This window comes from Mesorhizobium sp. M2E.F.Ca.ET.209.01.1.1 (assembly GCF_004010375.2).
In the GTDB taxonomy this organism is placed as follows: domain Bacteria; phylum Pseudomonadota; class Alphaproteobacteria; order Rhizobiales; family Rhizobiaceae; genus Mesorhizobium.
Genome location: NZ_SADP02000021.1, coordinates 1 through 56,022 on the forward strand (window position 1 = coordinate 1; position 56,022 = coordinate 56,022).

A 56,022-nucleotide genomic window follows, 5' to 3' on the forward strand; every position below is an offset into this window, starting at 1 on the left:
GGTGCGGGGTCTGCTTCGAACAGCCCCGTGCAACTGTTCAGGTTGATGGTTCACCGGTGGGAAGGGACCGGGCCATGCCACGGCCTGTCCGAAAGGACGACCAGGATCCACTCGGTCTCCTTCCCACTTCAACCATACACCGAAACCAACACACAGGATTCTATGGTCTGCGCTGCGTCGCTTCGCTCCTTGCTCCGCCATAGAATGACGAGGTTGGGAGGCGATACCGGCCGGCGTCAGGTTCTGGCGACCTTGTTCAGCGCGTCGCTCGACAGCCGCAGAAAAACCTTCTGGCCGTGGCGCTCGGCGCCGAGCCGGTCGTAGAAACGCAGCGCGCCCTCGTTCCAGTCCTCGGAAGTCAGATCGATGCGACCGATGCCCCTGCTGAGGCAATAGCCGGCGAGAAAGCCGACCAGCGCGCGGCCGACGCCCTTGTCACGGGTGCTGTCGCGCACGAACAGATCCTTCAGGAACATCAGCCTTTCGAGATCGATGCCTGGATGCGCGATGGCCACCGACGCGAGGCCGGCCACTTCGCCATCCACGAAGGCCAAGGCGAAATGCGGATAGGCCGGGCTCTCGTCGCTGAGCCATTGCCGGGCCGTGGCCGCCGCCCGGCTGTAATCGAGCGGCGGCTGGCGGTAATGCGTCGCCATCGCGCAAAGCACGGTGGCGAGCGCTCCGGCATCGTCGACCCTCGCCCAGCGAATGTCGACTGTGCCGGGATCAGCCAAGGAACTTGGCGATGATGGCATCGCCCATTTCGGTGGTGCCGACTTCCTTCATGCCCGCGGAGAAGATGTCCTTGGTGCGCAGGCCATCGTCGAGCACGGCGGCGATTGCCGCTTCGAGCTTGTCGGCCTCGGCGACCATGCCGAAGGAATAGCGCAGGCACATTGCGAAGGAGGCGATCATGGCGATCGGATTGGCGATGCCCTTGCCGGCGATGTCGGGCGCCGAGCCATGCACCGGCTCGTAGAGCGCCTTGCGCTTCTTGGTCTTGGCGTCCGGCGCGCCGAGCGAGGCCGACGGCAGCATGCCGATCGAGCCGGTCAGCATCGCGGCTATGTCGGACAGCATGTCGCCGAACAGATTGTCGGTGACGATGACGTCGAACTGCTTCGGCCAGCGCACCAGCTGCATGCCGCCGGCATCGGCCAGCATATGGTCGAGCTTGACGTCGGAGTAACGCGCCTTGTGCGTCTGGCTGACCACCTCGTTCCACAGCACGCCCGACTTCATGACGTTGCGCTTTTCCATCGAGATGACGTGGTTCTTGCGGGTGCGGGCCAATTCGAAGGCAACGCCGGAGATGCGCTCGATCTCGAACGTGTCGTAGACCTGGGTGTCGATGCCGCGCTTCTGACCGTTGCCAAGATCGATGATCTGCTTGGGCTCGCCGAAATAGACGCCGCCGGTGAGCTCGCGCACGATCAAGATGTCGAGGCCCTCGACCACCTCCTGCTTGAGCGAGGAGGAGGCGGCCAGCGCCGGATAGCAGATCGCCGGGCGCAAGTTTGCGAACAGCTCCATGTCCTTGCGCAGGCGCAAGAGCCCGGCTTCGGGGCGCACCTCGTAAGGCACCGCATCCCATTTCGGTCCGCCTACGGCGCCAAACAGCACGGCATCCGCCGCCATCGCCTTTGCCATGTCGGCGTCCGAGATCGCCGCGCCATGCGCGTCATAGGCGCAGCCACCGACAAGGCCCTCGTCGGTGGCAAAGCCGCTGCCGAGCTTGTCGTTCATGGCCTTGATCAACTTCTTCACCTCGGCCATCGCCTCGGGGCCGATGCCATCGCCGGCGAGCAGAAAGAGATTTTTCGAAGCCATGGAGAACCGTCCCGGGAGAGAAATGAGTTTCTATTTGCACAGCGTCCTTTGCGCGCCGAAGAGGCGCGCGGCGCTGTGCGGCCGGCGTCTTGCTAAACGCCAAGCGGTTGCGGCGCAAGAGGACCTTTCGAAGCTTGGTTTCCTCGCCCCCGCAAAGCGGGGGAGAGGCGTCCGCGAAGCGGACGGAGAGGGGGCCTTCGTAGTGCGCTCCCCCTCTCCGTCTCGGCTTCGCCGAGCCACCTCTCCCCCATTTCATGGGGGCGAGGAACCCAAGCTGGAGCAGCGCCTACCGATGCGAAAGAATATTCACCAGCCGCCCGAACGGGTCGCGCACATAGAAGCGCCGCACGCCCCAGGGCTCGTCGGCCGGGCCGTACTCGACGGCAAAGCCGGCCTTCTCCATGCCCGCAAGCGCCGCGTCGACATCGTCCACCTCGATCGACAGGTCCGGCACCGGCGTGCCCGATCCGCCCTCGGCCATGAAGGTCACCTGCACCGTCATGGTCTCGGCCGAGCCGCAAGTGAGGATCCAGCCCTGGTCCATCAGGACATCAAGCCCCAGCACGTCCTGGTAAAAGCGCTTGGCCGCGGCAATGTCGGATGTGGCGATGTTGGCGACGATGCGCCTGATTTTCACCATGGGCTGACCCTGCTTTGCGAGCCTCACGTGCCGGGCAACGGTCTCTATGCCGTGCGCCGCAGCGCCGTCACTTCGATCTCGATCTTCATCTCCGGCTTGTTGAGCTGGCACACGATCATCGTCGCCGCCGGGCGGATGTCGCCGAACACCTCGCCGAGGATCGGGAAGACCACGTCAACAAAAGCCTGGTCGGTGATGTAGTAATGCGCCCGCACCACATCGGCCATGTCGAAGCCACCATCTGCCAGCGCCTTGGCGATGGTGGCCAGGCAATTGCGCGCCTGCGCCTCGACCGTCTCGGGCATGGTCATGGTGGCATAGTCGTAGCCGGTCGTGCCGGAGACGAAGCACCAGTCGCCCTGCACCACCGCGCGCGAATAGCCGGCGGTCTTTTCGAAGGGAGAGCCTGTGGAGATGAGCTTGCGCATGGGAGCCTCGCGTTGGTTTTCAGGCCTGCATCTAGCAAAACAGGCTCGGCTGGTCGTGGGCCAAGCAATGCGGAGCATTGTCACGAGGCGAGCGCAATCCTTGGAGATTTGCCTGAGCCTTCCTCAGGTCGTCATCCCAGGGCGGAGCAAGGAGCGAAGCGCCGCCAACCGTGCAGAATTCTGGACCCTCGCGCTCTACGGCAGCGGTCACGGCATGATCCTCGGGTCTGCGCTCCGCTGCGCGTCGCTCCGCCCGTGGATGACGAAGCCGCGCTGAACCGAATCCCTAGTTCCCTTGCGCATCCTCATAGGCCTTCTTGATATCCGCCGGCCAGTCCTTCACCGGCGGCCAGGCCTGCGGCTCGCCATTGTCGCCGCGGCGGGCGAAATAGAGCTTCTTGTTGGCCGGGTCGACGGCCATGAAACCGTCATTGCCGCCGCAGTCATGCGGCACGCAGCCGGTGGCGTAGAAGGCGCCCGACGCCGTCTTTTCGGTGCCGCCGCCAACCAGCAGGCTGGTCGCCATGTCGGGCATGTCGTTGCCCAGCAGCGCCTGGCCGGCCTTGTAGACGGCCTCGTTGTGGAAGGCGTCGATGATGTTGTCATATTTCGACGGGTCGACATCCTTCCAGTCGGTGCCCGGCTCCGGCGTGTAGGTCAGGTTGCCGGAGGTAGTCAGCCCTTCGGTAGGCGACCATTGCAGCGCCGGTTTGGAATCGCCCGGTAACAGGTAAGGCACGAAATAGATGGCGCTGTCGGAGACGGCGGCCGGCGGCGCGCCGCATTCGTCCTGCTCGACCGTGGTGGTCTGGATCTCGCCGTCCTTCTTCCAAACGATGACCTTGGCCGGGCCGCATTGGTTGCCGCCGTCGCCGACATCGACGAGCGCGACGTTGACGTCGCCGATCTTGACGATCCTGTCGAAGAAGACGTCGTAATTGCTGGCCAGCTGCTTGCCGTCATAGGCAAGCACCTTCTCGCCGTCCTGCTCCGGCTGCGTGATGGTCAGCTGGCCGCCCTCGAAGGGGATCGGCGCCTGCCTGTCGTCATCGGCCTGGGCCGCATTGGCGGTGTTCGAAGGGTCAGCGGCGTCGCCGGACGGATCCTCGGCCGGTACGAGCACGTTGTCGGTCTGTGCATGAGCGCCGGCCACCGGCATCAACACCCACGCCAACGCGCAAGCGCCGGCCAGAAGCGAGCGTGTCATGACTGTCCCTCCATTCAGCCGCCACGAGCCCGGCCGCTTGCGGCCGGGTCTATTCGTTCAACGCTTCAGGCCCAGGGGCGCTGCTCGGCGTTCCGCTTCTCGAAGGACGCGATGGCGCCGGCCTTCTCCATGGTGAGCCCGATGTCGTCGAGGCCGTTCAGCAGGCAATGGCGCTTGAAATCGTCGAGGTCGAATTTGACCACGCCGCCGTCCGGACCGCGGATTTCCTTCGCCTCAAGGTCGATCGACAGCGTCGCGTTGGAGCCGCGCGAGGCGTCGTCCATCAGCTTGTCGAGGTCTTCCGGGCTGACCGTGATCGGCAGGATGCCGTTCTTGAAGCAGTTGTTGTAGAAGATGTCGGCGAAAGAGGTCGAGATCACGCAGCGAATACCGAAATCGAGCAGCGCCCAGGGCGCATGCTCGCGGCTCGAGCCGCAGCCGAAATTGTCGCCGGCGACCAGGATCTGCGCCTTGCGGTAGGCCGGCTTGTTGAGCACGAAATCCGGGTTCTCCGAACCATCCTCATTGTAGCGCATCTCGGCGAACAGGCCGGTGCCGAGCCCGGTGCGCTTGATCGTCTTGAGATAATCCTTCGGGATGATCATGTCGGTGTCGACATTGACGATCGGCATGGGCGCAGCGACGCCGGTGAGCTTGGTGAATTTATCCATGGGTACCTGCCCGTCTTCTTGGCTTGCGGGGAATTTTGCGGGACGGTTTACACAAAGCCGGCGGCAAATGAAAGGCAACTGTTCGTGCACGGCCCTTGGGCCAATGGCGGGCATGGTTTGCGGGCGATAGATACCTCAGAAATGGCTTCGAAATCCCGGCCGGCTGGTGCAGTCTGCGACCATGGCCCGTCCTTCCAAAGTCCTTTACGCCAGCGAGCCCAGGCTCGATGTCGCCGAATTCCGCCGCGTGCTGGTCGAATCCGGCCTCGGCGAAACGCGCCCGATCGATGACGAGGCCCGCCTGAAGACGATGCTCAGCAATGCCAACCTGGTGCTGACGGCGCGTCTCGACAGCGAGGGCAAGCCGCTTGTCGGCGTCGCGCGCGGCGTGACCGACTTCTCCTGGGTCTGCTATATCTCCGAGCTCGCTGTGTCGCCTCGGCGCAAGGGCTCGGCATCGGCAAGGGCCTGATGGACGAGGCGCGCCGCCAGCTCGGCCCTTCGGTCGCCATCAGCCTGATCTCGATGCCGGACGCCGTCGGCTTCTACGAGCGCATCGGCATGACACGCATGAGCGACGCCTTCTGGTTCTCCCGCAAGCGTTGACGCTCCCGCAGGCTGATGGCGCCGGGTCCCGCAGCCCGGCACCCGATCTTTTTGCGTCTCACCGCTTGACATGAAACCAAATGGTTGCATATTAGAGCCATGAGCATGGATGCCGTCTTTCGCGCTTTGGCCGACCCGACCCGCCGGCAATTGCTGGACAGCCTCCATGCCAGGAACGGGCAGACGCTGAACGCGCTCTGCGAGCACATGGACATGACGCGCCAGGCGGTGACCAAGCACCTGGCAATCCTCGAGGAGGCGAACCTCGTCACCACCATGCGCCGCGGCCGCGAGAAGGAGCACTACCTCAACCCCGTTCCGATCAACGAGATCGCCGAGCGCTGGATCGGCAAGTTCGAGCGCCATCGGCTCAACGCATTGAGCGACCTGAAGCAACGCCTTGAAAGGGAAGAGCCGTGAGCGAGAACAGCTTCGTCTATGTCACCTATATCCGCACCACGCCTGAAAAGCTCTGGCATGCGCTGACCGATCCGGAATTCAACCGGCAGTTCTTCCTCTGCTCCTATCAGGAGAGCGACTGGAAGGTCGGCTCGAGCTGGAAGCTGATCTTCCCGGACGGGCGAGTCGCCGACTCGGGCGAGATCCTGGAGATCGATCCGCCCAAGCGGCTGGTGATCAAATGGCGCAATGAATGGCTGCCCGAGGTGAAGGAGGACGGCTACACGCGCTGCACCTTCACCATCGAGCCGGACGGCGAATTGATGAAGCTCGCCGTCGTCCACGAGGCCGACGGCCCGCACAGACTGATCCCCAATGTCTCCAAGGGCTGGCCGCTGGTGCTGGCGAGCCTCAAGAGTCTGCTCGAAACCGGCAAGGGTTTCGAGCGCCCGCCGTCAAAAGGCTGAACTTCATTCCGGATACGAGACAATTTCGCTGGGGGTGCATGCGATGCTGCAACTGTCCTTGCCGCAAGCCATGGCGAACGCCGACACGGTGATGGCCTCGGCCGGCCTTCCCGCCGCGCCGGACAAGGTCATCGCCGCACTGGTCACCCGGAAGGTCGAGCGCTGGTGGGGTTCGCCCGAAACCTATCGTATGATCGGATGGAACGCCGACCTTCGCGTCGGCGGAAGCTGGAGCGTCGTCGTGAAAACGGCGGACGGTCGACGGCTCCACGCGAGCGGCGAGTTTCTCGAAGTCGAGGTGCCGCGCCGCATCGTGCAGACACGGCGCTACGACTGGGACCATCCGGCGCTCGGCCGCAAGGAAACGACAGTGGCTTACCTGCTAGAGCCGATCGCCGGCGGCACACGGCTGACCATCTGCCATGGCGGTTTCGCCGGCTTCCCGGACGCCGCGGCCGAGCATGCCGAGGGCTGGACGCGCGTTCTTGGCTGGCTGCAAGCCTATCTCAACGCGCGGCCGAGCGGCTGAAGCTCTCCCTTGACCCGCAATCGTACCTGTCCAGATTTTTGGATATGGAGAACAGAAGCTGTGTCGTGGGAACCGCCGGATGGAGCATACCAGCAGCGTATAAAGCTTCTTTTCCGGCCGCCGGCTCGCAGCTTGAACGCTACGCCATGCGGCTTTCGATCGTGGAAATCAACTCGTCCTTTCATAAGCCGCATCGGGGAGAAACCTTTGAGCGCTGGGCGCGCTCGGTTCCGGGCCATTTTCGCTTTTCCGCAAAACTCCCCAGGGCCGTGACGCATGAGCGCCGCCTGCAAGGTTGCAATGATCTTCTGGACATTTTTCTTGGTCAGATCGGAGGGCTCGGCGCCAAGCTTTCCGTGCTTTTGATTCAACTGCCACCCAGCCTGCAATTCGAGGCCCAAATCGCCGAGAACTTTTTCGCCTCGCTACGTGCGAAGACTGACCGGCGCCTGGTCTGCGAACCGCGTCACCCCAGCTGGTTCGAACCCGAAGCCGAGGCCTTGCTGAGCCGCTTTCAGGTTGGGCGCGTTGCGGCCGACCCTGCTCCCGTGCCCGCCGCCGCTATGCCCGGCGGCTGGCGCGAGATCGCCTACTTCCGTTTCCATGGCGCGCCGCGAATCTATTATTCGGACTACGAGGCCGATCAGCTTCTGGAAATCGGCAGGCGGCTTGCCGAAGCCAGCGCGTCGGCCGCCGAAGGCTGGTGCATCTTCGACAACACGGCACGGGGCCATGCGCTCGGCAACGCGCTTTCGGTGGATGCGGCCGTTCGTCAGATGACGTTCAGCTCCCGGAACGCCCTTCCTTCCGCCACCCGCTCATAGCCGAACGCCGTGCAGTCGATCGTCCGATACCCGCCATGCATGACAAGCTCCGCGATCGACTTGCCGACCGCCGGCGCCTGCTGCAGGCCATGGCCGGAAAAACCGTTGGCGAACAGGAAGTTTGTGACCTCCGGATGCGGCCCGATCACCCCGTTCTGGTCGAGCGTGTTGTAGTCGTAGTGCCCGACCCAGGCGCGCGTCGGCTTGATCGCCTCGAAAGCCGGGATGCGGGTGGCCAGAACCGGCCAGATCACCTCCTCGAACAGCGGCCAGTTGACCTCGAAATCCGTCGGATCGGGGGCGACATCGCCTTCCTCCGGATCGGCGCCGCCGGTGATGTAGACCGAGCCTTCGGGCCGCACATAGATGCCGGATGGATCGACCAGGAGCGGCATGTCGGTGAATTTGTCACGCGCTTCGAAGACGAAGACATTGCGCTTGCGCGGCTCGACCGGCAGCTCGAGCCCGGCGAATGCCGCGACCTTGCCGGCGTTCGGGCCGGCGGCGTTGACGATGATGCCGGCTTCCAGCGTCTCGCCATTGTCGAGGCTGACGCCGGTGACGCGGCTGCCGTCGCGCGCGATGCCGGTGACCGAGGCGGTGATGAAATCGATCTTCCTGTCGCGCAGCGCCTTGCGGAACAGCATCAGCATCGCATGCGCGTCGAACCAGCCCTCGCCGCTGCGGCCATAGGCGCCGGCGGCAATGTCTTCCGTCGACAGCCACGAGAAACGCTGCGTCAACTGGCCGGCATCCTCGAGCAGGATGTCGGCGCCCTCGGCGACCTGTACCTCGTGATTGGCCTTGAGGATAGGCAGTCCGGCCTCGCCGGCAAGGATCAGATAGCCGCCTTCGCGGAAGCCTATATCGGCGTCGGCGCCGAACGTCTCCTTCAGCCGCCGGAACAGTTTCAGCGTGAACTGCGACAGCCGGATGTTTTCAGGGATCGAGAATTGCTGGCGGATCGAGGCGCAGGACAAGGTCGTCGCCGCATGCGAGAATTGCGGATCGCGCTCTATCAGCGCGATCGAGCCGGTAAAGCCTTCCTCGCGCAGATAATAAGCAACCGAGGACCCGACGATGGCCCCGCCGATGATGACGATGTCGTAGTGCACTTTTTTCTCCGATCAGAGCAATTCCAGGAAAAGTGTGTAGCGGTTTTCCGTACGGAATTGCGTAGCAAGCCACCCCCGGTTCTCAGACGACCGGCAGATTGATCTCGAAGCGCGTGCCGCGCTCGGAGTCAACCAGCCTGATCGTGCCATCATGCGCTTTCAGGAGGGCCAGCACGATGCCGAGCCCCATGCCGGTGCCGCCGGACTCCCGCCTTGTGGTGAAGAACGGCTCGAAGATTTTGCCGCGATTGGCGGCCGAGATGCCGTCGCCGTCGTCGCCGACCTGTATCGAGGCGCGCTCGCCGTCGGCGGAGGCCTGGATCGCCACCTGCCGCGCGCCGTGCCTTGCCGAATTGTCGATGAGGTTGGCGAGCACGATGCCAAGATTCTCGGCCGAGATGCCGAGCCCGATATCGCCGCCGTCTTCAAGCCGCGCTTCCAGCCTTGTGTCGATCGGCAGCGAAGCCAATGCCGCATGAAGCGTCGTGCTCTCGCCGCTCGGCTCCAGGTTTTCGGCACGCGCCAGGTCGAGCAGCCGGCGCACCAGGAGATTGAGCCGCCCGGCATCGGTGACGATGTTGTTGGAAAAACGCCGACGCTCGGCCTCATCCATCGCGCCGCCGGAATCGCGCAGCAGCTCGGCCGCGCCCTGGATTGCGGTGAGCGGCGATTTCAGCTCATGCGAGACATGGGTGGCGAAGGTTTGAATGGAGTCGGAGCGCGCCTGCAGCTTGGTCGCCATGTCGAGGAAGGCCGTCGACAGCGCCGCCATCTCGCGTGTGCCGTGATGAGCGAGCGGCCTGATCGCCTCGCGGTCGCCGGCAGCAATGCGTTTCGTCCGCTCGATCAGCGCATAGATCGGCCGGCTGACGGTGCGGATGAACACCAGCGCGATCAGCAGCGTGCCGCCGAGAATGGCGATGGCCGCCAACGTCACCTTGCCGCGCTCGCCATAGAGATGCTTGACGATGTTGTTCGGCGTCCGCGACAGGTAGACGACGCCCGCGACCCGGCCATCGAGCTCGACCGGCATGGCGACAAAGACGCGCACTCTGGTGCCCCGGCTCACCGAGTAAAGCGGAGGCGGCGGCTGGTCGGGGATGCGGAGCCTGAGCTCGCTGGCATAGGCGCCGGAAAGCGCGGTCCGCACCTCCTCGGCGCCGCTGAGCGACCGGCCGATCTCGTCGCCGCCGGCAATCACCACGCCGTGGGGATCGAGCAGGCGGAAGCCGGCAAGCGTCGTTTTCTGCGTTTCGTCGAGAATGCCGTCGAGCCGGCCGCCGATAGCCGCGAAGGCCGGGTCGGGAGTGGCGGGAAGCGCCGCCGGCCGCGTCGGCATCACGTCGTCCGAAGCGAGATCGAGGCGAGGCTCGATCGGTTCATAGGGATAGTTGTTGTCCCGCGCCGGATCGGCCGAGATCGGCGAACCCAGCCTGTCCTGGGGAATACCGGCGGCGCGCACCTCCTTTGCGTAGAGGGCGGCGACCACCGCCCCTTGCGCGATCAGCTCGCCCTCGGTCTGGCGGATCAGCTGGTTCTCATAGAGCCGGAAGAAGAACAGCCCGACCAGCGGCAGCGCCATGACCAGGATCAGGATGGCGATGACGACGGTGGCGAGCCGCGGCCGCCACCTTTCCTTGCTCAACCACCGCATCGGCCGAGCCGGAAGCCGACGCCATGCACCGTCGCGATCGCGTCGACGCAGCCGACCGCCGCCAGCTTGGCCCGCACGTTGCGGATGTGGCTGTCGACCGTGCGCTCCGAGACATGGATGTTGGAGGCATAGGCATTGGCCATCACCGCGTCGCGGCCGAGCACATGAAGCGGACGGGCGAGAAAGCCTTTCAGGATGGCGAACTCGATCGCCGTCAGGGTGAGCGGCTTGCCGTCGAAACTCGCCGCATGGCTTGCCGGGACGAGCAGGAGCTTGCCATGCGCGAACGCGCGGTCGTCCGCTTCTTCTTCGACCGGCGCCGGACGCGCGCGCTGCAGGATGACGTTGACGCGGGCGACCAGCTCGCGCGGGCTGAACGGCTTGGTCACATAATCGTCGCCGCCCATCTCCAGCCCGAGGATGCGGTCGATCTCCTCGTCGCGCGCGGACAAAAACAGCACCGGCACGTCGGATTTTTGACGGAGCCTGCGGCAGACCTCCAGCCCGTCCATCTCCGGCATGCCGATGTCGAGCACGATGAGGTCGGGCGCGCGCCGCTCGACCGCCTGGAGCGCGGCGGCGCCGTCGGCCACGGCGGCCGTCTTCATGCCGGCCTTTTCCAGCGCAAAGCAGATGATCTCGCGGATATGCGGGTCGTCGTCGGCGACGAGGATGTTGTGCGGCATCGATCAGTGGCCCGGCGCGTAAGGTTGAGTGACGGCAGGATTAGAGCAATTCCATGGAAAAGTGCGAAATTGTTTTCGGTCGTGAGATGTGTGGGGACACGAAGATGAATGGACAAAGGCCTCGGACATTTGGCTATGCAGAGCCCATGGCGTGATCGGCAAAGAGCGTCATCGCCGTACCCTCCTCGGCGTGTTCGCCCCCACCTCGTGGCGCGATCTCGGGGCGAAAAGCAGGACGTCCGCCTCATGGCATGGCCCTTGCGGCTCGACGAGCCACCAGCCTTCATTGCGGAGCCGGCGCGGCAGGGACCAGCGGGATGAGTGAGGCGTTCGCATGCCGCCGGTTTCGCCGACAGGCGAGGTAAGCGCGCGGCGGAATCCCGGAGCTTTTCAGCAAGGATTTGCAGATTTGGTGCAGCTAGCTCCCTTGAGACAGGCTAATCGCATAGGGCGCTCCCCTCTCCGTCTCGGCTTCGCCGAGCCACCTCTCCCCGCCTCTGGCGGGGCGAGGAACCCAGGCTTGCGAAGACCGCGCCGTCGACGATTAGCGTTTCCTCGCCCCCACAAGGTGGGGGAGAGGTGGCACGGCGCGCAGCGCCGAGACGGAGAGGGGGCTAGCGCTGCCCTATGCGATTGTCCTGCCCTCGAGGGAGTCGCCTTGCCTCATCCGCCATCACCCGGCATAGATCGGCCATGACCGTCGACACCTACCGCCCGCGCCGCTCGGTGCTTTACATCCCCGCCTCGAACGACAAGGCGCTCGCCAAGATCGGCTCGCTTGCCTGCGATGCCGTCATCATCGATCTGGAGGATGCCGTCCTGCCCGCCGACAAGGCTGCCGCGCGCGGCAAGGTCGCAGGCATCCTTGCCGGCGGCGAAAAGCGCTGCGAGATGGTGGTGCGCATCAATCCGCTCGCCAGCGAATGGGGTGCCGACGATCTTCTGGCTGTCGCCAAGGCCGGGCCCGATGGCATTCTCCTGCCCAAGATCGGCACGCCGCGCGACATCCTCGAGGCCGGCGACCTGCTCGACGACAATTTCGCGCCGGACAGCGTGAAACTATGGGCGATGGTCGAGACGCCCAAGGCGCTGCTCAACATCGGCGCCATCGCCGAGCTCGGCCGCGACCCGGCCTCGCGGCTCGCTTGTTTCGTTGCCGGAACGAACGACCTGGTGAAGGCGACCGGCATTCTTGCGACGCCCGACCGGCGCTATCTGATGCCCTGGCTGATGCAGCTGGTGCTCGCGGCGCGGGCCGGCGGCCTCGACGTGATCGACGGCGTCGCCAATGATTTCCGGGACCTCGATGCTTTTGCCGGCGAATGCTCGGAAGCCGCCGCCATGGGCTTTGACGGCAAGTCGCTGATCCACCCGGCCCAGATCGAGCCGGCGAACCGCGCCTTTTCGCCGGCGTCCGAGGCGCTGGCTCAGGCACGTGCGATCCGGGATGCGTTCGCGCGGCCCGAAAATGCCGGCAAGGGCGTCATCGCGCTGGACGGCCGCATGGTCGAGCGGCTGCATCTGGCGCAAGCCGAGAAACTTCTGGCGAAGGCCGCGATCATCGGCGCATGATGCGCAGGGCTGATGCATGTCGCCCAAAAACGCGCGGCGGTTTTGGGAAACGACATGCATAGGCTGAGACAATCACGATCAGAGACGAAACATGAAACTCTACCGCTTCCTGTCCGGCCCGGACGATTCAACCTTCTGCCACAAGGTCACCGCCGCGCTGAACAAGGGCTGGCACCTGTTCGGCTCGCCGACCTACGCCTATGACAAGAAGACCAAGTCGATGCGCTGCGGTCAGGCCGTGGTGAAGGATGTCGAAGGCCAGGAATACACAGCCGACACCAAGCTCAGCGACTGGTAGGAAGAAGGGGCGGCGACCGTCCGACTTCGTCATCCTAGGGCGGAGCGACGCGAAGCGGAGCGCAGACCCTAGGATCCATGCCGTTACCTGAGCCGAAAAGCGCAGCGGGTCAGAATGTAGGGGATGTTTGCGGTGTCGGGCGGGACCGTTCCGTTCGTCACCGCGGGTTTGGTGTTGATGGAACGGCATGGATCCTAGGGTCTACGCGCGTCGCTTCGCTCCTTGCTTCGCCCTAGGATGACGGGGTGCGCCTTAGCCCGCCGCCGCCTGCTCGGCGGCCTCCTCGATCCGCTCCATGTCGTCGTCCGATAGGCCGAAATGGTGGCCGATCTCGTGGATCAGCACATGGGTGACGATGTCGCCCAGCGTCTCCTCGTTCTCGGCCCAGTAATCGAGGATGGCGCGGCGGTAGAGCGTGACGCGGTTCGGTCCCTCGCCGGTCTGCGGGTTCCAGCGCTCGGCGATGCCGCGTCCCTCGAACAGGCCGAGCAGGTCGAAGGGCGTCTCCAGCGACAGGTCGTCCATGATCTCGTCGGTCGGGAATTCGGCGATCTGGATGACGATCTCGCCGGTGAGCTGGCGGAACTCGTCCGGCAGATGGGCATAGGCCTCCAGCGCCATAAGCTCCAGCTCGTCCATCGACGGCGAGAGCTGATCGTGCCAGGTACGTGTCTTGTAGATGCGGGCCATGAACTGTCCTTTGATCCCGGCATATAGGCTTTCGCGCCGATAGAGGCAAATGAGCCGGCTGGCGGGTCATTTTCCGAGCAAAGAATGAAGTCCTGCCCTCATGCGGCGATGCCAACCCTGACCACATCACCAAGCCGGCCGGTAAGTCCACGCGTCCAGCGTCTCCAAGTGCAACGAATGTCTCACCTGTCGGTGAATTGTTACGCCTAAGCAGAAGGCGCGAAAATTCCTACGCTTGAGCAAGAAACGCCGACTCGACTCCGAGTAGGCATTTCATCATTATTTCACCGGTCTTGTGATTCGGTCGTCACCACACCTCACGGGCACACCTCTACGCCGGGCCACTGCCCGAGAAAGGAGGTGATACGCATGAGCAAGACCTACAAGATCGGCCAGAGTGCCGTGACGGGCCGCTTTACGTCTGTGAAAACCGCGCAAAGCAAACCCACCACGCACATTGTTCGCACGATCAAAAAGTAAGGCGGCCTAGCCGTCTTCTTCCGGGCGGTTGTTCTTCGCGGGATTGCCGCCCGGTTTCTGTTTTGCAAGCTTCTTGGTTAATGGGCGGTTAACCGGCTTCTTGGCCGTCCTGTGATCGGGCGGTGTATTTCAAAAGGCGGCGCAATAACCTCGTCGCCTTTTTCCTGGTCCGTGGTTTATCGGAGCCTGACATGAGTGATGAACCTTATCTGCCCGCACGCGACCTTAAAGTAGAGCGCGCTGTCGGTCGCTTCATTATCGCATGGGGCGCGCTAGAGCGGGAGGTAGACAGCGCAATTCACGACCTATTATTCACCAACCCGAGAACTGGCATGGTTGTCACAGCCAATCTCGCCATGCGTGCCAAATTGGATCTAGTGCACGCTCTTTTTGAAGAACTGCGATGTGACGATAAGGCAGTCTGGCGTCCTATTTCAAAAGACTGGGAAGCTCGCTTTGACAAACTCGTCAATATGACAGCCAAGGCCAACACCGAAGCCCGCATCCCAATAGTGCACAGCCAGCCGATGGCAATTAAGCTGGATAGCGGAGATCTACCAATCTGGATGCGCATGGCAGCGAGAAAAGGTGGCTTACGCGGTTCAGGGATAACCTACACTAAGTCCTCTTTGGACAAGCAAACACAAACAGTTATCGAGCTCATCCACGAGTGGGCAGCGGTGCAGGCCCATTGGCAATCTGCAATTGAAGCAATCCGCAGCGCTGACGCAGATGATTGGCTAGGTCGCGGACCAGACGGTCGAGATCACCTGACGCTCCAGCTTCAATCCAATCACGATTCTCAGAAGGCCACTTCGAAACCAAAGCAGTCGAAGAAGCCAAAACGTCGGGTGTAAGGCACCCTTGCAAACTCCTTGTGATTTCTGCCAGCTTGTCGATGTGGATCATAGGATTTTATTCCTCAGTGCGTCAAGCATATAATTAGGAATAAATTCCCCGTGGACTCCGCTTGACTCTTCCGGGCGCCTCTGGAATCTATAAGAACATAACAGGAACAATTGCTGCCGGAAGTGAACGTCATGGCGATGAGCGCCGTGGCGCGGGAAACTGTTTTTGCCCTGCGCCGCCAGATCGCAAAGATCGAGGGAACGCTGCCCGAGCGCCTGCAGGCGCCGGCGGGTGGGATGCCTATCGATGCCTCCGGCTTGGGCACCACGGTCATCCGGCGCGGCCTTGCCGTGGGTTCGGCGGACGCCTTTCTGCGCACCGGCATCGAGGGCCTAGACACCGCCCTTGGCGGTGGCCTGCCCAGGGCGGCGCTCAGCGAAATCCATGGCCTGGAGACCCGCGATGCCGGCGCGGTCGCCGGCTTCGCGCTCTCGCTGGTAAGCCTGATCCTCAAGGAGAAGCAGGGCCTGCCGATGCTCTGGGTCGGCACGTCGGAGATCTTCCACGAGGCCGGCCTGCCCTATGCCAGGGGCCTTCATGCCCTGTTCGGCATCGAGCCGGAACAGTTGCTGTTTTCCGAGGCCCCGAAACTGCTCGACGCGCTGTGGATCGCCGAGGAGGCCGCCCGCATGACGGCCTTCGCCGCGGTCATCCTCGAGATCCGCGGCAGCCCGCGGCTTCTCGACCTCACTGCCACGCGCCGGCTGCATGCGCGGGCCCAGAACGCCGGCCGTCCGCTGCTGTTGCTGCGCCAGGCCGGCGAGGCTGATCCCACCGCCGCCCCGGTGCGCCTCATCGTCTCGGCGGCGCCGGCGGCGAACCGCGAGACGGTCGCCGGACCCCTCGCCGGCTCGATCGGCCGCCCCGCCTTCAAGGTCGATATCGGCAAGAGCCGCACGGCCCTGCCCGGACAATTCACACTGGAGTGGAACCCAAATGAGCACGCTTTTGCGGAAAGAACAGAGAATCCTGTCGCTGTGGTTCCCGCATCTCAGCGCGGAGCGGATTCTGCGCCAGCGTCTGGGGCGGTCCTGGCGTTCCCGGCCGTCGGATCACCTGCCTCTGGTGATCAGCCATCGCGACAACAACACCCAGCGCATCGCAGCCCTCGACGAGCGGGCTGAGGCGCTGAAGCTGAAGCGCGGCATGGGCATTGCCGATGCCCGCGCCATGCATCCTTCGATCGATGTGGTGGAGGCCGACCCGGAAGCCGACCGCCGCCTGCTCGAAGGCCTTGCCGACTGGTGCGACCGCTACACGCCCCTGGTGGCGATCGACGCCGAGGACGGGCTGTTCCTCGACGTCACCGGCTGCACGCATCTCTTCGGCGGCGAGCGCGCCATGCAGGATGAGATCCTCACCCGCTTCTTCCAGCAGGGTTTCGATGTCCGCGCCGGCCTTGCGTCGACCCCCGGCGCCGCCTGGGCGGCGGCGCGCTTCCACGGTAACCGCATCGTGGCCGGCGGCGAGGAGGAGGCGCTGCTTTCGCCCCTGCCGCTTTCGGCGCTGCGCATCGCGCCGGAGACCCGCGCCAGCCTGGAGAGCGTGGGCCTGCGCACCGCCGGCGCGGTGATGGCGGCACCCCGCGCGCCGATCGCACGCCGCTTCGGCGCCACTCTGCTTCTGCGCCTCGACCAGGCGCTCGGCCGCCTCGACGAGGCCGTCTCGCCGCGCCTTCCCGTCGCACCGCTCTCGGTCGAGCGCCATCTTGCCGAGCCGGTCATGCTCACCGACGACATCGAGCGGCTGGTGAGCCGGCTGGCGATCGCCTTGAAGACCGACCTTGAGCGCCGCGGCGAAGGCGCAAGGACGCTGGCGCTGCTTCTCTTTCGCGTCGACGGCGCCGTCAGCCGCATCGCCGTCGGCACCTCGCGCCCGATGCGCGAGCCACGGCTGATCCAAAGACTGTTCCATGAGCGGCTTGCCGCGCTGGAGCAGAACATCGATGCCGGCTTCGGCTTCGACCTCGTGCGACTCTCCGTGCTGTCGGCCGCCGCCTTCGATCTGGTTCAGGGCGACCTCACCGGCGAGACGGACGACGATGATGCCGACATCGCGCTGTTCGCCGACCGCGTCCGCGCCCGCCTCGGCGAGGCCGCCGTGCTGAAGCCGGTGGTCGTCGAGAGCCATCTGCCGGAGCGCGCCGTCAAGACCGTGCCTTTCGCCGAAGCACCGCAACGGCGCGCCCCGGCGGCCGGCCGGACGGCGCCACCGATGACCATCTATCCGCCGGAGCGGCCGGTGCGCCTGTTCCGCTCGCCGGAGCCGATCGAGGTGCCGGCGACCGAGATCCCGGAGGGTCCGCCGATGAATTTCCGCTGGCGGCGCGCGCTTTACCGCGTCGCCCGCGCCGAGGGGCCGGAACGCATCGCCGCCGAATGGTGGCGGCAATTGCCCGGTGAGGAAGAGGCGCCGACCCGCGACTATTACCGCATCGAGGACAGCGAGGGGCGCCGCTACTGGCTCTACCGCCAGGGGCTTTACAGCAGCGCCGCGCAGGCCGCGCCACCACGCTGGTATATGCATGGGGTGTTCGCATGAACGCGCTGACCGCCATCCCCTATGCAGAGTTCGGCATAAGCTCGAATTTCTCCTTCCTGCGCGGCGCCTCCAAGCCCGAGGAGCTGGTGGTCACGGCAAAATTCTACGGGTTTTCGTCGATCGGGCTTGCCGACAGGAACACCGTGGCCGGCGTCGTGCGCGCCTGGCAGCAGGCCAAGGTGGAGAAGATGCCCTATCATCCCGGCTGCCGCCTGGTGTTCGGCGACGGCACGCCGGACATTCTCGCCTATCCCCGCGACCGCCAGGGCTGGGGGCATCTGTGCCGCATGCTCACACAAGCCAATCTGCGCGACGAGACCGAGAAGGGCGCGACATTGCTCAAGCTCGACGACCTGCTCGAATGGGGCGATCGGATGTCGCTGGCGATCCTGCCCAATCTGTCCGGCGGCGCGGAAGAGAATCTGGAATTTATTAGCCGGCTTAAAGATCGCTTCGGCGCAGCGCTCCGATTGGCCGTGGCGCCGGATTATGGCGGCAATGACCGCTTCCGCATCGAGCAGGCGGCGGCGATGGCCGACCATGCGCGTATCCCGATGATGGCGACCAACGACGTGCTCTATCATGCCGCCGACCGCCGCCCGCTGCAGGACGTGCTGACCGCGATCCGCCTCAACACGCCGGTTTGCGAGGTCGGGCTGGAGCTGACCGCCAATGCCGAGCGCCATCTGAAGCCGCCGCTGGAGATGGCGCGCCTTTTCCGCCGTCACCCTGAAGCGCTGGCCGAGACGCTGCGCTTCGCCGGTGAATTGACCTTCTCGCTCAGCGACCTCGAATACAATTACCCGGACGAGCCGACCGAATCCGGCCTCGGGCCGCAGGCCGAGCTCGAGCGCCTGGCGCGCGAAGGGGCGGTCAGGCGCTATCCGGCCGGCGTTCCCGAATATGTGCTCAAACGCATCGACAGCGAGCTCGCGCTGATCGAGCGCCTGAACTATGCGCGCTATTTCCTGACCGTCCACGACATCGTCAAATTCGCCCGCAGCAAGGACATTCTTTGCCAGGGCCGCGGCTCGGCCGCCAATTCGGTCATCTGCTTCTGCATCGGCATCACCGAGGTCGGCCCCGAGCGCATCGACACACTGTTCGAACGCTTCATCTCGGAGGAGCGCAACGAGCCTCCCGACATCGACGTCGACTTCGAGCATGAAAGGCGCGACGAGGTCATCGCCTATATCTACGAGAAATACAGCGCCAAGCGCACCGCCTTGGCCGCCGCCGTCATCAGCTATCGCGGCCGCTCCGCCCTGCGCGAGGTGGCCAAGGCCATGGGCCTGTCGGAGGACGTGCGCAGCGCGCTGTCCAGCACCATCTGGGGCTGGTCGACCTCCGAGCTCGGCGAAAGGGAAGCCAATGCCGGCGGCCTCGACCGCACCGATCCGCTGTCGCGGCAAGTGCTGGAGCGCGCCAACGAGATCATGGGCTTCCCCCGCCACCTCTCCCAGCATGTCGGCGGCTTCGTCATCACCCGCGACCGGCTCGACGAGGTCGTGCCCATCGTCAAGACGGCGATGGAAGAGCGCAAGATGGTCGAATGGGACAAGGACGACCTCGACGCCGTGAAGATCCTCAAGGTCGACGTGCTGGCGCTCGGCATGCTGACCTGCCTGAAGCGCGCCTTCACCTTGCTCACCGACCATTATCCGCAAGCGCGGGATCCTTTTGGACGGCCTTACGTGCTCGCCACCCTTCCCGAAGAGCACGAGGACGTCTACGCCATGATCCAGAGAGCCGACACGCTCGGCGTCTTCCAGATCGAGTCGCGCGCGCAGATGTCGATGCTGCCGCGTCTCAGGCCGGAAAATTTCTACGACCTCGTCATCGAGGTGGCGATCGTGCGCCCAGGCCCGATCCAGGGCGACATGGTGCATCCCTATCTGCGCCGGCGGCAGGGCAAGGAGGCGGTCCATTACCCCAGCCTGGAGCTCAAGAAAATCCTCGGCAAGACGTTGGGCGTGCCGCTTTTCCAGGAACAGGCGATGAAGATCGCCATCGTCGCCGGCGGCTTCCGGCCGGGCGAGGCCGACGAGCTGCGCCGCGCCATGGCGACCTTCAAGCGCACCGGCACGATCGGCAATTACCGCCAGCGCATGATCGACGGCATGGTCGGCAATGGCTACGACAAGGACTTCGCCGAGCGCTGCTTCAAGCAGATCGAGGGTTTTGGCGAATATGGCTTTCCTGAAAGCCATGCCGCCTCCTTCGCGCTGCTGGTCTATGCTTCCTGCTGGTTCAAGACCTTCTTTCCCGACGTCTTCTGCGCCGCGATCCTGAACGCGCAGCCGATGGGTTTCTACCAGCCGGCGCAGCTGGTACGCGACGCGCGCGACCATGGCGTCGAGGTGCGCGAGGTCGACATCAACCATTCCGTCTGGGATTGCACCCTGGAGGCCACCGCCTTCGATCCGTCCCGCATCCTCGAGCGCCACGCCTCGATGCGCGGCGTCATCGAGACGGCGCATGCGGTGCGCCTCGGCTTCCGCCAGATCAAGGGCCTGTCCGAGGAACGTATGAAAGCCGTCGTCGCGCATCGCGGCGCCGGCTATCGATCGGTCAGGGATGTCTGGCTGCGCTCCGGCCTCGATGTCGGCGAGATCGAAAGATTGGCTGAGGCCGACGCCTTCCGCTCGATCGGCCTCGACCGCCGGGCCGCGCTCTGGGAAGTCCGCGCCCTCGACGGCAGGAGCGCCGCCGAGAAACTGCCGCTGTTCGACCAGCCCTCGCTTCGCCTGCGTGAATTGGAGCCGGAAACGAAACTGCCGAAAATGCCGCTCGGCGAGCATGTCGTGCATGATTACCGCGCGCTTGGCCTGTCGCTGAAGGAGCACCCCGTCGCCTTCCTGCGCGAAAGGCTGACCCGCGCCGGCGTCACCCCCAACGCCCATCTGCCGTCGGTGCGTGACGGCCGCCGCGTCTCCGTCGCGGGCCTCGTGCTGGTGCGCCAGCGGCCGGGCAAGGGCAATGCGATCTTCCTCACGCTGGAGGACGAAAAATCGATCGCCAACGTCATCATCTGGCCGCGCGTCTTCGACCGCTTCCGCCCGGTGGTCATGGGCGCCCGCTTCATCCGCGTCACCGGCAAGCTGCAGCACGAATCAAACGTCATCCACATCGTCGCCGACCGGATCGAGGATTTGACCCCCTGGCTGAGCGTGCTGCTGGAATCCGCCAATCGCCCGGTCATCGAGCACAATCCCGCCGCAAGCCGTGGCCTGCCTGTCCGCCAGGACGCCGAAGCCCTGTCGGGCGCCGCACAGCAGGTCATGCCGAAGGGGCGGAATTTTCAGTAGCAGCGATTTCCAGCACAGAGGGGAACGCGACGGGAGCGAAAAACGCCTTCGTCATCCACGGGCGAAGCAAGGAGCGAAGCGACGCAGCGCAGACCCGAGGATCCATGCCGTTACCTGCGAGCGCCGCTACAGGTGCAGAATTCTGCTCCGTTGCACTTCGTGGCCAACGTCACGGCATGGATCCCAGGGTCTCCGCGACGCCGCTTCGCGGCTGCTCCGCCCTGGGATGACGAGGTAAAGGGCGTCCCGCCAACCTCGAAGGCCGCATGACGGCGCAAGCCCGCTCACGACGGCCCGCTGAGTCGTGGCGGCGGTGGCGCCAGCATGTCCTCGGCCGAGATCGCGCGCGCCTCCGAAGGCAGCATGATGGGGATGCCGTCCCGCACCGGATAGGCGAGCTTCGCCACGCGCGAGACCAGCTCGCCGCGCTCTGGGTCCCAGGTCAGCGGGCCCTTGGTCAGCGGGCAGGCCAGCAATTCGAGCAGCTTCGGGTCGACCTCGGCCTTTCGAGCGTCACGTACGTCCGCCATGAGCCCATCCCCGTACCGGCAAACTATTGTAAACTGGAGCCAAACTCATCATCCTCGCGCGCCAGCGTCATCTCGGTGATGGCGATCAGCGTCTCGGCGCGTGTCTTCAGGTCCGGCGCTTCCAAGAGCGCCTGCTTCTCGGCCGGTCCATAGGGCGCCATCATCGACAGCGCGTTGACCAGCATGCCGTTTTCGGCGCGGCTGACGCTTTCCCAGTCGGCCTCGAGGTCGTTGGCCTGCAGATAGGCGCGAAACGCCTTGAGCAGCGCCGGTCGGTCGACCTCGGCAGCAGCCGGGTCTTCCTCGAGGTCGGCGAGGAACGGCATGATCTTGCACTGCCGGAACGGCGCCTTCGCCGCGAGCTCCTGCACGATGCGGAACCGGCACACGCCCTGCAGCGAGATCAGGTAGCGGCCATCGCCGGTTTCGGCCAGCGAGATGATGCGCCCGGCGCAGCCGACGCTGCAGAGCTCCGGCTCGCCGTCATCGCGCAATGCGCCATCGAGGCTCGGCTGGATCATGCCGATCAGCCGCGAGCCGGCCATCGCCTGGTCGATCATCTGCAGATAGCGCGGCTCGAAGATGTTGAGCGGCATGCGCCCGCCGGGCAGAAGCAGCGCGCCGGCGAGCGGAAACACCGGGATTGCCGGCGGCAGGTCCTTGGCGAGCCGGTAGAGTGCGTTACCGACCCGCACCGCGACCCTCCCAAAGCAACGCCGTCAAGCGCATCACCCTGCAACCTCCTCTTGCCCGGCAAGCTCGTCCCGGTCTGGCGGCGAACCACCAGCCTGCCCTTATCTGGCGCTGGCAATCCTTCGCTCAAGCCTGCCGGCCGCGCCAGCCGGCAAAAACTTTTGAGCCCAATTCCAGGAACCAGCGGTTTCCGCCCGGAATTGCGCAAGACCAAGCCTAGAGCAATTCCAGGAAAAGTGTGAAACGGTTTCCGTTCGGAATTGCGTCAGACAACCACTTGGAACGCTTCGGCGATTCCGTGAAACGCCGAAACCGCTCTACGAGAACAGCAGCGAAGACAGCTTGCGGCGGGCCGCCAGCGTCGCCTCGTCGGTCATGCCCCAGGCCTCGAACAGCTTCAACAGCTGCGCCCTGGCGCCGTCGTCGTTCCAGCTGCGGTCGGCCTTGACGATCGCCAGCAGATTGTCGGCGGCGGCATTGCGCTCGCCGCGCGCATTCTGGATCATCGCCAGGTCGAAGCGCGCCTGATGGTCGGCCGGATTGGCGGCGAGCCGGCGCTCGAGCTCGGCCGGATTGCCGAGCGCGGCCGCTTCCGCCGCCAGCGTCATCTTGGCGCGCAGCGCGGCCAGCGCCGGCGCGTCCTTCTTGTCCTCGGGCGCCCGGGCGAGCACGGCCTCGGCGCCTTCGGCGTCGCCGGCATCGAACAGGATCTCGCCCAAGCCGGCGATCGCCTCGAGCGTCTCCGGCGCCTGCTCGAGGATCGCGTCGTAGATGTCGGCCGCGGTCTGCACGTCGCCGGCCGTGCGCGCCTCGGTGGCGGCGGCCAGCGCGTCGGCGATCTGCGGCGCGCCGCCGCCCTTGCCGCCGACCTTCTGGATGAACTGGTTGATCTGGCTTTCGGGAATGGCGCCCATGAAGCCGTCGACCGGCTGGCCGTCCTTGAAGGCGATGACCGCGGGGATCGACTGGATGCCGAGCTGGCCGGCGATCGAAGGATGGTCGTCGATGTTCATCTTGACCAGCTTGACCTTGCCGCCGGCCGCCTTGACCGCCTTTTCGAGCTGCGGCGTAAGCTGCTTGCAGGGCCCACACCATGGCGCCCAGAAATCGACCAGCACCGGCTGGCGCCGCGATTCCTGGATGACGTCGGCGGCGAAGGTGGCGGTGGTGGTGTCCTTGATCAGCTCGGCCGCCGCCGGCGCCTCGCCCAGCGAAACCTTGGGGCGGTCTCCGCCGCCATATTGCACCGTCTGGGCGTACTGGCCGCCATTGCCGCCGAACGCGCCGCTATACGGATTGTTGTCGCTCATCGTGTCGCCCTTTCGGTCGCGCTCCCAGGCGTCGGCGCCCGGCGCGTCATTGTCGGATTTTGGAACCGCCTTCCATGTGGCGATCGAGCCCTGACTTTCAAGATTATGAGACTTTCAGGATAACAGGATCGTGGCCGGTTGCCTCGACGAATCTGATCAGATCGGCGGCGGCGATCGAGGTCGTCGCCTCATTTGTCAGCGGATGGCCGTTGATGACGTCGTGGCTCATCAACTCCTGGTCGAGAACAACCTTCACCCGCCCGGCCGTGTCGTTGATCAGCCCGAACACGGTGACCGCGCCGGGAATGACGCCGAGCAGCTCCATCAGCATTTCCGGCCTGCCGAACGAGACCCTGCCGGCGGCGCCGATCAGATGATGGATCTGCTTGAGGTCGACGACAGCTTCCTCGCCGACGGTGACGAGGAAATAATTGTCCTTCTTGTCCTTGAGGAACAGGTTTTTGGTGTGGCCGCCATGGATCTCGCCGCGCAGCGCCTGCGAATCGGCAACCGTGAACAGCGGCGGGTGCCTGACCGTCGAGACGGAAATGCCCAGATCGGCAAGAAATTGGTTGAGCTCGGCTTCGGTCTTCGGCATCGGTCCTCTCGTCGTCGCGAAACGTCATGCCGTTTACGGCGAACGACACCATTCCGGCAAGGCCGTGCCGGCTCGAGCAGTCCGACGTTTGACCGAATCGCTGAATTGCGGCCCAGCCTTCAGGCGCTTGCAGGCCGTGGAAAAAAGACCGTCATTTCCCTGTTGCAATCGCCGCGCTCTTCGGCCATATAGGCGCGGCTTGCGGCCCAAGGCCGCGCGAGCGGGTGTAGCTCAGGGGTAGAGCACAACCTTGCCAAGGTTGGGGTCGGGCGTTCGAATCGCCTCACCCGCTCCAAATCTTCTTAGATTTGAAAAGCATAAAGGGCCCGGGAAACCGGGCCTTTTTGCTGCCTGGCGCCGGGGATCGCCAAGGGAAATAGCGCCTAGAGCAGTTCCAGGAAAAGTGAAAGCGGTTTTCCGTCCGGAATTGCGCAAAAACAAAGAGATAGAGCGGTTCGCCGTTCCGTGGAACGGTGAATCGCTCTAGGCTGGGACTCCCCGCCTAGCGCGGCTAAGCTCCGCATTTTGAGGAGCCGGACGGCGACCTCCAGGCTTGAAGGCATGCTGCGAGAGGAGCCGCACCGGGACACACGTCAGCGGCAGCGGGTTAGCAGCATGATGCCGAAAAGGAATTGACATGCTCGCTCCAGCCTCTTGTCACCGTCCGGCTCGCTCGGATCAAACAATATGCTGCCAAGAACCTGCACATACGGCTTGAGATAATTGACCGATAGCGGCCGTTCTGGTGGAAATCCGATATTAAACTTTGATGGGTTGCCCCCATTTGGCTTTTTCTGATCCTCGGTGACCTCGATCGTGCAATTTGCGTTTGTAATTTCCTCAGAACCGCCGGCTGCCAGCTCGTGATAGACTTTTAGTTTTGTGTTTCCCTCGTATCCGGCGTGGTCGGTCAGCAGGCCAGGCCTCTCCGCCTTGTGGTTGTTTGCCCTAAAATAATCATAGCTGTTGGCGGTCAGGATAAGGTTTTTCGTGACATTCACATAGCCGTCTGCGCTCGGAATTTCAGCGTTGAAGTTATTGTCCTTAAAGATTTTAAGCTTAGCCATTTTCCTCCCTCCATTTAGCCAATTGGATTCGGATGTCCCGCCGTAGCAACCAGGTCGGGCATAGAGAAATATCTGAAATTCGCGGATGGCAGCTCTGGTCGCCACGCCGGCTGAGAAAGAATCGAGTTTGCGCTTGATTCAATCGCGGCGTGAACTGTTTCCATCACGATGCGACTTCCCAGCGGACCCAAGTGGCACCCACCGCCAAAATGCTCTGCCTCTCTCAGGATGTAATACCAAAGGGGCGTTCGGGTTAGCAGGGCGGGGTGGTCGGTGAAGGCCTGCCGGATCGATGGGTCGTCCGTCGGAATTTGTTCCGGCAAAAGGTAGGCTAGGGGCGGCTGCTGCTTTGAAACCAATGCAGCGTTGGTCAAAGAGACAGCATGTTGCGCAGTGGCGAGGCCCAGCTCATGGCCCGTCTTCATGGTCTCCTCAGCCAGTCCGAACACGTCCCCCGGAGCCGGGTTGCAGCACACTTCGTCGAACAGGCAGCTGGGCAAGCTTGCCAATGCAGGGGAGAGGCTAAGATCGATCTTGTTTGCCTTGATCGGTTCAGTCGCCAGCGCATCAAACGCGGTGCCAGAAAAATCCAGCAACAGAAACCAGTTCGCGACCCAGTTTCTTAGAAGGCGGTGAGCCGATGAGTTCAATTTGTCGCCGGAATTTGCGTAGCTGGATTCCATAAATTCGGACAGCCGCGCCAACCCCTCGATCCGGTTCCACGGTCGGTATGCGTCCCTGATCATGCTGTGGCCAAAACGTGCGACCGCGGCTCCAAATTCGATAGGAAGCCAATCTGGATTTTGAGACGATGCTCCGGCCTTAACGATGCAGCGGCCGTGTTGCATCACGCCGCGAAAAGAGGATCGATCTACGATGCGCGGTAGATAGTCGTGCAAGACTGCAGATTGAAAATGCTGCAGCCAAATGCGGCGAACGTTCTGCCACCACTCTTTGTCGTAAGAACCCTTCCTAACGGGATCGTAGCCTTCTCTTTTCGCAATGGCATTGAAAAACTTTAATAGGGCCACATGACACTGCGCCAGCGGCAAGAAATCATCGTTGCGGTTGTCCATGATCAGCGGCTTGCCTTCCTCTGGCAGTCCGAGATCGACGCGAGGCAGGTCTTCCGCCATGACCACGCTGCCTGACGTACAGCCTATCGGCAACGGTCCGGAGTCATGACAGCCGGTCCCCGGCATAACGGATCCGTCAATCGGGAGCACGCTGTCGAGGTCGAGCGCAGGAGTTCTATCGTTGGCGGGGTCCTTACCCGGTCCCATAAAACTGATGTCGTGGAAAATAAACTGGCCGAAATATGTGTACCCTGCCGGGATATCGCTATCATCCGACGAGGCATAGGGCTTGCGGGCAAGTGCCTCTCCAAGCGCCACCAGAGCCTTTATGGACGGAAGCGTTTTGCCTTGATGCCGTCCGAAGATGTGCTTGTAGGCGGGCATATTGGCTGCGCGGACCAACGCCAGGAATTCTTCGTGGCCAACGTCCTTTGGCGTCTTGCGACGCTCAAATAGCAAGATATGGTCGTTCGCGCTGACGAGATAAGCTTTTTGAGCATGGCGGGCCATAGTATTCCCCCCTGGCCGTATTTTAGCATGAGCTTATCAAAAGACCGGCACAAAGTCAGCAGTTTCTAATTTGTCTCATCGGGCTCAAAAGCCTGCGAGTATCGGAACGGCATTGATGACGGCGTAGTGCCGGCTGATGGATCAAAAGAGCTGGTGCATGTGCGCATCTACCTGACATAGCCGCGCCAGATCACGTCGATCCTCGTCCCGCTTGATCGGGAAGGCTTCTACAAACCAGCCCAGGATGTCCTTCAGCGTCGGTGCTGCAGGTCCTGCCCAAGCTGCGGCAATAGACTCCTGCAATTGCATCAGCGCTGCGCGAGCTTCATCTGTTCTGCCCAACCTGCACAGCGCGGCCGTCTTCCAACCGGCGGTGTCGACGATTGCGTTCTTGGACCGATCGGCCGCCGCGATTGTGCCTTCGAAATCTCCGGCAAAATAGCGGATTACCGCGATGTGCGACCATTGATAGTCCAAAAACATGGATGTCAGATCCATTGCACGCTCCAGCAGGCGCGACGCAGAATCGACGCGGCCCATGAACGCCATGCCCAAAGCCGCCGACACCAGTGTCTTGGGACTGTTGGGGTTGAGTTCGGCGGCCAGTTCGTAGTGCACTTCCGACTGTTCGAAGTGTCGGGTCATGGCTGTCGACCAGGCGACGACCAAATGATTGCGTGCATCCAAGGGATCAAGCGCCACGGCGCGTTGGGCCAGCTCGGCAGCCCTCTCCGTTATGGAAGGATCGGCAGCAATTCCCGGCCGGATGAATTGTCGCGCATTGTGGATGCTGGCCAAACTGGCGTAGGCAGGGGCGAAGTTCGGGTCAGCAACGATCGCGCCTTCGAACAGCCGTTGGGCTTCGTCTTCGGCATCTGGCGTCCAGCGAGTCAGCAAGTCCTCGCCGCGCAACCAGGCATCATAGACATTGAGATTTTGCGGTGGGCCCCTGACCTGGCGCGACAGTCTGTCATGCGACAGGTAAACTTCCAAAGTGGAAGCAATCTTTCCGACCAGTTGCTTCTGCAAAGCGAGCCAGTTTCCAAGCGAAAGCCGAAACGAATCGCTCCAAATGACCTGGTTCGTGTTGGGATCGCTTACCGAGACGATCAGCTGCATGTCGTCCTGGTTGTCCACGCATTGGGCCGCCAGAAGGTAGTCCGTGTCGGGGCTTTCGATCGCAGTATCTTTCAACTCGATGACCGTGAACTCCCGGAACTTGGACAGATTGGCGATTAGTTCTGAGCGGAATCCCCAGACCAGAAGAGAAATTTTCTTTGTCCGAGCCTCAAATTTTTCGACCGCAAGCGTTGGCGCCGGTCCGCTAGGCCGAGGTGGTTTCTTTCTGTTCGACAATAGCGGCTCCGGACCCTTGAGGGCCTCCGCCAAAGCCGTCGTCTCCATGCTCGGCAGCAACTGATATCGTTCGCGTAGAAGGTCGCGCAGATTTTCGTAGACGCGCATTGCGGCCGCGACATTCTGCAGTTCCGCATGGTGGCGGATGAGGCAGCGCGCAGCGCGCTCATGGCTGGGCTCGAGCACCAAGAGGGCATTTGCCGCCCTGCGCATTGCAGGTTCGGCTATCTCGAAGCGTTCCAGCATGGCCTCCAAGGCTTCCAATGCGTGGTCGCGCCAGTTGTGCCTGGTGACGCTCAGCCATGCGCTGAACAGGTCGCTGGTGTCTTCCAGGCCAAACAGGATCGCATCGGACCAATCCGATCGTCGGAGCAGCAGCTCGTCGATCTTGCCCTCTCCAAGATCCTTCAACATGCGAACGGCATCGACGGTTATGCGCGACGGGCTCAACCCGATAATATTTCCGCGCCTGAGAATTCCTGCCGCCGAGTTGCCCGCAATTGATCTTTCGGCGATCTGCAGGCAGTTCGCCATCGCGCGCCGCGCGGCTAGCGGGCTTCGTTCTGGCCAGATCAAGGTAGCCAGCCGGTCATGCACCTCCTGAAAATTGCTGGACAGTGCGAGATATCCGATCAGGGCCTGCGCTTTCGGGGAACGCAATGCGATTGCTTCGCCATCTTCCCGATAAAGGCCAAGCCCATCGATGACCGAAATCAGTCGCTGATGGCTGCTATCCGGGACATCCGCGAGGTTGGAGGCAACGACGTTGTAGAGCGTCAGCGGCTCTGGCATGTTCTTCAAGGCGGGCCGACCGGCGAACCGAAATCGCCACCGCCCGGTGTTGCGGGCCGCCCAGTAGACGTCCTGGGTCACACACACACCGCCTGAGTCGGCCATGGCCTGCACCCGGGCGGCCACGTTTATCGCATGGCCGAACACGTCGCCGTCACGGCGATGAACCTCTCCAATATGCAATCCGATCCGGAATCGACTGTGGAACGCTCTCCTGTCCAGTAGGTCAGCCAGGCTATCCTGCATGAAAATGGCGTAGTCGATGGCGTTCGATACACCGTCGAACAGTATCAGGACCCCGTCGCCTGTCGTCTTGATGAACTCGGCGCCGAATTCCTCGCAATGGATTTGGAAGAGTTGGAAACACTGCGAAACGAGATCGAGTGTTCCAAGTTCATCGGCCGCGGTTAGCCGGCTATATTGAGCCAGGTCCGCAAACAGGATTGATTTAAGGGTCGCTCGCTCCGATCTCGCTTGCATAGTCGCCGCCCATGCCCGTCGAATGTGTTATTCTGCTCCCCAATGCGCGCTTAGTCGACGGTACAACGAAGTGATGGCCAACGCTTTCATGGACGGCTCCAGCGAGCTCGCCAGGGTCGGCGAGTTGTTCGACGTGATTGACCTGCCTGCGACGGATGTTCCGGCTCATTTCGCTATCGCAATCCCCAGGGTTGCTCTGTTGCAAATGCCAGCAGCGCCGCGCGCAGCAATGCCCGAAACGGGGAGGCTGGCGAGCGGCCGAGGATTGAGCATCGACGATTGCCGGGCGAGTTGCCTTGGCGAGGCAGCCGAACTCTTCAGTTGCTGCTCGTGGGGTGACGAACCGTTGATCACCGCTACGGTCGACGAGATCGGATCGGCGGCAATTGCTCCTGAAAGCCTGAACGGCTTCAGTCCGGATCAAATCGCCGCCCGCGCTGTGTGGAACAAGGAAAATAACGGCTTCGATTGGCGACCGCGGATCAGGCATCAATCTGCGGTGCTGGATTGGCTTAGGGTTGAGAATGCATTTGGCGGCGATGAGGCGTTCATACCGGCAGACTTCGCCTTTATTGGACGGCGAGAGGCTGGCGATGAGGACGCGATGGCCGTCGGCGATAGCAGTGGTTGCGCAGCAGGGACTACCGCAGACGCTGCGAAGCTTGCGGCTATCTTGGAGCTGGTCGAGAGGGATGCGACCGGCAGGTGGTGGTATGCCAGAAGGCAGCGCCAGACTATTGATTTGTGCTGCCTTTTGGGCATCGAAACGCTTGTCGACTGGCTGTTGAATCGCGGACGCCGAACTTGGCTCTTCGATATTACCTCAGATATCAATATCCCGGTGGTGGCTGCCGCTTCTGCAGAACCGGACGGCAAGGATGTCTCGCTAGGGTTTTCTGCTGGCCAAAGCCAACAATCAGCAGCTGCAGCCGCCTTGACGGAAATGCTTCAGATGGAGATTTCGCTCGGGGCTGGGCGTACGCTTGGTAAAAACGTTGGAAATTGGCAGCGATGGCGAGAGAAAGTCTCAATGACAACGCGGCCTCTGAAAATGGCCTCGGTCCAACATGTCGCGCCAAATCGATCTCCTCCTGCAGTTGAGCAAGGGCTGTCAGACGTACTTAATGCCTTGGCGCACAGTGGGATCGATTTGTGGTTTGCCGAAATGACACGAGCGGAATTCGGCATTCCCGTCTTTCGCGCTATATCGACCCGCCTTTGTCACTACAAGCCACGGTTCGCAAAAGCCCGTCTCCTTGCCCGCGATAGCCGCGATTTAAGCTACGACGCCGATTCGCCAGCAGACCAGCCGCTGCTTTTGATTTAGTCTTTAGCGGCAGCCGTGAGCGGTCGGTCCGCTATCCGAACGCGTTTGGCGGATAGCTGCGGCAGACACCTGGCACTTAGTATGGCCATCATGGGCAGCGCCCTCTCGGTGATTGGCCGGTACCTCATGATCGCGCCAAGGTCACAGGGTGGCGGGCGACCAGGGTTGGGCAGTCGTCCGGTGCTGGGGCCGAGCCTAACAAGGGGCGGTCCGGGCCGTCCGACCATTCGTTGTTCTAGGCGAGCCGACCACGTGGAAGGGCTAGCAAGCGAGAGGTAGTGTGGGAAGATCGTTGTGACCCTGACCGGCCGGACCGATCGGTTCATAATGCAATTTATGTCCTCGTGGTCCAGCCCAAGGGGGACTCCCCACATCGTCTCACTTGCGAGATCCCTTGATCGGGCGCATAGAATGGAAGGCTAGGCTGGGAGGCACGTTTATGGCACGGCTATACATTAAGGACAACGGCGATCCGACGCGCCCGAGCAAGGATGGATATTCCAATTTCGCCCTGAACGCGATCTTAAACAATGGCAACTTTAAGGCGTTTGTCGGCGCTCAAGACGATGACCGGGCTGATCTGGTGCAACAACATGCGGGCAACGATTCGAAGGGTTTAAAATGCGTTGTTACTCACCTTTTGATCGGTGGAGGCGAGGAACCTATCAACCATGACAATTGTCTGGTTGAGATAGTCGAAGACTTACAGAAGAAGGGTTCAAAGTCAAAGCATAACATCTCTCTGCCTAAGCAATGGACAAGCGGGGTTGAGATTCCAAACATTGCCTATCTGGATAAATACGTCACCGCGATTGTTGAGATCGCCAGGGACGAGAAAGATCCGGTCAAGGCAAGAAACTTCCTCTTCGGGTTAATGCTTCTCACACGTTGCAGATAGCACGTGCGCCAGCGCCGCAAGCGGCACGCTGGTGCAACTTCCGCCGTTGTGGAGCCTTTGACCTGGTCATCGAAGGTGGGGCGATGAGAAGGCGGAGCAGTATTGCCGGCGCATTGGTTGCGCTTTTGGTTGGTAGTCTCTCTTCTGAAACGGTTGCTCGCGCAAGACAATGCCCTGCGAGCTTAGATCAGATCGTCATAACAAAATCCTTGATCGTGACATTGCTCGATTGGCCAAACTTATTCTCGAAGACCGATTTTAGTTTCGCCCACACCATCGATTCTATTCTGGCGAGCCTCAAAGTTGACCCAGATGCCAATCGCATCGGCTTCGTGCAAACTCTCCTCGACACCTACGACATTGACCAGCAGAACAACCCCGACAGTATGCTGCCCATGGCGATCGAAAAGCAGCGCAATAACGATATCCCGAGCGCTGATATGCTTTTGGATGCCAGTTCCGGGCTACAACCCGTCGCTCTGGTCAATCGCTTCGACCGCGCCCCGCGCGACGGGGCGAACTGCGGCGAATACCGGATCGTATACGCGATGAAGTACCGGTTGCGGACAGGAGGGTTGGGGCGCTTCTTCCTCAACTTTGAGGCAGTGCTACCCAATCCTGAACGCGAGCGCGGGATTGCCGGCTGCATGCCGGTTGCCGAATTCTGGAGCGGTCTGTCTGGGAAATCCGAAGAGCAAATGGCGGCCGATCTTGAAAAATTTTACTACGAAGGTTTAGGATCCGGCTTTGTCGCGGCGGTGCTGGCCAAGAACTACGGGATCCCGGACGGGCAAGTTCGGGGCAATGCTAACCTTAACGGCGCAGAGCACTGGCAGTTGCGTGAATGGAAGATTGTGCCTCCTTCCAAGACCTCCGGCTCGGCCTTCCGAATCGAAACCGTGAAGAACAATGCCTTGGCAGAGTTTTACCGCGATGACAGTAAAGGCGCTATAAACGGCAAAGCGCAAGAGCAGCAACGCATAGACTATCAGCGGGCCTTTGTTGATCAGAACCTGCGTCAACTCTTCAGTCCCGAGCTAACATCATCGCCCGCGCCGGGCGACGATCCGGCGATAACGGCCTACATGCTTGGTCTATTGAACGATTTTGGTGCCGCCATTGACAACCGGTTCAACGAATTTCAGAGCATATCCTCGAACTCCGAGGACGATCCTGAGTTGGAAGTCTCAGGGCTCAAGCCGAGAATTGACGCGGCACTTTCCCAGTTGGGCCTTTCATCGAAAGGCGTCTCATCAGACGAGGCCCTGGCAAGGGCGGGGGCGATTACGTGCGGGGGTTGCCACGCGTTTTCGAATGGCAAGACGGTGGGACACGTCGCCGGTAGGGAGATTAGATGGCCGAACAGCCTCGGTTTCTTTCATATTGACGAAAAAGGGAACACCTCTCCGGCGCTCCGGCAATGGAACCTGCCATGGAGGCAGCAAAAGCTATATGAAATGCTTTGCGCTGAGCCAAAATTGCCGGAGCCCGGTTCCGGGGAGGAGATTGTCTTGCGGGATGAGTTGGCGGGGTTGCTAACCACGCTGATCGATAAGAAGGCGTCGTTAGACGGCGAAAAAGTGGACAACCGATTCCGTTCGTTGGTCGATAGGTTGACGATTATTGATCTCAAGAAGGAGGGTTACTTCGTCCGTTACCGCCGCACGCATTAGTTTCGCCGGTGCGCCCCGAAGTGCTGGGTGGCACCCCGAGGCCCCTACGCGCCGCCCGGCTATTGTGCAGGCGCCATGGGTGTGGCGACTAGTCGGGCCTTTGCAACGTGCTTGGCGCGGGCAGACAAATCTACCAGTCGCGCAAGCGATCAGACGAATCCACGTCGCGTGCGGCCGTCATGCGTTGGCTCCCAGAGCCCGGTCCGGCCATTTTTCAGTTCTAATCGCGATCCAATGTCAGAGACCAAAGTGAGAGTTAGATGGATTAAGAATTGATAGAGCTCGGACCGGCCGACTGCTGGGCTCTCGCTCGGCCGCCACCTCTGGATATCGACTGTTTCAATCTCGCCGCCGTGCTAGCGCCGGCTCGAGTCCCTCGCGAATGGACTTCTCGGCGGGGCGAAAATACCATCGCCACCGCCGGTTGTCGGAGGTCTGCCGAAGTTGGTCGAAGAAAGCTTCACCCGCCGATTGGCCGCCATCCTCGTTGCGGATGTAGTCGGGTTTTCGCGGCTGATGGAGTCCGATGAAGCAGGCACGCTTGCCACGCTCAAAGGCCGCCGGACCTTGATCCTGCAGCCCACGGTGCGCGCAAGGGGTGGTCGCATCGTCAAGTTTATGGGCGATGGCGTACTCGTCGAATTCGCCAGCGCGGTAAACGCGGTGACCGCCGCGATTGAGCTGCAACGAAAGATGTCGGAAGCCAATGGTGACTTGCCAGATCACAGCCGCATTGTGCTCCGCGTAGGTATCAATCTCGGGGACGTCATCGGCGAAGGTGCCGACATCTATGGTGAGGGCGTCAACATCGCCGCGCGCCTCGAGACCCTGGCGGAGCCCGGTGGCATATACATTTCTGGCAAGGTTCACGACGAGGTACGAGGCAAGGTCGACGCCGCCTTCGAGGACGCGGGCGAACGACAGCTCAAGAATATCGCCACGCCGGTCCGGGTCTATCGTGTCGGAACCAGCGCCGCGCCAATGGCGCCCCAGACCATCTCACCCGTTTCCAACAAGCCGTCGATAGCCATCCTGCCGCTGGACAACCTAAGCGGCGATCCGGACCAGAAATACCTGTCAGACGGCATCACCGGTTGCTGCTCGTGGGGTGACGAACCGTTGATCACCGCTACGGTCGACGAGATCGGATCGGCGGCAATTGCTCCTGAAAGCCTGAACGGCTTCAGTTCCGATCAAATCGCCGCCCGCGCCGTGTGGAACAAGGAGAACACTGGCTTCGACTGGCGGCCACCGATCAGGGATGAATCCGCCGCGCTGAACTGGCTGAGGGTTGAAGATGCATTTGGGGGGGATGGGGCTTTCATACCGGCAGACTTTGCTTTCATAGGACGCAAAGGGGCTGGCGAGGAGGGCGCGGTCGCCATCGGCGATAGCAGCGGGTGCGCTGCAGGACCTAGTGCGGATGCGGCAAAACTGGCCGCCATCTTGGAGCTGGTCGAGAGGGATGCGACGGGTCGGTGGTGGTATGGAAGAAGGCAGCGCCGAACAATCGACCCGTCTCTCTCTCGGGCATCGACACGCTTGTTGACTGGGTGTGGGATCGCGAGCGTCGAACCCGGCTCTTCGACATCACCTCGGACATCGATGTCCCAGTGATTGCCGCTGCTTCTGCGGAACCGGACGGCAGAGACGTCTCGGTAGGCTTTGCTGCGGGCAAAAGCCTACAGTCCGCCGCGACAGCCGCCTTGACCGAGATGCTTCAAATGGAGATTTCGCTCGGGGTTTCACGAGTGCTTGGCGATAAAGCTGGCACTTGGTCGCAATGGCGAGAGAAAGCCTCAATGAAAACCCGGCCGCTGGATATGGCTTCGATCCAACACGTCGCGCCAAATCTACCTCATCGCGCGGTTGAACGTGACCTGTCGGATGTGCTCGACGCCTTGGCGCAGAGAGGAATCGATTTGTGGTTTGCCGAAATGACCCGCGCGGAAATCGGCATTCCCGTGTTTCGCGCCGTATCGACCCGGCTCTGTCACTACAAACCACGTTTCGGACGCGTACGACTCCTTGCTCCCGATGCCCGCGATCTAAGCTTCGACCCCAGTTCGCCCGCGGACCAGCCGCTGCTTTTGGTTTAGTGTTGCATGTTCGAGGGCCTTCACGTCGCCCTGTTTTGGGGAGCGTCATGATTCCTCGGTCGCTTCTTGCTCGTCGTTAGCCATTTGCTCCCCCGCGCGTTCGGGTTTTAATGCGTGATTGGTCCACCGGGTTTGCGAGGTGAGCCGTAAGGCGACGTCCGGAACTGCGTGAAAACAAAGACATATGCGTGAACGCCCCGGAGAGGATTCAATCCGCGTTCCGACATCTACGTCCCGCCAGCATCAGGCACATGGCTGGCCGATGACTTTCACATAGCGTTCGTCACCGACACAGTGTCGGCGCTTCCTCGGACTTGAGTCGTATGGCCAAGGGACTGCAGGGCCTCTTTTGCCGGGCGGCCCACAACTATATGTTTTGGTGAAAGTGCTGGAGACAATTCAGCCGGGCAGTTTCGCGGGATGATGCCCGTGAAATGAATACGTTGGGGCATAGCCAGAATAAAGACGGACATGAGGTTTACCGCCTTACAGGATCCGTGCGGCCAATGGATGGTGTATGATCTGCTGTCGGACTACCCGGCGCGGATACCGGATATTTTGCTGCTTGGGTTGACGCGCGAGGAGGCCGAGCGGCTTGCCGGCCGGGCAAATGAAATTCTCTCGGTGCTGCAACCGAAAGCGCCACCGAGATTCGCAGCGATGCAGGACCCGTGCGACGACTGGCTCGTCTGCGACCTGGTTTTGGACCTCCCGGCGGAGCTGGAAGACCTGTTGCTGATCGGGCTGCCGCGAAGCGAGGCCGAGCACCTTGCCGGCCTGGCCAATGCTGGAATCATCAGGCCCGCCGGCTATTCGTCGGTCCCATTCGCCAGCGTCGCCTGAAGGCCACCGGTCCGGCGAGCCGGATCGCCGCGCCCGCCGCAGCGAGCGTCATGAAAAGGGCCGGATCGACCCCGCCTTTTGTATCCCTGGAATGCGGCCTGCCGGCCTTCTTTCTCGCGTCATGCGAGGCGATCGGCCTTATCAAGCAGCACAGGAGAGTCTTCGCGCTCTCGAAAGCGCGAGCCTGGGTTTCAGGACAAAGACACACGTAAAATCACAAGGTTAAAGCGTCCGGCCTTGGCTACACGTAGCCACGACTCAGCACCGGATCACATCGGATAACGTTTGCGTTCCACCTCCGTTTCGACGCCGGAGTGGCCGCTATATCCCATCCTGGGCCGAGAACCGCCGGCGATGAGTGACTGACACCGCGACACGACGCGACCAGACGGCCCGTCTCGGAGAAGCGGTCTGCCGCTTCTCCATCACAAGGAGAGACGTCATGCGCTCTTTCTCATCCAAAATCATCGTTGCCGCTTCGGTCTTCGCGGCCATTCCGCTTTCAAGCGCTTATGCGGTGCACCGTCACCGCATAGTGCCGGTCGATACCACAACCACGGGATCGGTGCCTGCCAACCCGGAAACGAGAGCGGCCATGGAGCAATTGCTGGGCGTGAAACAGGGTATCCGTGAGGCCCGGGAGATGGGCAAGATCTCGCAGGACCAGGCCAGCGCCCTGATGCGGCAGGCGGACAGCATCCAGCGCAGCGGGTCTCCCGGCCGGTCCATGCTGAGACAGATCAATGAACTGGACCAGCGGCTTCAGAATACCACCGGCCAGGGGACCTATATCGGCAGCGGCGGCGACGGCGGGTATTATCCGAACGGCTGACGACCCGACGCACTTCGCAACGCGGCCGCCCGTGTGATCGAGCCTTGCCGCACCGGCGCCGTCGCGTTCCCACAATGCCAAGGCGGAGATAACACCCGCGGACCGCCGATCGTCCCGAGACTCACCGATTATCCCAGCCGCGCTCTTGTCGTCCTCGGCGTCGCCAGCAGCAGGCTGGTTTCGCTGCCCGTTATGCCGGGGATCAGCCTTATGCGGCGCAGCACCGCGTCGAAATCGGTGAGCGAGGCGGTGCCGAGCTCCACCACCAGGTCCCAGCGGCCGTTGGTGGTGTGGATGGTGGAAACCTCGGGAAGGCCGCCGAGCGCCCGGATGACGCGGTCGGCGGCATGGCCCTCGATCTCGATCATCATCACGCCGCGTATCCTCTGATCGACCGCGTCGGCGCGCAGCACCACCGTGTAGCCGATGATCTCGCCGGATTTTTCCAGCCGCTCCATGCGCGCCCGGACCGTGGCGCGCGAGACGCCGAGATCGATGGCGAGGTCGGAGACGCTGCGCCGCGCATCGTGCCGCAGCAGCGTCACCAGTCTTTCATCAAGCGCATCCATGATTGCTCATCTTGGTCAAATTGGACGCGCAGAATGATAGATCAATCTTCTCGAAATGCCAATTTCGCCTGTTCAAACCGCCAGCGCTTGATGATCCAATCAAGCCAATCAATCGTAAGGGCTGAAGAAATCATGCGCTGCAGGATCGTCGGCGCGCCGGTGCAGGACGGCGCGGGCAGGATGGGATGCGAGATGGGGCCGAGCGCGCTGCGCACGGCAGGCCTCGTGTCGGTGCTTTCGGAGCTTGGCCATGAGGTCGAGGACTGGGGCGCGGTCGAGAAGGCCGCGGCGCGCCCGGTGGTGCACGGCAACCTCGCGCTGAAGGCGCTGCCGGAGATTTCCGCCTGGACCGCGGCAATCGCCGAGACCGCCTACGCCGCTTCCCGGGACGCCATGCCGATTTTCCTCGGCGGCGACCATTCGATCTCCGCCGGCACGGTGTCCGGCGTGGCGCGCCGCGCCGCCAAACGCGGCCGGCCGCTTTTCGTGCTGTGGCTCGACGCGCATCCGGATTTCCATACGCTCGACACCACCACCAGCGGCAATCTGCACGGCGTGCCGCTCGCCTATGCCAGCGGCCAGGCCGGTTTCAAGGGCTATTTCCCGGATCTGCCGCAAGCCGTCGACCCGGCCCGCATCTGCGCCATCGGCCTGCGCAGCGTCGATCCGGCCGAGCGCCACGCGCTCGCTGAAGCGGGCGTCACCGTGCATGACATGCGCGCCGTCGACGAGCACGGCATCGCGCCGCTGCTGCGCGCTTTCCTGGCTCGCGTCGAGCAGGAGGACGGGCTCTTGCATGTCAGCCTCGACGTCGACTTCCTCGACCCGTCGATCGCGCCGGCCGTCGGCACCACCGTTCCCGGCGGCGCCACTTTTCGCGAGGCGCATCTGGTGATGGAGATGCTGTCCGACAGCTGCCTTGTCTCCAGCCTCGATCTGGTCGAGCTCAACCCGTTCCTCGACGAGCGCGGCCGCACCGCGACCCTCATGGTCGACCTCACCGCCAGCCTGATGGGCCGCCGCATCATGGACCGACCGACCCGCAGCCATTCCGGGAGCCTCTGATCATGACCCAGCCTTCGCGCCTCGCCATCGTTCCCTTCGTCAGCGTCGACCGCATGATGAAGCTGGTGCTCGCCATTGGCGTCGAGCGCTTCCTCACCGAGCTCGCCGCCTATATCGAGGAGGATTTCCGCCGTTGGGAGCTGTTCGACAAGACGCCGCGCATCGCCTCGCACAGCCATGACGGCGTCATCGAGCTGATGCCGACCAGCGACGGCAAGATGTACGGCTTCAAATATGTCAACGGCCATCCGAAGAACATGCGCGAGGGCCGTCAGACGGTCACCGCCTTCGGCGTGCTGGCCGATGTCGGCTCCGGCTATCCGATGCTGCTCACCGAAATGACCATCCTGACGGCGCTGCGCACGGCAGCCACCTCCGCCGTGGCCGCCAAATACCTGGCGCCCAAGGGCTCGCGCGCCATGGCCATCATCGGCAACGGCGCCCAGTCCGAGTTCCAGGCCATCGCCTTCAAGGCGCTGCTCGGCATCGACAAGCTGCGCCTCTATGACATCGATCGTTCGGCTTCCGAAAAATGCGCCCGCAACCTTGCCGCCAAGGGTTTTGACATCACCATCTGCTCGACCGGGCAGGACGCGGTGGAAGGTGTCGACATCATCACCACGGTGACCGCCGACAAGCAGTACGCCACCATCCTCACCGACAACATGGTCGGCTCCGGCGTCCACATCAACGCCGTTGGCGGCGACTGCCCGGGCAAGACCGAGCTGCACCGCGATATCCTGCTGCGCTCCGACATCTTCGTCGAGTTCCCGCCGCAGACCCGCATCGAGGGCGAGATCCAGCAGCTCGACGCCGATCATCCGGTGACCGAGCTGTGGCAGGTGATGACCGGGAAGGCTGCGGGCCGCAAGGCGCCCGAGCAGATCACGCTGTTCGATTCCGTCGGCTTCGCGACGGAGGATTTTTCGGCGCTGCGCTATGTCCGCGACCAGCTCCAGGCCACCGGCCTCTATGAGGAGCTCGACCTGCTCGCCGACCCCGACGAGCCGCGCGACCTGTTCGGCATGCTTGAGAGGGCGGCCATGCAGCCGGCGGCGTGAAGTCTTTCGCCGAGGCCATTTCGAGGCGCCGGCCAATCGCATAGGGCGCTCCCCCTCTCCGTCTCGGCTTCGCCGATCCACCTCTCCCCCGCTCTGGCGAGGGTGAGGAACCCAAGCCTTGCGAGGCCGCGCCGTCAGCGATTGGCGTTTCCTCGCCCCCGCAAAGCGGGGGAGAGGTGGATCGGCGCGCAGCGCCGAGACGGAGAGGGGGCCAGCGCCAGCGTTGACGGTGCTGACGCCTACCCCCGCGCCGCGCAGCTCTCCCGTTCCACCAGCACCGGCGCCAGCACTTCGCGCCTTGACGGCGCTTCCGGCTCGCCCAGCCTCTCGAGCAGCAGGCTCACCGCGCGCGTGCCGATCTTTTCCACCGGCTGCGCGATGGTCGTCAGCGGCGGCCAGGTGGTGACGGCATAGGGGATGTCGTCGAAGCCGACCATCGACATATCGTCGGGAACCCGCAGGCCGCGCGAGCGCAGCGCCGTGACCGCGCCCATCGCCATCAGGTCGTTGCAGGCGAACACCGCCGTGATGTCCGGCGCCTGGGTCATGAGCTGCTCCATCGCCAGCCGGCCGCCGGCGAAATGATAGTCGGAATCGACGATCGACGAAGCCGGCAGCTCGAGGCCTGCTTCGCCAAGCGCCCGGACGAAACCGCGCAGGCGGGCCGGGCTGGAGCTGGAATCGCGCGGACCGCCGATGACGCCGATCATCTTGTGGCCGAGCCCGGCCAGATACCGGCCGGCCAGATAGCCGCCATGGTTGTGGTCGACCAGCACCGAATCGACATTGACCGACTGGATCTCGCGGTCGAGCAGCACCGCCGGCACGCTGGGCAGGAGACGGGCGAACACCCGCGCATGGTCGGACGAGCCGGCGAAGATCAGCCCGTCGATCTGCTTGGCCATCAGCACCGAGAGATAGCGCTCTTCCTTTTCGGCGTTGCCGTCGGAATTGCACAGGATCACCGTGTAGCCGGAGACGAAGCCCGCGTCCTCGATCTGCCGCGCCACGCTGGCGAAGAACGGATTTGAATTGTCGGGCAGCAGCAGGCCGATCGTCTTGGTCTCGCCGCGCCTGAGACTCCGCGCCACCGAGTTCGGGCTATAGCGCAGTGCCGCGATCGCGGCACGCACGCGCTCGGCCGTTTCCGGCTCGACATGGCGGGTATGGTTCATCACATGCGAGACCGTTGCGACGGACACCCCCGCATAGCGTGCGACATCGGCAATCGTCGTCATGGCCCTTAGCCCCTGGTGCCCCCTAGAGCGTTTCACCGTTTCCCGGAAACGGCGATCCGCTCTATCCCTTTGTTTTTACGCAATTCCGGACGGAAAACCGCTCACACTTTTCCTGGAATTGCTCTAGCGGATCCTCCGCAACAGCCTCTCCCGATACGCGTCTAGGATGACCGCGAGCACGATGACAAGGCCAATCACGATCGGTTTGAAGTTGTCGCCGACGCCAAGCAGTTGCAGCCCGGTGCTCAAGACCTGCAGGATGCAGGCGCCGACCAGCGTGCCGATGATCGAGCCCTTGCCGCCGCTGAGGCTGGTGCCGCCGATGATGACGGCGGCAATGGCATTGAGCTCGTAGCCGACGCCGGCGATCGGACTGCCGATGTTGAGGCGCAAGAGATAGACCATGGCCGCGATGCCGGCGGTGAGCCCGCTGATGGTGAAGGCGGCGACCTTGTAGAAATCCGGATTGTGGCCCGACAGCCGCACCGCTTCGTCATTGGTGCCGACGGCGAAGATCATGCGGCCGAAGACGGTGAAGCGCAGCACGAACCAGCCGGCCGCGATCACCAGCACGGCGACCAGGAAGATCGACGGCAGGAAGCCGCCGATGATCAGGTTGCCGAAATCCACAAAACTCTGCGGCAGGCCGGTGATGGTCGAGTTGTCGCTGACGACGCGGGCGGCGCCCGCCGCCATGTTGAGCATGCCGAGCGTGACGATGAAGGAGGGGATCTTCCAGCGCGTCGAGATCCAGCCATTGAGGAAGCCGCACACCGCGCCGGTTGCCATGCAGGCCAGAAGGGACAGCGTGATTGCCGCGGCCGGCGACAGGTCTTCGTCGATCATGACGGTGGCGCCGACCACGGTGCACAGCGCCAGCACCGAGCCGACCGAAAGGTCGATGCCGCCGGTCAGGATGACGAAGGTCATGCCCGCCGCCAGCACAGTGTTGATGGCGATCTGCACGAAGATCTTCAGCGCGTTGTCGGGAGTGGCGAAATACGGCGCCGTGGCCGAGAAGAACAAGGTGATCAGCACCAGCGCCAGAAGCACGCCGGCGTCGCGGATCAGGAAGTGCAGGAATTTCGCCCGTCCGGGGGAAACAGGCGCCGACACCAGCGGTTCGGACGTCTCGGTCATGGTCGCACATACTCCTGATAGGCGAGCGACAGGATGCGCTCCTGGTCGAATTCGGCGCGCGGCACCTCGCCGACGATCCTGTTCCTGGAAAAGACGATGATGCGGTGGCACATGCCCATCAGCTCGGGCAGGTCGGACGACACCATGATGATGCCCTTTTGCTGCGCCGCCAGCATCCACAGCAGCTGGTAGATCTCGCGCCGCGCGCCGATATCGACGCCGCGCGTCGGCTCGTCGAGGATCAGCGTAGAGGTGCCGCGGAACAGCCACTTGGCCAACACCACCTTCTGCTGGTTGCCGCCGGAAAGGTTTCGCACCGCCTGCTCGATCGAGCTTGCCTTGACGCGCAGCTGGCCGACGAGATCGTTGGCCGCCGCGGCCTCGGCCCGGCGGTTGAGCAGCCCGTTGCGCGAGACTTTGCTCAGATCGGTGATGGTGATGTTCTTGTCGACGGCCAGGTCGAGCAGCAGGCCCTGACCCTTGCGGTCCTCGGTGAGCAGGCTCAAGCCATGCCGCACCGCGTCCTTGGGGGCAGTGATTGCCACCGGCCTGCCGTCGATCTCGATCACGCCGTCGAGCTTTGCGTCAGCGCCAAACAGGGCGCGCATCGCTTCGGTGCGGCCGCTGCCGACCAGGCCGGCGACGCCGAGGATCTCGCCATGGCGGACGTCGAAGGAAATGGCGGGCGTCGCGGCATTGCGCTTCAGATTGGCGACGCTGAGCGCGACCTTGCCCGGCACGATCGTATCGTCGAAGCTGTACTCGTCGGCGATGTCGCGGCCGATCATCATGCGCACGAGGTCGGGCACGGTGAGGCCGTGGAGATCGCGCGTCGCGACCAGCCTGCCGTTGCGCAGCACCGTCACCCGCTCGCCGATCTCGAACACCTCATGCAGCCGGTGCGAGATGTAGATGATGGTGACGCCTTTTGCCTTGAGCCGCTTGATGATGGCGAAGAGCCGCGTGATCTCGGGCGGCGTCAGCGTCGCCGTCGGCTCATCCAGCACCAGAAGCTTCGAATCGTAACTCAGCGCCTTGGCGATCTCGACCAGCTGCATCTGCGCGACGCCCAGCGCCTCGACCCGCGTTCTCGGATCGACATCGAGGCCGACCTCCTTCAGCAATGTAACGGCGCGGCTGTTCAGCGCCTTGCGATCGACGATGCCGAACGCGCGGCGCGGCAGGTTTTCCAGCATCAGATTCTCGGCGATGCTGAGATAGGGCAGAAGGTTCAATTCCTGGTGCACGATGCGGATGCCTCTCTGCTGCGCATCATGCGGCGTCTTCGGCTGGTAGGCCGCGCCGTTGAAGGCGATCGTGCCTGAGTCCGGCTGGTAGATGCCGGCGAGCAGCTTGATCAGCGTCGACTTGCCCGCGCCGTTCTCGCCCAGCACGATATGGGTTTCGCCGCGCGCGATCGACAGCGAGACGTCGCTCAGCGCGACGACGCCGGGAAAGATCTTTCCGACCCCTTCAAGGGAGAGAATCGCATCCATGGGCGACAGAATCCTAAACCGCGCTTATCCACCGCGATAGCGGCGCGGGCGCGTCGGCACCGCTGCCGGACATGCCGACAGCGGTGACGCGGTTGCCAGAGCTAGGGCGCCGGCAGGTGCCGGCGCGTCTCTGAAAGTCTCAGGCGGTGATCAGCTTGACGTCGGTCTTGACCCAGCCGGAGAACTTCTCGCCGGCGAGCTCGCGCAGGCCGTAATCGATGCCCATGGCCGCCATCTGCGCGCCATACTGCTCGACGGTGGCGAGCATCTTGCCCTCCTTCAGCAGCGGGCCGACGGCCGGGATGTTGTCGAAGCCGACCACCTTGATCTTGCCCGACTTGCCGGCGGCGTCGATCGCCTTGACGACGCCGAGCGCCATCGAATCGTTGGCCGCCATCACGCCCTGGATATCCGGATGCTGGGTGAGGAAGTTGGTCATCAGCGTGTTGGCTTCCTCGGTCTCCCAATGCGCCGTCTTGGAGTCGAGCAGCTTCAGCCCGTACTCCTTCACCGAATCGTCAAAGCCGAGCTTGCGCTGCTTGGCGTTGTCGGCCTCGGGATTGCCCTCGAGGATGACCACCTTGCCGCCCTTGCCCAGCCCCTTGCCGAGCGCGTCGCCGGCGAGCTTGGCGCCGGCGCGGTTGTCCGGGCCGAAGAAGGCGAGATCGACGCCGGCCTTCTTCTTCGCTTTCTCGTCGAGCGCGACGTCGATGTTGATGACCTTGATGCCGGCCTTCAGCGCCTTGGCGATCGGCGTCACCATCGCCTTGGAGTCGGCCGGCGCCACGACGATGATGTTGTATTTCTGGGTGATGAAGTTCTCGATCGCGTCGACCTGGGCCGCGAAGTCGCGCTCGTCCTTCATGCCGACGGCGGCGAAATCGAACTTGTCCTTGTTCTTGGCCGCATACGCCTCGGCGCCGGCCTGCATCTGCTTGAAGAACTCGTTGGCCAGCGACTTCATCACCAGACCGACCTTCGGCTTGTCTGCCGCGAGAGCCGGGCCGAGCGGCAAGGCGAGCGCGCCGGCGGCGAGCGCGCTGGTCTTCAGGAACTGGCGCCGCGAGAACGGGCCAAGCCCGTGCATGTTCGAAATCTTGCTCATTAGTCTCCTCCACTTGATCGAGCCGTAATCGGTTACGTAACCGATTACGCGACAAAGTAGAGCCGGAATTTGCCAAGTGTCAATATCGGGAGAAGCCTCCTGCTGGAAGGTTGGCCGTATTCAGCCGCGTCTTCAACCACTTGGCCGAAAAGTCACTGAAGGCGCGCACGCGCGGATTGCCCTTGAGGTCCGGATGGGAGAGCACCCACAGCTCCGAGGCGAGCTCTTCGACGGTTTCGCCCAGGCGCGGCAGCCGGCTCGCAGCACCCAGATAGTCCGGCAGCAGCGCCGTGCCCCAGCCGGCCTCGGCGGCAGCCGCCGCCGCCGTGAGGCTGTTGACCCTCAGCCGGATCTCATCCTCTCCGACATTCGCCTTCAGCCATTGCGCCGCCGGCAGGGCGGACAGGGTCGCGTCGAAGCCGATCCATCCCTCCAGGGACGTATCGCTGGCAAAGGCCGCATACGAAAAACGCGCCACGCGCCGGCCGACAAGCGTTTCGGGCGGCGTCAGTGTCGGGCGGATGGCGACGTCGGCCTCGCGCCGGCCGAGATCGGCAAAACTGTTGTTCACCTTGAGCGACAGCGCGATGCCGGGATGGGCCTCGCCGAAGGATTTCAGGCAGGCGCAGGCGATATCGAGCAGCGTGTCCGCGGTCGTCACATTGAGCGGCCCGACCAGCCGGTCGTCCTGCGCCGCCACGCGCCGCTCGACCTCGGCGAGGCGATCGCGCAGCTCTTCCGCGGCATCGAGGAAAGGCCCGGCCCTGCCGGTCGGCACCAGCGCGTCGCCGAGGCGCTCGAACAGCACGCCGCCGGTGCGCTTCTCCAGTTCCCTGAGCTGCCGGTAGATCGTCGCAATATGCGTGCCGAGCCTTGCCTGCGCGCCGCGTACCCCGCCAGCTCCTGCGATCGCCGCCACCAGCCGCACGTCGTCATAATCGATCATCTTCGCATCCACGCGAATGAGAGTAGCGGAATCGCTTAATGCGCTCGCATCGCCGCGAACATATATCGCGCTCCGGAAACGAACCAGCGGAGAAAGACATGAGCCGCATCCTGCACATCGAGGCCTCGCCGCGCGCCGACCGCTCCTGGTCGAGCAAGGCCGCCGCGAATTTCCTCGCGCAGCTGAAAGAGCGTCTGCCCAAGCTCGAAGTCGACCGCTTCAACATCTGGACCGCCATCCTGCCGACCTTCGACGGCGCCGCGATCGAGGCCAAATACGCAAAACTTTCCGGCACGCAGCTGACCGATGCGCAGAGCCGGGCCTGGAAACTGATCGGACACTATGTAGCAAGGCTCGACGCCGCCGACGCGATCCTGATCTCGACGCCGATGTGGAATCTCGGCGTTCCCTACCGGCTGAAGCACCTGTTCGACCTGGTGACGCAGCCCGGCCTCAGCTTTTCCTTCAACCCGGCCACCGGCTACACGCCGCTGCTCAGCGCCCGCCCGACTGCCGTGCTGATGGCGACCTCGGGCGACTTCACCGAAGGCCCGAGCTACGGCCGGCCGGATCTGGCGACGCCTTATCTCAGCACCGCGCTGGCCTTTATCGGCCTGAAGGATGCGGCAATCGTCCATGTCTCGCCGACCATCGGCCAGCCGGAAGCGATGCAGGCTGGCGCCAGACGAACTGAGACAGAAGTCCAGCGCCTTGCCGAAAGCTTCGCCAGGAGGCTCGCATGAGCCAGTCCCTTGCATGGCTGCTGCTGATCATCTCCGGCATCGCCGACGTCGCCTGGGCGCTCGCGACCAAGAAATCGGCCGGCTTCACCGAGCCGCTCTGGGCGGCGGTGTCATTTGTGCTCCTGGTCATCTTCATCGCGCTTCTGACCAAGGTGCTGACCGTCCTGCCGCTCGGCACCGCCTATGCGGTGTGGACCGGCATCGGCGCCGTCGGCTCGCTCATCGCCGGCATAGCGCTCTTTGGCGAAAGCACCGACGCTGTACGCCTCACCTTCGCCGCGGTGACCATCCTTGGCGTGGTCGGGTTGAAGGTGAGTTCTTAGGAAAGGCGCGCGGCGCCTTCCCTCACTTTGCTAATCACCGCCACCCCAGCGCCGGCGCGACGTGCTTCAGGATCGACTCGATGACATGGGCATTGTAGTCGACGCCCAATTGATTGGGCACGGTGAGCAGCAGCGTGTCGGCCTCGGTGATCGCCTCGTCTTCCCTGAGCTGTTCCACCAGCTTGTCGGGCTCGGCGGCATAGGTGCGGCCGAACACGGCGCGCTTTTCCGGCTCGATATAGCCGAAGTGGTCCTCGCCCTCGCTGCCGCCGAAATAGGCGCGGTCCATGTCGTTGACGAGGGCAAAAATGCTGCGGCTGACCGAGACGCGCGGCTCCCGCGTGTGGCCGGCTTCCTTCCAGGCGGCGCGGTAGGCTCTTATCTGCTTGGCCTGCTGGACATGCAGCGGCTCGCCGCTCTCGTCGAATTTCAGCGTCGAGCTTTGCAGGTTCATGCCGAGCTTGGCCGCCCACACGGCGGTGGCGTCGGTGGCCGCGCCCCACCAGATGCGGTCGCGCAGGCCCGCCGAGAACGGTTCGAGCCTGAGCAGGCCGGGCGGATTGGGGAACATCGGCCGCGGATTGGGCTGAGCGAAGCCTTCGCCGCGCAACAGGTCGAGGAAGATTTCGGCGTGGTTCCGCGCCATGTCGGCGTCGCTCTTGCCCTCTGGCGGCACGTAGCCGAAATAGCGCCAGCCATCGATCACCTGCTCGGGCGAACCGCGGCTGATGCCGAGCTGCAAACGCCCGCCGGCGATGAGGTCGGCGGCACCCGCGCCCTCGGCCATGTAGAGCGGGTTCTCGTAGCGCATGTCGATGACGGCGGTGCCGAGCTCGATACGCTTGGTCTTGGCGCCGGCGGCGGCAAGCAGCGGAAACGGCGACGCGAGCTGGCGGGCAAAATGGTGGACGCGAAAATAGGCGCCGTCGGCGCCGAGCTCCTCGGCCGCGACCGCGAGATCGATCGACTGCAGCAGCGCATCGGCGCCCGAGCGCGTGCCCGATTGCGGCGAGGGCGACCAATGCCCGAAGGACAGAAATCCGATCTTCTTCATGTGCTCCGTTCCTGCTGGAGCGGCCCATCGGCCGCTTAAATGCCTTGTTGCTCCCGCAGATAGCCAGGGCGGTGCCGCGATACAACGGACACCGAATGGATACAGACCGTCAATGAGTCTTCGAAATGCTACCGTGCCGCCCCCCGCGCAATGCGGAACCATAAGCTCATCTCCGGCATTCTCGCTGCCGCCGGAGCGCTGTATCGTTTGCGCCAGCCGATGATTCCCCAGCATTGGACGATGCCTTCATGCATGGCCTGACGCCCACACTTTCCACGGTGACGGCCTCTTTCCTGGCCTCCTTCGTCGAAGTGGTCGAAGCCTTCACCATCGTGCTCGCCGTTGGCGTGACGCGCAGCTGGCGCCCCGCGCTGACGGGTGCAGCACTTGCGCTCATCCTGCTGGCGGCGCTGATGCTTATTTTCGGCCCGCTGCTGGCGCTCGTCCCCATCGCCGTCCTGCAATTCGTGGTCGGCGTGCTCCTGATCCTGTTCGGCATGCGCTGGCTCCGGAAGGCGATCCTGCGCAGCGTCGGCGTGATCGCGCTGCATGACGAGGAGCAGGCCTTTTCCAAGGAGACGGAGGTGCTGCGGCGGCAGGCCGGCGACCGCCGCGCCGACTATCTGGCCGCCGTCGCGTCGTTCAAGGCGGTGCTGCTCGAGGGCGTCGAAGTGGTGTTCATCGTCATTGCCGTCGGCGCCGCGCATGGCCAGACGCTTTATGCCGGCCTTGGCGCGCTGGTGGCCTTCGTGCTGGTGATGCTGATCGGCCTTGCAGTGCACCGGCCTTTGGCGCGCGTGCCGGAGAATGCGCTCAAATTCGTCGTCGGGCTTATGCTGACCAGCTTCGGCGTGTTCTGGACCGGCGAGGGCCTCGGCGCGGAGTGGCCGGGCGCCGATCTCGCTCTGCTCGCCATCTTCGCCGTCATCGCCGCGGCGTCCTTCGCCATCGTGCGCTGGCTGCGCGGCGCCTATCCGGCGCCCGCCGGAGGGCTTGCCCGATGATCCGTCTTGTCTTCAAGGAACTCGTCGGCATGTTCGTCGACGACGGCAATCTGGCATTGCTGGCGCTGATCCTGATCGCGCTCGTCACCGCCGCGGTGAAGGTCCTGGGGCTGCCGCCGCTCATCGGCGGCTTCCTGCTCCTCGCCGGCTGCCCGGCGATTCTCCTGCAGAGCACGCGCCGCGCCGCGCGCGACAGAGCGCGCTGATCGGCATTCGTTTTCTTGGCTATCAGCGCACGCTGGAGGCTGCGAAGCCTCTCAACCTCATCATTCCAGGGCGGAGCAGCCGCGAAGCGGCGTCGCGGAGACCCTGGAATCCATGCCGTGACCTAAGCCGTGGAATGCAGCGGAGCAGAATTCTGCACCGTTGTGACGCTTCGAAGTAACGGCATGGATTCTATGGTCTGCGCGCGTCGCTCCGCTCCTTGCTCCGCCATAGAATGACGACCGGACAAGCGCCTCAGCCAATCTCCAACGTATGCCGCTTGCCGGCAAACATAGCCGCCGGTCAAATCCGCGCCGGAAACCTAATAAACCGTGAAAAGCGTCGGCAGATGGCCGGCGAGGCGGACATACTCGACCGCCTCGATGATCGGAAACAGTGCCAGGAAATAGAGACCGTCGCGGAACGTCCTGCGCAGCGCGACCGTCGAAAACAGCCACTGGTCCTCGTCGCGGTAAAGCAGCGGGTTCGGCCAGAAGCGCGGCGTGCGTTGGGCATAGGCTGCATGGACGGCGCCGAACTTGCCGGCGAGGTACGCGGCCTCCTTGCGCGCGGTGAACCGGAAGACGAGGAAGCTTGCCAGGCCGAGCATCGCGGCCGCCAGCACCGAGCCGAACATCAGCCCGATACCGACCGCGCCGACGGTCGAGAAGAAATAAAGCGGGTTCTGGGTCATCGAGAACGGGCCGGACACGATCAGCTCGTCATTCTTCCTGCCGCCGACGAAAAGGATGCTCCACAGCCGGCCCAGAAAGCAGGTCAGCACCATGACAAAGCCTATCGTCTCCAGGGCTTCATGTCCGTTCGATCCTTCAGCCAGCGCCGGTCTGCTGAAGAGCAGCAGGATCACGGCAAGCACGGCTGCCACCTGCACGACGATCAGGCGCTTGTGCTGGTCGAACGCTTTCGGCGCCGCTTTGAGGGACGTGTAGGCCATTCTTTCTCACCGCTCCGGCGCCGGGACGGACGCCAGGCTTTCTCTAGCCCTTCCGCCGGGCGATGACGAGACCCGGCGAATGTTTTTGGCCGACCTTACGAATTTGTAAGGTCTCGGACAGGCTGCGGTGAATTCGCCTGCCTAGCCTGACTGCCACGGCGGCTCGAACCGAGCGCCGACGAACGGCCCTTACAGGATGACAGCATCGCCATGACCATGACAGCCGACGAACACGGGCCCGAATTGAACCGGGTCCCGGAAGTCACCCTCGATTTCTGGCTGATCAAGATCATGGCGGTGACCATGGGCGAGACCGCGGCAGACTATTTGGCCGTCAATCTCGGTCTCGGCCTCACCGTCACGTCCCTGATCATGACCGGCATTCTCGTCGTCGCGCTCATCCTGCAATTCGCGCAGAAGCGCTACGTGCCCTGGGCCTACTGGCTGGCGGTCGTGCTGATCAGCGTCGTCGGCACCCTGGTCACCGACAACCTCGTCGACAATTTCGGCGTGCGGCTGGAGACGACGACGATCGTCTTCTCCGCCGTGCTGGCCCTCACTTTCATCGTTTGGTACGCTAGCGAAAAGACCCTGTCGATCCACACCATCTTCACCACCAGGCGCGAGATCTTCTACTGGCTGGCGATCCTCTTCACCTTTTCGCTCGGCACGGCCGCCGGCGATCTGGTCGCCGAGCGCTTCGACATGGGTTATCTCGCGACCGGCCTTATCTTCGGCGGCGTCATCGCGGCGATCGCGCTGGCCTGGTTCTTCCTCGGCCTGAACGCCATCCTCGCCTTCTGGCTCGCCTATATCCTGACCCGGCCGTTCGGCGCCTCCTTCGGCGACCTGCTCTCGCAGCCGGTCGAATATGGCGGCATGGGCTTCGGCACCACCGTCACCAGCCTGACCTTCCTCGGCTGCATCGCGGCCATCGTTCTTTATATGACGCTGAAGAACCTGATCGACGAAGACGAGCAGGCCCTGCTCGACTGAGCGTGTCCCTGAAAGCCCTCTCGCAAAAATGTGTAGCGGTCTTCGGCCCACGAACGCGTAAAAACAGATGGTTAGTGCAATCCGTCCGGAGTTGCGCCAAGACGACGAGATGGGCATGATGCCATCCGAAAGCCGCGTCACACTTTCGGCATCATGTCCTGGAGAACCAGCCAGGAAAGAGCCCGGCCGCCGCCGCCATGCCGGCGAGGTTGAGGCGGCAAGGACTGCACGGGGCGATGCGACTTCTGCTTGTTGAAGACGATCCAAGAACCGCCGACTATATCGTGCGGGGGCTGACCGAGGCCGGCCATGTCTGCGATCTCTTGCGCGACGGTCATGACGGGCTCTTCGCCGCGACCCGCAACGCCTATGACGTGATCGTCGCCGACCGCATGGTTCCCGGCCTCGACGGCCTGTCGATGATCAAGGCGGTGCGCGCCGCCGGCATCCATACGCCGGCCATCTTCCTGACCTCGATCGGCGGGGTGGACGACCGCGTCGAGGGGCTCGAGGCGGGCGGCGACGACTACCTGGTCAAGCCCTTCGCCTTTTCGGAGCTGCTTGCCCGCATCCATGCGCTCGGCCGCCGGCCGGCGGCGCAAGAGCAGAAGACGGCGCTGCGCGTCGCCGACCTCGAAATGGACCTGATCCAGCGCCGCGTGACCCGGCAGGGCCAGCCGATCGACCTGCAGCCGCGCGAGTTCAGCCTGCTCGAGGTGCTGATGCGCGGCGAAGGCCGCGTCATCACCCGCACCATGCTTCTGGAGCGCGTCTGGGATTTTCACTTCGACCCCAAGACCAGCGTCGTCGAGACCCATATCAGCCGGCTGCGGGCCAAGGTCGACAGGCCTTTCGACGTGCCGCTGATCCACACCGTGCGCAACACCGGCTACAGCCTGCATGTTCCGGCCTAGTCCCGCGTCCGCGGTTGCCGGGCGACCAACCGCGCTCGCGGTCACATGAGCGAGACACGCTCCAGCCTTTTGCGCAGCACGCCGTTCAGGCTGGCGCTGACCTTCGCCTTCCTGTTCCTGCTGGCCTTCATCCTGTCCGGTGCGGTCGTCTATCAACTGATGAGCGCGTCGCTCGCCAGGCAGCTCGATCAGTCGATCAAGGAGACCTATTCGCTCATCGCCGCCACCCATGCCGAGAGCGACGAGGAGGATCTCGTCTCCACCGTCAGGGACCATGCCCAGTTCAGCCAGGACAAGGACGAGATCTTTTCCCTCACCGACAAGGACGGCAACCGCCTCGCTGGGGATTTCACCGCCTCCGGCCTGCCGGACGGCTTTTCCATGTTCGCCGCCAACCTGCCGGGAGTCCCGCGCGGCACCGAATACCGGGCCTACTCAGGCACGGTCGGCGACGACAATCTGACGGTCGCCTTCTCGCTTTCGGAAACTGAGGATCTCGAACGGATCGTGCTGATGAGCTTCGGCTGGGCCACGCTCGTCATCACTGTTCTGGCGGTCGGCGGCGGTGCCGTGCTTGCCTCGCGCGTGCAGCGGCGCCTCGACGGCATCGCCAGCACCATGGTCGACGTCTCGCATGGCCGGCTTGACGCGCGCATTCCTCTGATCGGCAGCGGCGACGACATCGATGCCGTCTCCGCCCAGGTGAATGCGGCGCTCGAGCGCCTATCGGCCCTGGTTGACGGCATGCGCGAGGTGAGCGCCAACATCGCGCATGACCTCAAGACACCGCTCAACCGGCTGCAGATGATCCTGGAATCCGCCGCCGACAAGACGGCCTCGGGCGAGGATGTCTCGGCCGAGCTGACCGACGCGCGCGCCGAAAGCCAACAGATCAACAGCACCTTCGACGCGCTTCTGCGCATCGCCCAGATCGAAGCCGGCGCCCGCAAGGCCCGCTTCGTCGACCTCGATGTCGGGCCGATCGTCGAGACCATCGGCGACGTCTATGCTGATGTCGCGGAGGATGACGGCAAGTCGCTGTCCACCGGGATCGTTCCCGATACAAAATGCTATATCCACGGCGACCGGGACCTGCTGATGCAGATGCTCGCCAATCTGGTCGAGAACGCGCTCCGGCATTGCCCACCGGGTACCGCGATCGGGCTTTCAGTGACCAGGGATGGCAGCCACGTCCTCATCCATGTCCGCGACAACGGCCCGGGCATTCCCGCCGAGGAACGCCAAAAGGTATTCCGCCGTCTGTACCGGCTGGACGCGAGCCGCACGACGCCGGGCAGCGGCTTGGGGCTCAGCCTCGTGAAGGCGGTGGCGGACCTGCATGGCGCCGCCATAACGCTTGAGGATTGCAGACCGGGTCTCGGCGTGACCGTCAGCTTCCCGGCGGTGAAAGCCGCCTGATCCGGATCCGCCTGGCGGCTACCGCGCAGCACCCGCCCGGCGGAAATCCGAGGGCGACATGCCGGCGAGCTTGCGGAACGATTTGTTGAAGGCGCTGAGCGAGCCGAAGCCCGATTCCATCGCGACCCTCAAGACATTCGCATCCTCATGCATCAGAAGCGCCTGCGCGTAGCTCAGCCGCAGTAGGTTGAGATACTCGTTGAGCGTCATGCCGGTCGATTTCTTGAACAGGCTCATGGCGTATTTGGGATGGATGTCGGCGGCGCAGGCGATGGTCACGCAATCGATGTCGTAGAGGAAATTCTCGGCGATATAGTCGCACATGCGCCCGACATTGCGCGAGGATTGCTGGTCGAAGGCGTTGCCGGCGCCTTGTCCGGCAGCGGTTCCCGGCACCAGCCGGTAAGGCTCGAAGCGCACCCGCTCGAGCCGCAGCAGCAGCTCGTTGACTGCATGCTCTGTCCTGGCCGGATCGCCTGAGCGCGCATACTCGTTCCAGCGCTTGAAATTGTCGTTGTCCGACTGGTCGGTCGCGTTGGTCACCAGTGTCGCGCCGGTCATCAGCCGGTGGCGTATGTCGGCCGGCAGATGCAGGCGGAAGAAATGCACCAGCGGCAGATGCGCGCCGGCATAGATGGCGTCGTCGGAAAGGTCGTCCATCTGGTGCGGCAGGCCGCCCCAGAACAGGCACATCTCGCCGGCCGACAGCGAAATCTCGTGCTCGGCCATGCGGTAATGCACGCGGCCCTGCACGATGAAGTTCACCTCGACCTGGGCGTGCCAGTGCGGCTTCAGCATCACCAACGGGTGGTTGTGGAACATCTGCAGCATGAGCGGCAGTCCTTCGACGCTGCTCGCTCCGGGCTGGTAGAACGGACGCTCGGACATCTTACTTTCCGCCAACTTCTTATTCCCTCTGTCGGGGACAAGCCTTCCGCGCCGCATAGTCTAGCCACGCTCACAGCGAGAGAGCAAACGAATTGGGAGGATTTCAATGCGCACTACACTGACCTGCGCCGCGCTTTTGCTTGCCCTGGGTTCAGGCCCGGCCCTGGCGCAGTCCGGCGAGATCACCATCTGGAGCTGGAACATCGCCGCTTCGTCGCTGAAGTCGACGGTCGAGGGTTTCAACAAGAAATATCCCGACATCAAGGTCACGGTTCAGGACCTCGGCAACCAGCCGACCTATGACAAGTCGATCGCCGGCTGCGCCGCCGGCGGCGTCGGCCTGCCCGACATCGTCACGATCGAGAACGGCGAGGCAGAAAATTACTGGAGCCAGTTCCCGGACTGCTTCGTCGACCTGCACACGCTGGGCTACACCGCCGAGGACCAGAAGAAATTCCCCGATTTCAAGCGCACCGAGCTCGAGGTCGGCGACAAGGCCTACGCCATGCCCTGGGATTCCGGCCCGGTTGCCGTCTTCTATCGCCGCGACTTCTACGAGAAGGCCGGCGTCGACCCCGCGACGATCAAGACCTGGGACGATTTCATCGCCGCCGGCAAGAAGATCCAGGCCGCCAATCCCGGCGTGTCGATGACCAATGCCGATTTCAACGGCGACACCGAATTTTTCCGCATGATCTCCAACGAGCAGGGCTGCGCCTATTTCGCCGAGGACGGCCAGTCGATCACCGTGGCCGAGCCGAAATGCGTCGACGCCATGACCAAGGTCAAGGAGATGAAGGACGCCGGCATCGTGTCGTCGGCAGACTGGTCGACCAAGATCACCAACAACACCGCCGGCACCGTCGCCACCCAGGTCTATGGCGGCTGGTATGAAGGCACGATCCGCACCGAATCGCCGAAGGAAAGCGGCAAATGGGGCGTCTATCTGATGCCGAGCCTGACCGCCGACGGCCCGCGCGCCGCCAATCTCGGCGGCTCGTCGCTGGCCATCACCTCGGCCTCGAAGAACAAGGAAGCGGCCTACGCCTATCTGAAATACACGCTGGAGACCAATGAGGGTCAGATCACCATGCTGAAGGATTTCGGCCTGGTGCCCTCGCTGGTCTCCGCTCTCGACGATCCTTACGTCGCGCAAGGTCAGGAATATTGGGGCGGCCAGCCGGTGTGGAAGGATATCCTCTCCACGCTGCCCAAGGTGGTGCCGAGCCGCGGCACCCAGTTCCAGAGCGACGCCGAGATCATCGTGCGCGCCGTCCAGACCAAATATCTGGCCAATGGCTATCCCGACGCCAAGGCGGCGCTCGACGACGCCGCCAGCCAGATCGCCGCCGCGACCGGTCTGCCGGTGAAGTAAGCGCCGCCTTGCCTTCCCCCCTTGTGGGGGAAGGTGGATCGGCGCTTTAGCGCCGAGACGGATGAGGGGTGTTCCAGCGGAGTGAGACGTTGGCGTTCCCTGGAACACCCCTCATCCGGCCGCTTCGCGGCCACCTTCTGCCACAAGGGGAGAAGGGAAAGACAAAGAAAGGAGGAGGAAGCCGATGCGCACCCAGAACGCTACCGCGTACCGCTTCCTCACGCCTTACCTCTTGATCTTCGCCGTCTTCTGGATCTGGCCGATCATCTCGTCCTTCATCATCTCCTTCCAGGCGACGCGCACGGTGCCGTGGCGCTTCGCGCCGGCCTTCAACTGGGGCCGCCTGATCGGCGATCCCGCCTTCTACAATGCGCTGAAGAACACGCTGCTGATCCTGGTCATCCAGGTGCCGGTGATGATTGCGCTGGCGATCGTCATGGCGGTGCTTTTGAATTCGCCGCTCTTGAAGGCGCGAGGTCTCTACCGCTTTGCTTTCTTCGCCCCGGTCGTGGTCGGCGAGGTCGCCTATTCGGCCGTGTTCCGGCTGATGTTCAGCCTCGATTTCGGCATCGTCAACAAGCTGCTCAAC

The 56,022-nt window shown here is 63.3% G+C and carries 52 protein-coding genes, 1 tRNA gene and 2 pseudogenes (1 of these 55 only partly in view); 29 read left to right on the forward strand and 26 right to left on the reverse strand.

Annotation, left to right across the window (positions count from 1 at the left end; genetic code table 11):
• Positions 1-236 precede the first annotated feature (236 nt).
• The 6 genes from EN852_RS28330 to leuD all read right to left on the reverse strand — a co-directional run bounded on the left by EN852_RS28330 (position 237) and on the right by leuD (position 4,776).
• Positions 237-734 (reverse strand): GNAT family N-acetyltransferase, encoded by a 498-nt coding sequence (locus EN852_RS28330; protein ID WP_246694439.1) that lies wholly within the window; start codon positions 732-734, stop codon positions 237-239.
• A complete protein-coding gene (leuB, locus tag EN852_RS28335) occupies positions 727-1,830 on the reverse strand; it encodes a 3-isopropylmalate dehydrogenase (RefSeq protein ID WP_127879081.1) in 1,104 nt (367 codons plus the stop codon). The genes EN852_RS28330 and leuB overlap by 8 nt, the downstream gene beginning before the upstream one ends.
• Positions 1,831-2,116: 286 nt before the next feature.
• On the reverse strand, positions 2,117-2,467 hold the full coding sequence (locus tag EN852_RS28340) for a VOC family protein (RefSeq protein WP_127879227.1): 351 nt from the start codon (positions 2,465-2,467) through the stop codon (positions 2,117-2,119).
• Positions 2,468-2,514: 47 nt separating this feature from the next.
• On the reverse strand, positions 2,515-2,898 hold the full coding sequence (locus tag EN852_RS28345) for a RidA family protein (protein WP_127879083.1): 384 nt from the start codon (positions 2,896-2,898) through the stop codon (positions 2,515-2,517).
• A 286-nt stretch (positions 2,899-3,184) separates the two neighbouring features.
• Positions 3,185-4,105: a hypothetical protein gene (locus tag EN852_RS28350; protein WP_127879085.1), complete on the reverse strand. Its 921-nt coding sequence runs from the start codon at positions 4,103-4,105 to the stop codon at positions 3,185-3,187.
• Between the two features lie 65 nt (positions 4,106-4,170).
• The gene (gene leuD, locus EN852_RS28355; RefSeq protein ID WP_040987979.1) at positions 4,171-4,776 is read right to left on the reverse strand and encodes a 3-isopropylmalate dehydratase small subunit; all 606 of its coding nucleotides are present in this window, start codon (positions 4,774-4,776) and stop codon (positions 4,171-4,173) included.
• 181 nt (positions 4,777-4,957) lie between these two features.
• Between leuD and EN852_RS28360 the strand changes: the two are divergent.
• From EN852_RS28360 to EN852_RS28380, 5 genes and pseudogenes are all read left to right on the forward strand, one after another.
• Positions 4,958-5,382 (forward strand): annotated as a pseudogene (locus EN852_RS28360) (GNAT family N-acetyltransferase).
• A gap of 99 nt (positions 5,383-5,481) precedes the next feature.
• A complete protein-coding gene (locus EN852_RS28365) occupies positions 5,482-5,802 on the forward strand; it encodes a metalloregulator ArsR/SmtB family transcription factor (protein ID WP_040987974.1) in 321 nt (106 codons plus the stop codon).
• A complete protein-coding gene (locus tag EN852_RS28370; RefSeq protein ID WP_127879087.1) occupies positions 5,799-6,248 on the forward strand; it encodes an SRPBCC family protein in 450 nt (149 codons plus the stop codon). The genes EN852_RS28365 and EN852_RS28370 overlap by 4 nt, the downstream gene beginning before the upstream one ends.
• Positions 6,249-6,291: 43 nt before the next feature.
• Positions 6,292-6,777: an SRPBCC domain-containing protein gene (locus tag EN852_RS28375; RefSeq protein ID WP_127879089.1), complete on the forward strand. Its 486-nt coding sequence runs from the start codon at positions 6,292-6,294 to the stop codon at positions 6,775-6,777.
• 44 nt (positions 6,778-6,821) lie between these two features.
• The gene (locus tag EN852_RS28380) at positions 6,822-7,601 is read left to right on the forward strand and encodes a DUF72 domain-containing protein (protein WP_127879091.1); all 780 of its coding nucleotides are present in this window, start codon (positions 6,822-6,824) and stop codon (positions 7,599-7,601) included.
• On the opposite strand, the gene EN852_RS28385 is transcribed toward EN852_RS28380, so the two are convergent.
• From EN852_RS28385 to EN852_RS28395, 3 genes are all read right to left on the reverse strand, one after another.
• Positions 7,550-8,716, reverse strand: coding sequence for an FAD-binding oxidoreductase (locus EN852_RS28385; RefSeq protein WP_127879093.1), 1,167 nt, complete (start codon positions 8,714-8,716; stop codon positions 7,550-7,552). The genes EN852_RS28380 and EN852_RS28385 overlap by 52 nt on opposite strands.
• Positions 8,717-8,798: 82 nt before the next feature.
• Positions 8,799-10,370: a HAMP domain-containing sensor histidine kinase gene (locus EN852_RS28390; protein ID WP_127879095.1), complete on the reverse strand. Its 1,572-nt coding sequence runs from the start codon at positions 10,368-10,370 to the stop codon at positions 8,799-8,801.
• Positions 10,358-11,056 (reverse strand): response regulator transcription factor, encoded by a 699-nt coding sequence (locus EN852_RS28395; RefSeq protein ID WP_127879097.1) that lies wholly within the window; start codon positions 11,054-11,056, stop codon positions 10,358-10,360. The genes EN852_RS28390 and EN852_RS28395 overlap by 13 nt, the downstream gene beginning before the upstream one ends.
• Before the next feature lie 693 nt (positions 11,057-11,749).
• Between EN852_RS28395 and EN852_RS28400 the strand changes: the two genes are divergently transcribed.
• The gene (locus EN852_RS28400; RefSeq protein ID WP_189546237.1) at positions 11,750-12,628 is read left to right on the forward strand and encodes a CoA ester lyase; all 879 of its coding nucleotides are present in this window, start codon (positions 11,750-11,752) and stop codon (positions 12,626-12,628) included.
• 91 nt (positions 12,629-12,719) lie between these two features.
• Entirely contained in the window at positions 12,720-12,926 is a 207-nt protein-coding gene (locus EN852_RS28405; protein ID WP_095820644.1) for a DUF1737 domain-containing protein, read from the forward strand.
• A 252-nt stretch (positions 12,927-13,178) separates the two neighbouring features.
• Here EN852_RS28405 and EN852_RS28410 read toward each other — a convergent pair whose 3' ends face one another.
• Positions 13,179-13,616 carry a metallopeptidase family protein gene (locus EN852_RS28410; RefSeq protein ID WP_042645389.1) on the reverse strand — a complete coding sequence of 146 codons (438 nt, stop codon included), beginning with the start codon at positions 13,614-13,616 and terminating at the stop codon, positions 13,179-13,181.
• 671 nt (positions 13,617-14,287) lie between these two features.
• Between EN852_RS28410 and EN852_RS28415 the strand changes: the two genes are divergently transcribed.
• The 4 genes from EN852_RS28415 (at position 14,288) to EN852_RS28430 (ending at position 20,854) form a co-directional block, all read left to right on the forward strand.
• A complete protein-coding gene (locus tag EN852_RS28415; RefSeq protein ID WP_127879101.1) occupies positions 14,288-14,953 on the forward strand; it encodes a hypothetical protein in 666 nt (221 codons plus the stop codon).
• A 183-nt stretch (positions 14,954-15,136) separates the two neighbouring features.
• Positions 15,137-16,129, forward strand: coding sequence for a hypothetical protein (locus EN852_RS42575; RefSeq protein WP_127879103.1), 993 nt, complete (start codon positions 15,137-15,139; stop codon positions 16,127-16,129).
• Positions 16,071-17,546: a DUF6504 family protein gene (locus tag EN852_RS28425; RefSeq protein WP_127879105.1), complete on the forward strand. Its 1,476-nt coding sequence runs from the start codon at positions 16,071-16,073 to the stop codon at positions 17,544-17,546. Before EN852_RS42575 ends, EN852_RS28425 begins: the two co-directional genes overlap by 59 nt.
• Complete coding sequence (locus tag EN852_RS28430; protein WP_127879107.1) at positions 17,543-20,854, forward strand: error-prone DNA polymerase; 3,312 nt, start codon at positions 17,543-17,545, stop codon at positions 20,852-20,854. Before EN852_RS28425 ends, EN852_RS28430 begins: the two co-directional genes overlap by 4 nt.
• 284 nt (positions 20,855-21,138) lie before the next feature.
• On the opposite strand, the gene EN852_RS28440 is transcribed toward EN852_RS28430, so the two are convergent.
• The 4 genes from EN852_RS28440 to EN852_RS28455 all read right to left on the reverse strand — a co-directional run bounded on the left by EN852_RS28440 (position 21,139) and on the right by EN852_RS28455 (position 23,985).
• Positions 21,139-21,384, reverse strand: coding sequence for a Trm112 family protein (locus tag EN852_RS28440; RefSeq protein ID WP_127879109.1), 246 nt, complete (start codon positions 21,382-21,384; stop codon positions 21,139-21,141).
• Between the two features lie 23 nt (positions 21,385-21,407).
• Entirely contained in the window at positions 21,408-22,079 is a 672-nt protein-coding gene (locus tag EN852_RS28445; RefSeq protein ID WP_127879111.1) for an LON peptidase substrate-binding domain-containing protein, read from the reverse strand.
• A 315-nt stretch (positions 22,080-22,394) separates the two neighbouring features.
• Entirely contained in the window at positions 22,395-23,387 is a 993-nt protein-coding gene (gene trxA / locus EN852_RS28450) for a thioredoxin (RefSeq protein ID WP_127879113.1), read from the reverse strand.
• A gap of 103 nt (positions 23,388-23,490) precedes the next feature.
• On the reverse strand, positions 23,491-23,985 hold the full coding sequence (locus EN852_RS28455) for a prolyl-tRNA synthetase associated domain-containing protein (RefSeq protein ID WP_127879115.1): 495 nt from the start codon (positions 23,983-23,985) through the stop codon (positions 23,491-23,493).
• A 220-nt stretch (positions 23,986-24,205) separates the two neighbouring features.
• Between EN852_RS28455 and EN852_RS28460 the strand changes: the two genes are divergently transcribed.
• Positions 24,206-24,280 (forward strand) — tRNA-Gly (locus EN852_RS28460).
• A 298-nt stretch (positions 24,281-24,578) separates the two neighbouring features.
• Here the strand turns inward: EN852_RS28460 and EN852_RS28465 are convergent.
• The 3 genes from EN852_RS28465 to EN852_RS28475 all read right to left on the reverse strand — a co-directional run bounded on the left by EN852_RS28465 (position 24,579) and on the right by EN852_RS28475 (position 29,266).
• Positions 24,579-25,052 (reverse strand): hypothetical protein, encoded by a 474-nt coding sequence (locus tag EN852_RS28465; RefSeq protein WP_127879117.1) that lies wholly within the window; start codon positions 25,050-25,052, stop codon positions 24,579-24,581.
• Positions 25,053-25,066: 14 nt separating this feature from the next.
• Positions 25,067-26,638 (reverse strand): peroxidase family protein, encoded by a 1,572-nt coding sequence (locus EN852_RS28470; protein WP_127879119.1) that lies wholly within the window; start codon positions 26,636-26,638, stop codon positions 25,067-25,069.
• A 141-nt stretch (positions 26,639-26,779) separates the two neighbouring features.
• Entirely contained in the window at positions 26,780-29,266 is a 2,487-nt protein-coding gene (locus EN852_RS28475) for an adenylate/guanylate cyclase domain-containing protein (RefSeq protein WP_127879121.1), read from the reverse strand.
• Between the two features lie 73 nt (positions 29,267-29,339).
• Here EN852_RS28475 and EN852_RS28480 point away from each other — a divergent pair, with 73 nt between their 5' ends.
• The 6 genes and pseudogenes from EN852_RS28480 (at position 29,340) to EN852_RS28510 (ending at position 36,938) form a co-directional block, all read left to right on the forward strand.
• Positions 29,340-30,593, forward strand: a complete 1,254-nt coding sequence (locus EN852_RS28480) for a YcaO-like family protein (RefSeq protein ID WP_189546241.1) — start codon at positions 29,340-29,342, stop codon at positions 30,591-30,593.
• A gap of 439 nt (positions 30,594-31,032) precedes the next feature.
• The gene (locus EN852_RS28485) at positions 31,033-31,491 is read left to right on the forward strand and encodes a hypothetical protein (RefSeq protein WP_127879124.1); all 459 of its coding nucleotides are present in this window, start codon (positions 31,033-31,035) and stop codon (positions 31,489-31,491) included.
• Positions 31,482-33,164, forward strand: coding sequence for a hypothetical protein (locus tag EN852_RS28490; protein WP_127879126.1), 1,683 nt, complete (start codon positions 31,482-31,484; stop codon positions 33,162-33,164). Before EN852_RS28485 ends, EN852_RS28490 begins: the two co-directional genes overlap by 10 nt.
• 471 nt (positions 33,165-33,635) lie before the next feature.
• A pseudogene (locus tag EN852_RS42580) lies at positions 33,636-35,263 on the forward strand (YcaO-like family protein).
• Between the two features lie 510 nt (positions 35,264-35,773).
• Positions 35,774-36,106: a hypothetical protein gene (locus EN852_RS28505; RefSeq protein WP_127879130.1), complete on the forward strand. Its 333-nt coding sequence runs from the start codon at positions 35,774-35,776 to the stop codon at positions 36,104-36,106.
• Between the two features lie 442 nt (positions 36,107-36,548).
• Positions 36,549-36,938, forward strand: coding sequence for a hypothetical protein (locus tag EN852_RS28510; protein ID WP_127879132.1), 390 nt, complete (start codon positions 36,549-36,551; stop codon positions 36,936-36,938).
• Positions 36,939-37,066: 128 nt separating this feature from the next.
• On the opposite strand, the gene EN852_RS28515 is transcribed toward EN852_RS28510, so the two are convergent.
• A complete protein-coding gene (locus tag EN852_RS28515) occupies positions 37,067-37,507 on the reverse strand; it encodes an Lrp/AsnC family transcriptional regulator (protein WP_127879134.1) in 441 nt (146 codons plus the stop codon).
• 132 nt (positions 37,508-37,639) lie between these two features.
• Here EN852_RS28515 and rocF point away from each other — a divergent pair, with 132 nt between their 5' ends.
• Positions 37,640-38,572 carry an arginase gene (gene rocF / locus EN852_RS28520; protein ID WP_127879136.1) on the forward strand — a complete coding sequence of 311 codons (933 nt, stop codon included), beginning with the start codon at positions 37,640-37,642 and terminating at the stop codon, positions 38,570-38,572.
• Positions 38,573-38,574: 2 nt separating this feature from the next.
• Complete coding sequence (locus EN852_RS28525) at positions 38,575-39,633, forward strand: ornithine cyclodeaminase (protein WP_127879138.1); 1,059 nt, start codon at positions 38,575-38,577, stop codon at positions 39,631-39,633.
• 239 nt (positions 39,634-39,872) lie between these two features.
• Here the strand turns inward: EN852_RS28525 and EN852_RS28530 are convergent, their stop codons facing one another.
• The 5 genes from EN852_RS28530 to EN852_RS28550 all read right to left on the reverse strand — a co-directional run bounded on the left by EN852_RS28530 (position 39,873) and on the right by EN852_RS28550 (position 45,558).
• Positions 39,873-40,871, reverse strand: coding sequence for a substrate-binding domain-containing protein (locus EN852_RS28530; protein WP_127879140.1), 999 nt, complete (start codon positions 40,869-40,871; stop codon positions 39,873-39,875).
• A 123-nt stretch (positions 40,872-40,994) separates the two neighbouring features.
• Positions 40,995-42,011, reverse strand: a complete 1,017-nt coding sequence (locus EN852_RS28535) for an ABC transporter permease (RefSeq protein ID WP_127879142.1) — start codon at positions 42,009-42,011, stop codon at positions 40,995-40,997.
• Complete coding sequence (locus EN852_RS28540; RefSeq protein ID WP_189546246.1) at positions 42,008-43,507, reverse strand: sugar ABC transporter ATP-binding protein; 1,500 nt, start codon at positions 43,505-43,507, stop codon at positions 42,008-42,010. Before EN852_RS28540 ends, EN852_RS28535 begins: the two co-directional genes overlap by 4 nt.
• Positions 43,508-43,646: 139 nt before the next feature.
• Complete coding sequence (locus EN852_RS28545) at positions 43,647-44,612, reverse strand: sugar ABC transporter substrate-binding protein (protein WP_127879146.1); 966 nt, start codon at positions 44,610-44,612, stop codon at positions 43,647-43,649.
• A gap of 79 nt (positions 44,613-44,691) precedes the next feature.
• Positions 44,692-45,558 carry a LysR family transcriptional regulator gene (locus tag EN852_RS28550; RefSeq protein WP_127879148.1) on the reverse strand — a complete coding sequence of 289 codons (867 nt, stop codon included), beginning with the start codon at positions 45,556-45,558 and terminating at the stop codon, positions 44,692-44,694.
• A gap of 98 nt (positions 45,559-45,656) precedes the next feature.
• Here EN852_RS28550 and EN852_RS28555 point away from each other — a divergent pair, with 98 nt between their 5' ends.
• Together EN852_RS28555 and EN852_RS28560 are read left to right on the forward strand one after the other, a co-directional pair.
• Positions 45,657-46,301 carry an NAD(P)H-dependent oxidoreductase gene (locus EN852_RS28555; protein WP_189546248.1) on the forward strand — a complete coding sequence of 215 codons (645 nt, stop codon included), beginning with the start codon at positions 45,657-45,659 and terminating at the stop codon, positions 46,299-46,301.
• Entirely contained in the window at positions 46,298-46,624 is a 327-nt protein-coding gene (locus EN852_RS28560; RefSeq protein ID WP_127879152.1) for a multidrug efflux SMR transporter, read from the forward strand. The genes EN852_RS28555 and EN852_RS28560 overlap by 4 nt, the downstream gene beginning before the upstream one ends.
• Before the next feature lie 34 nt (positions 46,625-46,658).
• Here EN852_RS28560 and EN852_RS28565 read toward each other — a convergent pair whose 3' ends face one another.
• Complete coding sequence (locus EN852_RS28565) at positions 46,659-47,678, reverse strand: LLM class flavin-dependent oxidoreductase (RefSeq protein ID WP_127879154.1); 1,020 nt, start codon at positions 47,676-47,678, stop codon at positions 46,659-46,661.
• A 248-nt stretch (positions 47,679-47,926) separates the two neighbouring features.
• Between EN852_RS28565 and EN852_RS28570 the strand changes: the two genes are divergently transcribed.
• Together EN852_RS28570 and EN852_RS28575 are read left to right on the forward strand one after the other, a co-directional pair.
• The gene (locus tag EN852_RS28570) at positions 47,927-48,682 is read left to right on the forward strand and encodes a COG4280 domain-containing protein (RefSeq protein WP_127879229.1); all 756 of its coding nucleotides are present in this window, start codon (positions 47,927-47,929) and stop codon (positions 48,680-48,682) included.
• The gene (locus EN852_RS28575; protein WP_127879156.1) at positions 48,679-48,888 is read left to right on the forward strand and encodes a hypothetical protein; all 210 of its coding nucleotides are present in this window, start codon (positions 48,679-48,681) and stop codon (positions 48,886-48,888) included. The genes EN852_RS28570 and EN852_RS28575 overlap by 4 nt, the downstream gene beginning before the upstream one ends.
• Before the next feature lie 320 nt (positions 48,889-49,208).
• Here the strand turns inward: EN852_RS28575 and EN852_RS28580 are convergent, their stop codons facing one another.
• Positions 49,209-49,841 carry an isoprenylcysteine carboxylmethyltransferase family protein gene (locus EN852_RS28580; RefSeq protein ID WP_127879158.1) on the reverse strand — a complete coding sequence of 211 codons (633 nt, stop codon included), beginning with the start codon at positions 49,839-49,841 and terminating at the stop codon, positions 49,209-49,211.
• 210 nt (positions 49,842-50,051) lie between these two features.
• Between EN852_RS28580 and EN852_RS28585 the strand changes: the two genes are divergently transcribed.
• The 3 genes from EN852_RS28585 (at position 50,052) to EN852_RS28595 (ending at position 53,170) form a co-directional block, all read left to right on the forward strand.
• The gene (locus tag EN852_RS28585; RefSeq protein WP_127879160.1) at positions 50,052-50,837 is read left to right on the forward strand and encodes a hypothetical protein; all 786 of its coding nucleotides are present in this window, start codon (positions 50,052-50,054) and stop codon (positions 50,835-50,837) included.
• A gap of 236 nt (positions 50,838-51,073) precedes the next feature.
• Positions 51,074-51,751 (forward strand): winged helix-turn-helix domain-containing protein, encoded by a 678-nt coding sequence (locus tag EN852_RS28590; protein WP_126063578.1) that lies wholly within the window; start codon positions 51,074-51,076, stop codon positions 51,749-51,751.
• Positions 51,752-51,796: 45 nt separating this feature from the next.
• The gene (locus EN852_RS28595) at positions 51,797-53,170 is read left to right on the forward strand and encodes a HAMP domain-containing sensor histidine kinase (protein ID WP_127879162.1); all 1,374 of its coding nucleotides are present in this window, start codon (positions 51,797-51,799) and stop codon (positions 53,168-53,170) included.
• Between the two features lie 18 nt (positions 53,171-53,188).
• Here the strand turns inward: EN852_RS28595 and EN852_RS28600 are convergent, their stop codons facing one another.
• Positions 53,189-54,058: a helix-turn-helix domain-containing protein gene (locus tag EN852_RS28600; RefSeq protein WP_127866114.1), complete on the reverse strand. Its 870-nt coding sequence runs from the start codon at positions 54,056-54,058 to the stop codon at positions 53,189-53,191.
• Positions 54,059-54,164: 106 nt separating this feature from the next.
• Here EN852_RS28600 and EN852_RS28605 point away from each other — a divergent pair, with 106 nt between their 5' ends.
• Both EN852_RS28605 and EN852_RS28610 read left to right on the forward strand, forming a co-directional pair.
• Complete coding sequence (locus tag EN852_RS28605; RefSeq protein ID WP_127879164.1) at positions 54,165-55,433, forward strand: ABC transporter substrate-binding protein; 1,269 nt, start codon at positions 54,165-54,167, stop codon at positions 55,431-55,433.
• Between the two features lie 184 nt (positions 55,434-55,617).
• On the forward strand, positions 55,618-56,022 hold the 5' portion of the coding sequence (locus EN852_RS28610) for a sugar ABC transporter permease (protein ID WP_127879166.1). Its footprint extends 456 nt past the window's final position; only the first 405 of its 861 coding nucleotides appear in the window; the start codon lies at positions 55,618-55,620; its stop codon lies beyond the right edge, outside the window.

What these genes read in the sequence shown, in the direction of transcription:
- leuB (WP_127879081.1), bottom strand. Translation starts at nt 1,830, where the DNA reads ATGGCTTCGAAAAATCTCTTTCTGCTCGCCGGCGATGGCATCGGCCCC.
- EN852_RS28345 (WP_127879083.1), bottom strand. Translation starts at nt 2,898, where the DNA reads ATGCGCAAGCTCATCTCCACAGGCTCTCCCTTCGAAAAGACCGCCGGC.
- EN852_RS28350 (WP_127879085.1), bottom strand. Translation starts at nt 4,105, where the DNA reads ATGACACGCTCGCTTCTGGCCGGCGCTTGCGCGTTGGCGTGGGTGTTG.
- leuD (WP_040987979.1), bottom strand. Translation starts at nt 4,776, where the DNA reads ATGGATAAATTCACCAAGCTCACCGGCGTCGCTGCGCCCATGCCGATC.
- EN852_RS28365 (WP_040987974.1), top strand. Translation starts at nt 5,482, where the DNA reads ATGAGCATGGATGCCGTCTTTCGCGCTTTGGCCGACCCGACCCGCCGG.
- EN852_RS28375 (WP_127879089.1), top strand. Translation starts at nt 6,292, where the DNA reads ATGCTGCAACTGTCCTTGCCGCAAGCCATGGCGAACGCCGACACGGTG.
- EN852_RS28380 (WP_127879091.1), top strand. Translation starts at nt 6,822, where the DNA reads ATGGAGAACAGAAGCTGTGTCGTGGGAACCGCCGGATGGAGCATACCA.
- EN852_RS28390 (WP_127879095.1), bottom strand. Translation starts at nt 10,370, where the DNA reads ATGCGGTGGTTGAGCAAGGAAAGGTGGCGGCCGCGGCTCGCCACCGTC.
- EN852_RS28395 (WP_127879097.1), bottom strand. Translation starts at nt 11,056, where the DNA reads ATGCCGCACAACATCCTCGTCGCCGACGACGACCCGCATATCCGCGAG.
- EN852_RS28400 (WP_189546237.1), top strand. Translation starts at nt 11,750, where the DNA reads ATGACCGTCGACACCTACCGCCCGCGCCGCTCGGTGCTTTACATCCCC.
- EN852_RS28405 (WP_095820644.1), top strand. Translation starts at nt 12,720, where the DNA reads ATGAAACTCTACCGCTTCCTGTCCGGCCCGGACGATTCAACCTTCTGC.
- EN852_RS28410 (WP_042645389.1), bottom strand. Translation starts at nt 13,616, where the DNA reads ATGGCCCGCATCTACAAGACACGTACCTGGCACGATCAGCTCTCGCCG.
- EN852_RS28415 (WP_127879101.1), top strand. Translation starts at nt 14,288, where the DNA reads ATGAGTGATGAACCTTATCTGCCCGCACGCGACCTTAAAGTAGAGCGC.
- EN852_RS42575 (WP_127879103.1), top strand. Translation starts at nt 15,137, where the DNA reads ATGGCGATGAGCGCCGTGGCGCGGGAAACTGTTTTTGCCCTGCGCCGC.
- EN852_RS28430 (WP_127879107.1), top strand. Translation starts at nt 17,543, where the DNA reads ATGAACGCGCTGACCGCCATCCCCTATGCAGAGTTCGGCATAAGCTCG.
- EN852_RS28440 (WP_127879109.1), bottom strand. Translation starts at nt 21,384, where the DNA reads ATGGCGGACGTACGTGACGCTCGAAAGGCCGAGGTCGACCCGAAGCTG.
- trxA (WP_127879113.1), bottom strand. Translation starts at nt 23,387, where the DNA reads ATGAGCGACAACAATCCGTATAGCGGCGCGTTCGGCGGCAATGGCGGC.
- EN852_RS28455 (WP_127879115.1), bottom strand. Translation starts at nt 23,985, where the DNA reads ATGCCGAAGACCGAAGCCGAGCTCAACCAATTTCTTGCCGATCTGGGC.
- EN852_RS28465 (WP_127879117.1), bottom strand. Translation starts at nt 25,052, where the DNA reads ATGGCTAAGCTTAAAATCTTTAAGGACAATAACTTCAACGCTGAAATT.
- EN852_RS28470 (WP_127879119.1), bottom strand. Translation starts at nt 26,638, where the DNA reads ATGGCCCGCCATGCTCAAAAAGCTTATCTCGTCAGCGCGAACGACCAT.
- EN852_RS28475 (WP_127879121.1), bottom strand. Translation starts at nt 29,266, where the DNA reads ATGCAAGCGAGATCGGAGCGAGCGACCCTTAAATCAATCCTGTTTGCG.
- EN852_RS28480 (WP_189546241.1), top strand. Translation starts at nt 29,340, where the DNA reads ATGGCCAACGCTTTCATGGACGGCTCCAGCGAGCTCGCCAGGGTCGGC.
- EN852_RS28485 (WP_127879124.1), top strand. Translation starts at nt 31,033, where the DNA reads ATGGCACGGCTATACATTAAGGACAACGGCGATCCGACGCGCCCGAGC.
- EN852_RS28505 (WP_127879130.1), top strand. Translation starts at nt 35,774, where the DNA reads ATGGTGTATGATCTGCTGTCGGACTACCCGGCGCGGATACCGGATATT.
- EN852_RS28510 (WP_127879132.1), top strand. Translation starts at nt 36,549, where the DNA reads ATGCGCTCTTTCTCATCCAAAATCATCGTTGCCGCTTCGGTCTTCGCG.
- EN852_RS28515 (WP_127879134.1), bottom strand. Translation starts at nt 37,507, where the DNA reads ATGGATGCGCTTGATGAAAGACTGGTGACGCTGCTGCGGCACGATGCG.
- rocF (WP_127879136.1), top strand. Translation starts at nt 37,640, where the DNA reads ATGCGCTGCAGGATCGTCGGCGCGCCGGTGCAGGACGGCGCGGGCAGG.
- EN852_RS28525 (WP_127879138.1), top strand. Translation starts at nt 38,575, where the DNA reads ATGACCCAGCCTTCGCGCCTCGCCATCGTTCCCTTCGTCAGCGTCGAC.
- EN852_RS28530 (WP_127879140.1), bottom strand. Translation starts at nt 40,871, where the DNA reads ATGACGACGATTGCCGATGTCGCACGCTATGCGGGGGTGTCCGTCGCA.
- EN852_RS28535 (WP_127879142.1), bottom strand. Translation starts at nt 42,011, where the DNA reads ATGACCGAGACGTCCGAACCGCTGGTGTCGGCGCCTGTTTCCCCCGGA.
- EN852_RS28540 (WP_189546246.1), bottom strand. Translation starts at nt 43,507, where the DNA reads ATGGATGCGATTCTCTCCCTTGAAGGGGTCGGAAAGATCTTTCCCGGC.
- EN852_RS28545 (WP_127879146.1), bottom strand. Translation starts at nt 44,612, where the DNA reads ATGAGCAAGATTTCGAACATGCACGGGCTTGGCCCGTTCTCGCGGCGC.
- EN852_RS28550 (WP_127879148.1), bottom strand. Translation starts at nt 45,558, where the DNA reads ATGATCGATTATGACGACGTGCGGCTGGTGGCGGCGATCGCAGGAGCT.
- EN852_RS28555 (WP_189546248.1), top strand. Translation starts at nt 45,657, where the DNA reads ATGAGCCGCATCCTGCACATCGAGGCCTCGCCGCGCGCCGACCGCTCC.
- EN852_RS28560 (WP_127879152.1), top strand. Translation starts at nt 46,298, where the DNA reads ATGAGCCAGTCCCTTGCATGGCTGCTGCTGATCATCTCCGGCATCGCC.
- EN852_RS28565 (WP_127879154.1), bottom strand. Translation starts at nt 47,678, where the DNA reads ATGAAGAAGATCGGATTTCTGTCCTTCGGGCATTGGTCGCCCTCGCCG.
- EN852_RS28570 (WP_127879229.1), top strand. Translation starts at nt 47,927, where the DNA reads ATGCATGGCCTGACGCCCACACTTTCCACGGTGACGGCCTCTTTCCTG.
- EN852_RS28575 (WP_127879156.1), top strand. Translation starts at nt 48,679, where the DNA reads ATGATCCGTCTTGTCTTCAAGGAACTCGTCGGCATGTTCGTCGACGAC.
- EN852_RS28580 (WP_127879158.1), bottom strand. Translation starts at nt 49,841, where the DNA reads ATGGCCTACACGTCCCTCAAAGCGGCGCCGAAAGCGTTCGACCAGCAC.
- EN852_RS28585 (WP_127879160.1), top strand. Translation starts at nt 50,052, where the DNA reads ATGACCATGACAGCCGACGAACACGGGCCCGAATTGAACCGGGTCCCG.
- EN852_RS28590 (WP_126063578.1), top strand. Translation starts at nt 51,074, where the DNA reads ATGCGACTTCTGCTTGTTGAAGACGATCCAAGAACCGCCGACTATATC.
- EN852_RS28595 (WP_127879162.1), top strand. Translation starts at nt 51,797, where the DNA reads ATGAGCGAGACACGCTCCAGCCTTTTGCGCAGCACGCCGTTCAGGCTG.
- EN852_RS28600 (WP_127866114.1), bottom strand. Translation starts at nt 54,058, where the DNA reads ATGTCCGAGCGTCCGTTCTACCAGCCCGGAGCGAGCAGCGTCGAAGGA.
- EN852_RS28605 (WP_127879164.1), top strand. Translation starts at nt 54,165, where the DNA reads ATGCGCACTACACTGACCTGCGCCGCGCTTTTGCTTGCCCTGGGTTCA.